Annotated in this window: 45 protein-coding genes (1 of these 45 running past the window's edge); 23 read left to right on the top strand and 22 right to left on the bottom strand. The window is 65.4% G+C overall.

What is annotated here, in order from left to right; translation table 11 throughout:
- The 3 genes from EP376_RS18255 to EP376_RS18265 form a co-directional block, all read right to left on the bottom strand.
- On the bottom strand, positions 1–806 hold an 806-nt coding region (locus tag EP376_RS18255), incomplete at its 3' end, for a CpsD/CapB family tyrosine-protein kinase (RefSeq protein ID WP_127657071.1).
- 38 nt (positions 807–844) lie between these two features.
- Positions 845–2416 carry a GumC family protein gene (locus EP376_RS18260; protein WP_127657072.1) on the bottom strand — a complete coding sequence of 524 codons (1572 nt, stop codon included), beginning with the start codon at positions 2414–2416 and terminating at the stop codon, positions 845–847.
- The gene (locus tag EP376_RS18265) at positions 2413–3303 is read right to left on the bottom strand and encodes an ExeA family protein (protein WP_127657073.1); all 891 of its coding nucleotides are present in this window, start codon (positions 3301–3303) and stop codon (positions 2413–2415) included. The genes EP376_RS18260 and EP376_RS18265 overlap by 4 nt, the downstream gene beginning before the upstream one ends.
- Positions 3304–3723: 420 nt before the next feature.
- Here EP376_RS18265 and EP376_RS18270 point away from each other — a divergent pair, with 420 nt between their 5' ends.
- The 7 genes from EP376_RS18270 (at position 3724) to EP376_RS18300 (ending at position 12024) form a co-directional block, all read left to right on the top strand.
- On the top strand, positions 3724–4416 hold the full coding sequence (locus tag EP376_RS18270) for a sugar transferase (protein WP_127657074.1): 693 nt from the start codon (positions 3724–3726) through the stop codon (positions 4414–4416).
- A 127-nt stretch (positions 4417–4543) separates the two neighbouring features.
- Entirely contained in the window at positions 4544–7021 is a 2478-nt protein-coding gene (locus EP376_RS18275; protein ID WP_127657075.1) for a tetratricopeptide repeat protein, read from the top strand.
- 185 nt (positions 7022–7206) lie between these two features.
- Positions 7207–7836 carry a polysaccharide biosynthesis/export family protein gene (locus EP376_RS18280; RefSeq protein ID WP_127657076.1) on the top strand — a complete coding sequence of 210 codons (630 nt, stop codon included), beginning with the start codon at positions 7207–7209 and terminating at the stop codon, positions 7834–7836.
- Between the two features lie 66 nt (positions 7837–7902).
- The gene (locus tag EP376_RS18285) at positions 7903–9159 is read left to right on the top strand and encodes a hypothetical protein (protein ID WP_127657077.1); all 1257 of its coding nucleotides are present in this window, start codon (positions 7903–7905) and stop codon (positions 9157–9159) included.
- Positions 9160–9309: 150 nt separating this feature from the next.
- The gene (gene xrtD / locus EP376_RS18290; RefSeq protein ID WP_127657078.1) at positions 9310–10914 is read left to right on the top strand and encodes a VPLPA-CTERM-specific exosortase XrtD; all 1605 of its coding nucleotides are present in this window, start codon (positions 9310–9312) and stop codon (positions 10912–10914) included.
- 92 nt (positions 10915–11006) lie between these two features.
- Entirely contained in the window at positions 11007–11225 is a 219-nt protein-coding gene (locus tag EP376_RS18295; RefSeq protein WP_127657079.1) for a hypothetical protein, read from the top strand.
- Between the two features lie 91 nt (positions 11226–11316).
- The gene (locus EP376_RS18300; RefSeq protein WP_127657080.1) at positions 11317–12024 is read left to right on the top strand and encodes a rhomboid family intramembrane serine protease; all 708 of its coding nucleotides are present in this window, start codon (positions 11317–11319) and stop codon (positions 12022–12024) included.
- Positions 12025–12042: 18 nt separating this feature from the next.
- Here EP376_RS18300 and EP376_RS18305 read toward each other — a convergent pair whose 3' ends face one another.
- From EP376_RS18305 to EP376_RS23635, 7 genes are all read right to left on the bottom strand, one after another.
- A complete protein-coding gene (locus EP376_RS18305) occupies positions 12043–12669 on the bottom strand; it encodes a PEP-CTERM sorting domain-containing protein (RefSeq protein WP_127657081.1) in 627 nt (208 codons plus the stop codon).
- Positions 12670–12882: 213 nt separating this feature from the next.
- Positions 12883–13509, bottom strand: a complete 627-nt coding sequence (locus tag EP376_RS18310; RefSeq protein ID WP_238930923.1) for a PEP-CTERM sorting domain-containing protein — start codon at positions 13507–13509, stop codon at positions 12883–12885.
- Between the two features lie 222 nt (positions 13510–13731).
- Positions 13732–14940: a glycosyltransferase family 4 protein gene (locus EP376_RS18315; RefSeq protein WP_127657082.1), complete on the bottom strand. Its 1209-nt coding sequence runs from the start codon at positions 14938–14940 to the stop codon at positions 13732–13734.
- A 240-nt stretch (positions 14941–15180) separates the two neighbouring features.
- Positions 15181–16254 carry an acyltransferase family protein gene (locus tag EP376_RS18320; RefSeq protein ID WP_127657083.1) on the bottom strand — a complete coding sequence of 358 codons (1074 nt, stop codon included), beginning with the start codon at positions 16252–16254 and terminating at the stop codon, positions 15181–15183.
- Between the two features lie 7 nt (positions 16255–16261).
- Entirely contained in the window at positions 16262–16999 is a 738-nt protein-coding gene (locus EP376_RS18325; RefSeq protein ID WP_127657084.1) for a PHP domain-containing protein, read from the bottom strand.
- On the bottom strand, positions 16996–18180 hold the full coding sequence (locus EP376_RS18330; RefSeq protein ID WP_127657085.1) for a hypothetical protein: 1185 nt from the start codon (positions 18178–18180) through the stop codon (positions 16996–16998). Before EP376_RS18330 ends, EP376_RS18325 begins: the two co-directional genes overlap by 4 nt.
- A 1-nt stretch (position 18181) precedes the next feature.
- Positions 18182–18853: a polysaccharide deacetylase family protein gene (locus tag EP376_RS23635; RefSeq protein ID WP_127657086.1), complete on the bottom strand. Its 672-nt coding sequence runs from the start codon at positions 18851–18853 to the stop codon at positions 18182–18184.
- 173 nt (positions 18854–19026) lie between these two features.
- On the opposite strand from EP376_RS23635, the gene EP376_RS18340 reads away from it, so the two are divergent.
- Positions 19027–20037: a glycosyltransferase family 2 protein gene (locus EP376_RS18340; RefSeq protein ID WP_238928911.1), complete on the top strand. Its 1011-nt coding sequence runs from the start codon at positions 19027–19029 to the stop codon at positions 20035–20037.
- Between the two features lie 106 nt (positions 20038–20143).
- On the opposite strand, the gene EP376_RS18345 is transcribed toward EP376_RS18340, so the two are convergent.
- Positions 20144–21583 (bottom strand): mannose-1-phosphate guanylyltransferase/mannose-6-phosphate isomerase, encoded by a 1440-nt coding sequence (locus EP376_RS18345; RefSeq protein ID WP_127657087.1) that lies wholly within the window; start codon positions 21581–21583, stop codon positions 20144–20146.
- A gap of 145 nt (positions 21584–21728) precedes the next feature.
- Between EP376_RS18345 and EP376_RS18350 the strand changes: the two genes are divergently transcribed.
- Entirely contained in the window at positions 21729–21995 is a 267-nt protein-coding gene (locus EP376_RS18350) for a hypothetical protein (protein WP_127657088.1), read from the top strand.
- A gap of 9 nt (positions 21996–22004) precedes the next feature.
- On the opposite strand, the gene EP376_RS18355 is transcribed toward EP376_RS18350, so the two are convergent.
- On the bottom strand, positions 22005–22556 hold the full coding sequence (locus EP376_RS18355) for a chorismate--pyruvate lyase family protein (protein ID WP_164744984.1): 552 nt from the start codon (positions 22554–22556) through the stop codon (positions 22005–22007).
- 210 nt (positions 22557–22766) lie between these two features.
- On the bottom strand, positions 22767–23768 hold the full coding sequence (locus EP376_RS18360) for a hypothetical protein (protein ID WP_127657090.1): 1002 nt from the start codon (positions 23766–23768) through the stop codon (positions 22767–22769).
- Between the two features lie 157 nt (positions 23769–23925).
- On the opposite strand from EP376_RS18360, the gene EP376_RS18365 reads away from it, so the two are divergent.
- From EP376_RS18365 to EP376_RS23210, 3 genes are all read left to right on the top strand, one after another.
- On the top strand, positions 23926–24804 hold the full coding sequence (locus tag EP376_RS18365; RefSeq protein ID WP_127657091.1) for a sulfotransferase family protein: 879 nt from the start codon (positions 23926–23928) through the stop codon (positions 24802–24804).
- Positions 24805–24822: 18 nt separating this feature from the next.
- Positions 24823–26457, top strand: a complete 1635-nt coding sequence (locus tag EP376_RS18370) for a hypothetical protein (RefSeq protein ID WP_127657092.1) — start codon at positions 24823–24825, stop codon at positions 26455–26457.
- A gap of 73 nt (positions 26458–26530) precedes the next feature.
- A complete protein-coding gene (locus EP376_RS23210) occupies positions 26531–27553 on the top strand; it encodes a hypothetical protein (RefSeq protein ID WP_206074814.1) in 1023 nt (340 codons plus the stop codon).
- Between the two features lie 47 nt (positions 27554–27600).
- Here the strand turns inward: EP376_RS23210 and EP376_RS18385 are convergent, their stop codons facing one another.
- From EP376_RS18385 to EP376_RS18395, 3 genes are all read right to left on the bottom strand, one after another.
- A complete protein-coding gene (locus EP376_RS18385) occupies positions 27601–28779 on the bottom strand; it encodes a tetratricopeptide repeat protein (protein ID WP_164744985.1) in 1179 nt (392 codons plus the stop codon).
- 237 nt (positions 28780–29016) lie between these two features.
- Positions 29017–33852 (bottom strand): type I polyketide synthase, encoded by a 4836-nt coding sequence (locus tag EP376_RS18390; protein ID WP_127657094.1) that lies wholly within the window; start codon positions 33850–33852, stop codon positions 29017–29019.
- Entirely contained in the window at positions 33849–42143 is an 8295-nt protein-coding gene (locus EP376_RS18395; protein ID WP_127657095.1) for a type I polyketide synthase, read from the bottom strand. Before EP376_RS18395 ends, EP376_RS18390 begins: the two co-directional genes overlap by 4 nt.
- Between EP376_RS18395 and EP376_RS23215 the strand changes: the two genes are divergently transcribed.
- Complete coding sequence (locus EP376_RS23215; RefSeq protein WP_203331060.1) at positions 42142–42906, top strand: hypothetical protein; 765 nt, start codon at positions 42142–42144, stop codon at positions 42904–42906. The two genes, EP376_RS18395 and EP376_RS23215, sit on opposite strands and share 2 nt — an antisense overlap.
- A 9-nt stretch (positions 42907–42915) precedes the next feature.
- Here EP376_RS23215 and EP376_RS18405 read toward each other — a convergent pair whose 3' ends face one another.
- A complete protein-coding gene (locus tag EP376_RS18405; protein WP_127657096.1) occupies positions 42916–43788 on the bottom strand; it encodes a sulfatase-like hydrolase/transferase in 873 nt (290 codons plus the stop codon).
- A 478-nt stretch (positions 43789–44266) separates the two neighbouring features.
- On the opposite strand from EP376_RS18405, the gene EP376_RS18410 reads away from it, so the two are divergent.
- Positions 44267–45313, top strand: a complete 1047-nt coding sequence (locus EP376_RS18410) for a DUF2793 domain-containing protein (RefSeq protein ID WP_127657097.1) — start codon at positions 44267–44269, stop codon at positions 45311–45313.
- A 15-nt stretch (positions 45314–45328) separates the two neighbouring features.
- On the opposite strand, the gene EP376_RS18415 is transcribed toward EP376_RS18410, so the two are convergent.
- The 4 genes from EP376_RS18415 to EP376_RS18430 form a co-directional block, all read right to left on the bottom strand.
- Positions 45329–45997, bottom strand: coding sequence for an ABC transporter ATP-binding protein (locus tag EP376_RS18415; RefSeq protein WP_127657098.1), 669 nt, complete (start codon positions 45995–45997; stop codon positions 45329–45331).
- Between the two features lie 20 nt (positions 45998–46017).
- Positions 46018–47505, bottom strand: coding sequence for a sugar transporter (locus tag EP376_RS18420; protein WP_238928910.1), 1488 nt, complete (start codon positions 47503–47505; stop codon positions 46018–46020).
- A 101-nt stretch (positions 47506–47606) separates the two neighbouring features.
- Positions 47607–48539, bottom strand: a complete 933-nt coding sequence (locus EP376_RS18425) for a glycosyltransferase (RefSeq protein WP_127657099.1) — start codon at positions 48537–48539, stop codon at positions 47607–47609.
- 10 nt (positions 48540–48549) lie between these two features.
- Positions 48550–49701: a UDP-galactopyranose/dTDP-fucopyranose mutase family protein gene (locus EP376_RS18430; RefSeq protein ID WP_127657100.1), complete on the bottom strand. Its 1152-nt coding sequence runs from the start codon at positions 49699–49701 to the stop codon at positions 48550–48552.
- A 354-nt stretch (positions 49702–50055) separates the two neighbouring features.
- Between EP376_RS18430 and EP376_RS23530 the strand changes: the two genes are divergently transcribed.
- From EP376_RS23530 to EP376_RS18465, 9 genes are all read left to right on the top strand, one after another.
- A complete protein-coding gene (locus EP376_RS23530) occupies positions 50056–50181 on the top strand; it encodes a hypothetical protein (RefSeq protein ID WP_255519519.1) in 126 nt (41 codons plus the stop codon).
- A 96-nt stretch (positions 50182–50277) separates the two neighbouring features.
- A complete protein-coding gene (gene gmd, locus EP376_RS18435) occupies positions 50278–51438 on the top strand; it encodes a GDP-mannose 4,6-dehydratase (protein ID WP_127657101.1) in 1161 nt (386 codons plus the stop codon).
- Between the two features lie 6 nt (positions 51439–51444).
- Complete coding sequence (locus tag EP376_RS18440) at positions 51445–51687, top strand: hypothetical protein (RefSeq protein WP_127657102.1); 243 nt, start codon at positions 51445–51447, stop codon at positions 51685–51687.
- The gene (locus EP376_RS23060; RefSeq protein ID WP_164744986.1) at positions 51684–51869 is read left to right on the top strand and encodes a hypothetical protein; all 186 of its coding nucleotides are present in this window, start codon (positions 51684–51686) and stop codon (positions 51867–51869) included. Before EP376_RS18440 ends, EP376_RS23060 begins: the two co-directional genes overlap by 4 nt.
- Before the next feature lie 262 nt (positions 51870–52131).
- Entirely contained in the window at positions 52132–52710 is a 579-nt protein-coding gene (locus tag EP376_RS18445; RefSeq protein WP_238928908.1) for a hypothetical protein, read from the top strand.
- Entirely contained in the window at positions 52707–53672 is a 966-nt protein-coding gene (gene fcl, locus EP376_RS18450) for a GDP-L-fucose synthase (RefSeq protein ID WP_127657104.1), read from the top strand. Before EP376_RS18445 ends, fcl begins: the two co-directional genes overlap by 4 nt.
- A gap of 139 nt (positions 53673–53811) precedes the next feature.
- Complete coding sequence (locus EP376_RS18455) at positions 53812–55212, top strand: CE1 family esterase (RefSeq protein ID WP_127657105.1); 1401 nt, start codon at positions 53812–53814, stop codon at positions 55210–55212.
- Positions 55213–55402: 190 nt separating this feature from the next.
- Positions 55403–56509: a polysaccharide biosynthesis/export family protein gene (locus EP376_RS18460; protein WP_127657106.1), complete on the top strand. Its 1107-nt coding sequence runs from the start codon at positions 55403–55405 to the stop codon at positions 56507–56509.
- 74 nt (positions 56510–56583) lie between these two features.
- Positions 56584–57216 carry a glycosyltransferase gene (locus EP376_RS18465; RefSeq protein WP_127657107.1) on the top strand — a complete coding sequence of 211 codons (633 nt, stop codon included), beginning with the start codon at positions 56584–56586 and terminating at the stop codon, positions 57214–57216.
- A 12-nt stretch (positions 57217–57228) separates the two neighbouring features.
- On the opposite strand, the gene EP376_RS18470 is transcribed toward EP376_RS18465, so the two are convergent.
- Positions 57229–57671, bottom strand: the 3' portion of a protein-coding gene (locus EP376_RS18470) for a phosphomannomutase (protein WP_127657108.1). Its footprint extends 943 nt past the window's final position; 443 of the gene's 1386 nt are visible here — the last part of the coding sequence; its start codon lies off the right edge, out of view; the stop codon is at positions 57229–57231.

Here is a 57671-nt window from a genome sequence, read left to right on the forward strand (position 1 = left end):
GACCACTCGATGGGGGCAGACCAGATCGTCGCATCCACCTTGGGCAGGAAGGCCATCGCATCATCCCCCGCCAGCATGGGCGGCAGATCGAACAGCGTGATCGTGGGCCGGAACTTCGTGTCGATCGCATCGAGAACATCGCTGGCCTGTTGGCTTTGCAACAGCTCTGACGGGTTGCGGGCCGGGCCGGAATTGGTGGTCAGGATCAGGTTCGGGCCGATCCGGCAGCAATTGTCCTCGAAGGCCTCGCCCCCGCCAAGCACGGCCGCGAAATTGTAGCCCTGCTTCAGGCCCAGCGTCCGGGCCAGGGAGGGGCGGCGCAGATCGACTTCGGCGAGGATCGTGTGCTGTTCCGGCTGCCGGGCGAGGCTGAAGGCCAGGTTCAGGGCAAGGGTGCTCTTGCCGCTGCCCGGCTCGGGCGAGGTAATCGCGATGCGGCGCCATCCGTTGGCCTTCTGCGCCTGCAGGATCCGGGTCCGGATCATGTCGAAATCGGCGCTGTCCTTGCCACCCTGACCGGTCAGGATCCGGTTCCGGCGCAGACGCCGGGGCGGGACGCTGACTTCGGGGATCGCGGCCCAGACCCGATCCCGGCCGGGCATCTCGGCGGGTGCGGGCTCCGGCGTCACACTGGGCGGAGCTCCGGTCTGCCGCGTGTCCGGAACCGGAGAGGCAGGGGACTGCGCGGGGATGGGTGGTACTGGTGCCACGGTTTGCGGGGCTGCGGGTGCATCGCCCCCCGCCTCGCGCTGCTGGGCCTCGCGCATTTCGCGGGCCTTTGCGATGGCTTGCTGAATCTTTTCCATTCACTTTGCCTCTGCGGTCGGGATCAGGGGGGCGCCATTCATATCGGCAACCGGCTCAGGATCTGGTTGATCAGGGCATCGAGCGGCGTGATCCGGGTATGCACATACCACAGCGCCCAGGGTACGACCCCCAGCGCGATGACGAAGCCGGCAAGAATGATCAGCCGGCGGCGGATGACCTCGCCCCGGGTGCGGATCATCGGGATCGTGCCCAGCGGCATGATGCCCAGGCCATTGGTCAGATCCACCGGCCGGCGGATCGAGGAATTCAGAAGCTCGATCAACACGACCACGGCCAGCCCGACGACGATGCCCGCGCCGACACCCCCCGCGGCCAGAAGCGGCCGGTTCGGGCTTTCGGGTTCGCGCGGCGCGATGGCCTGTTCGATCACCGTGATGCGCTGCCCCTTGGCCAGCGCCTCGATCGTGTCGCCGGTTTCGGCACGGGCGCGGTTGGCCACCGCCTGATCGTACTGGGCGCGGATATTGGCATAGTCGCGTTCCAGCGTGTCGAGGATGATCGCATTGCCGGGCGTGGCCTCGATCGAGGTCTGCAGCGCATCCATCGTGCGCTGGATCTGATCCTTCTGGCTCTGGATGAAATCCAGCTGCCCGTCGATATCGGCAAGCTGGATCTCGTAAAGCGACAGCTCCTCGGCCTGAAGATTGGCCTCCTCGGTGCCGTCGGACTGGCCGGCCAACCGTTCCTCGAGGGCCTCGATCTGGGCGCTCAGCACCCGGACCCGCGGGTTGGTGGGCGACAGGACAGCGCTGATCTGGGCCAGTTCGTCCTGCAACCCCTGCAATTGCCGTTCCTCGGGGCTGAGCGGGGTCGCGGGCTGGTTTGAGGACAGGACCTGACCCGTCGTCTCATAAAGATCGACCAGCCGTGCGCGGCGATCGATGAGAACCGATTCCTCGCGTTCAAGCGCCACAAGCCGTTCCTGCGCTGCGGCTTGCTGGCTGCGGCGGAAATCAAGGCTGTCGGGCAACGCGTCGAGATTTTCCTCCTGGAAGGCGAGGATTTCGGCCCCGCGCTCGGCCAGTTCCTGATCGAGCCGGGCAACCTCCTCGGTGAAGAAGTCCAGCGTCTGGGCCGCGACATTGGTGCGGATCTCGACATTCTCCTGCAGGATCATCGTCACGATCTCGTTGGTGACGGCGGCCGAAAGCGGCGCGGTCTCGGCGTTGAACCCGACCCGGACGATCGTGGCCTGGGCCTCGCCGCGGGTCGAGCCGCCGGTGGTGACGATGGTGATGCGGTCGCGCAGATCCTCGACGATCTCGTCCGCGGTCAGGCGGGTCGCGGCGCTGGCCTGCTGACGGTCATAGATGTCGAGGCGATTTGCCATCTCCAGAAGCCGGTCACGGGTCAGGATGCGCTGCTGGATGATCTGAAGCTGTTCGGTCGCCTCGACCCGCACCGTCGTATCGGCAAGATCGGACGGGATCTGCTGGCTTTCCACGATCAACACCGCCTCGGCCCGATAGACCGGTGGCAGCATGATCGCGAGCGCGACCCCGGCGGCGGCGAAGATCGACAGCGGGATCAGGAAATAATGCAGCCGCCGGAGGAAAAGAGAGAAATAGAAACGGAAATCTATCGTCATGTTTCTGTCCACTTGCTGCCCGGGCGCGGATGCGGTGGCGCGGCCCCCGTCGCCATCCCCCCGGCGAAAAAGACACCGTCAGCCAGAACCTGCTCAACAACATCGAGGGTGACATCCTTGCGGTCGAGGGTGAAGGCATAGACCATCGACAGGTCGCAAAGCTGGTTGATCAGCCGTGGCACACCGCGGCTGGCCTCGGCAACCCGGGTCGAGGCCGCCTCGTCGAAGATCGGCTCCTGCGCGCCGGCAACCTCGAGCCGGTGCCGGATGTAATCGGCCACCATCTGGGGTGTCAGGGCCTCGATATGATAACTGGCCGCGACCCGCTGGGCGAACTGGCTCAGCTCGGGGCGCTGTACATTGCCGCGCAACTCGGGCTGACCGACCAGGATCAGTTGCAGAAGTTCATCCTTGTTGGAGTTGATATTGGTGAACATCCGCAGCTCTTCGAGGGTCTCGAGCGTCAGGTTCTGGGCTTCATCGAAGATCAGGATCACCCGCTGTCCCTGCCCATATTGCGCGATCAGGTAATCCTGGAACTGGGAGAAAAGATCGACATAGCCGGCCTCGGGGGCCGCCCTTTGATCAAGCGCCATCAGGACCCAGCGCAACAGCTCGCCCCGGTCGCCATGGGCATTCGAGATCAGCCCGATCTGCACGTCGCTCTCTATCGTGTTGAGCAGATGGTGCAGAAGCGTCGTCTTGCCCGCACCCACCTCGCCGGTGATCAGGGTGATCGGCGCATGGGTGAGGATGCCGTATTCCAGCATCGTATAGGCTCGTTCATGCCGCGGCGACCAGAACAGGAAACCGGGATCGGGCACCAGGGAGAAGGGGCGCTCGGTCAATCCGAAAAATTGCGTATAAATATCGAGGGTCCTGCTCATATCCATTGCCTTGAGGCCAGAAACCGGCCCGAACATTACCGCATTGGGTCCCGGGGCCCGAAATTGGGCTGAACCGGTGATATCCGAAACCGGTGACGATTACAGGGCCGAAAAAGGCCCTTTCGAAGAGAGCCTGTCTGACCCGGCCTGCCTCCGGAACGGGCAGCCCCGGAGCCTTGTTCTGCGCATGGTTGACAATCCTTGCCCCATCCGGGGAATTGTCCCCCCACAAGGTATGCCTGCCCCTACTTTGCCGTAATTTCGCCTAAAATCCTTTGCTTAGCGCGGGCCGCGCAGGTAATTTCCAATCGTGGGGAATCGGATGTCTGCTTCCGGCTGTTTTCAGGCCGTTCTCAGCAGGCTTGGTGTGACGGAGACGGAGTTCGCTCCGGGTCCCTCGGGTATTACAGGACGTTTTTCATGACACTGAATTCAAATGCTCATGCCGAGGGCAGCCTCGTTCGCAAAGGCGATTTGGCCTATACGGCATTCTCCGCACAGGGCGGCAGTTTCTACCGCGTCATTGCCAAGCGTGTGCTTGATGTCGTGCTTGTTCTGGCCGCCTCGCTGCCGATCCTGCTGGTGATCGGCGGGCTTGCGCTGGCCGTCTTGATCCAGGGCGGCCGGCCCTTTTATGTGCAGGAGCGGGTTGGTCGCGGCGGCCGGATCTACAAGATGTGGAAGCTGCGCACGATGGTGCCGGGCGCCGATGAGGTGCTCGAGGCGCATCTGGCAACCAACCCCGCGGCCCGGGCGGAATGGGACCTGTCGCAAAAGCTGAAGGACGATCCCCGGATCACCCGGTTCGGACGCTTCCTGCGCAAATCCTCGCTCGATGAGCTGCCGCAGCTGTGGAACGTTCTGACCGGCGACATGAGCCTTGTCGGCCCGCGCCCGATGATGCCCGAACAGAAGATACTCTATCCCGGCCAGGCCTATTACCGGCTGCGCCCGGGAATCACCGGCCCCTGGCAGGTCTCCGACCGGCATCAGAGTGCCTTTTCAGACCGCGCCCGGTTCGATACCCAGTATGAACGTGACCTGTCGTTCGGGCATGACCTCGGCCTTCTGATGGCCACTGTCCGGGTCGTTCTGCGCGGCACGGGCTGCTGATCCCGGCGTGGGCGATGTCCTCCCCGGGGGATGCCGCCGCAGCCGACCGGTCGGACGGGCCGTTCATCACAGGTTCGATCCGGACCCGAACGGGCCGGACCTATCGACATCACATCGCGGAGTGACCATGACCCGTATCCGTCTCCTTGCCCTCGTGATCCTGAGCGCCGTGTTCCTTGCGGCCTGCGAAAGCGACGAGGAAAAAGCCGAACGCTACTACCAGTCCGGTCTCGCCCTTCTCGAGGAAGGCGAGGTGGAGCGCGCGCTGATCGAGTTTCGCAACGTCTTCAATCATGATGGCTTCCACAAGGAAGCCCGCAAGATCTATGCCGATACGGTTCTCGAACAGGGGGACCGTCAGGAGGCCTATGGCCAGTATCTCCGGCTGATCGAACAATATCCCGACACAGTCGAGGTTCGGCAGATCCTCGGCGAACTGGCGCTTGAGACCGGCAATTGGGAAGAGGTCGAGCGCCATGGCGGCGCAGCGATCGAGCTTGCCCCCGACGATCCGCGCAGCCGCGCGCTGGCCGCGACGCTGGCCTATCGCGCGGCGGCGCTGGACGAGGACACCGAGGCCGAGGCCCTGGCCCTGGCCGAGGCCCGCGCGGTTCTGGAGGACGCGCCCGAGTCCATCGTCGCCCTCCGGATCGTCATCGATGCGCTGGCACGGGGCCGGACACCGACCGCGGCGCTGCCCGATCTGGACCGCGCCCTCGAGATCGATCCGGAAAGCCTCGAATTCCGCGTCATCAAGTTCCGCGTCCTGACCCAGGCGGAGCGGGAGGACGAGGCCGAAGCGGTGCTCGAGGAGATGTATGCGCTCGAACCCGACAATACCGAGGTTCGCGACGCGCTGGTGCAATGGTATCTTGCCCGGCAGGATTTCGACGCCGCCGAAGAGGTGCTGCGCAATCTGGCCGGCCCGCGCGACGGAGAGACCGGCGGTCATGTGGCCCTGATTCAGTTCCTGCGGGCCGCCCGCGGCTCAGACGTGGCGCGCACCGAGCTCGAGGCCCTGATCACGGCCAACGAGGGGCAGGAGGCGGCCGATCTCTATCGCTCGATCCTCGCGTCGCTCGATTTCGAGGAAGGCCGCCGCGAAGAGGCGATCCTGACCCTTCAGAATATCGTCGACGGCGCCGAAGCCACCGATCAGACCCGCCGGATCAAGACGGCGCTTGCGCGGATGATGATCCAGATCGACAACCCGGTCGGCGGGCGGGCGCTGGTCGAAGAGGTGCTGGCCGAGGATTCCGGCAATGTCGAAGCCCTCAAGATACGGGCCGAGTTCCTGATCAACGAGGATCGCCCCGACGATGCCATCAACGATCTGCGCACCGCACAGCGGCAGGCGCCGCGCGATCCGCAGATCATGACATTGATGGCCACTGCCTTTGAACGGTCCGGCAGCCGCGAACTGGCCGGTGAACGGCTGGCGCTGGCGGTCGACATCTCTGGTGCGGCGCCTGAGGAATCGATCCGCTATGCCGCCTTCCTGCGCCAGGACGATCGTATCCAGGCCGCGGAATCGGTTCTGCTCGATGCGCGCCGCGCCAACCCCGGCAACGTTCAGGTGGTGCAGGCGCTGGCCGACCTGTGGCTGAGCGCCCAGGACTGGACCAATCTCCAGGGTCTTCTGGCGGCCCTCGAGGGTGCCAATACCGAACTTGCGCTGGAACTGGCGACCCGGATCCGGACGGCGATGCTGGTGCGCCAGAATCGCTCCGACGACCTTCTGGACTTGCTCCAGAACCAGGCCGTCGAGGGTGAAGAGGTGTTGCGCAACACCGTCACCATCATTCTGACGCAGGTGCGCGCCGGAAAGGTGGACGAGGCCCGCGCCTCGCTCGATGCGGCGCTGGCCGAGACCCCCGAGGCCTTCGAATTGCGGCTGGTGGATGCGGCGCTGCGACAGCTGACCGGCGATATCGATGGCTCCGAGGCGGGACTGCGCGACATGATCGCCGATTTCCCCGACCGCGAGCAGCCGGTCCGCATGCTCTACAGCCTGCTGGTGACCGCCGAGCGCCGCGCCGATGCCGAAGAGGTGCTGGACGCCGCGCTGACCGTGCAGCCCGACAATCTGGTTCTGAAATGGATCAAGGCCGGCAATCTGGAACAGGCGGGCGATATCGACGGGGCGATCGGCATCTACGAAGAGATGTATGCCCTCAATTCCGCGAACATGATCGTGGCCAACAACCTTGCAAGCCTTCTGGCCACCCACCGGGCCGACGCGGAAAGCCTCGACCGGGCCTGGGCCGTGGCCCGCCGTCTGCGCGGTCAGGAGGTGCCCGCCTTCCAGGATACCTATGGCTGGATCGCGACGCGCCGGGGCGACCCCGAAGAGGCCCTGCCCTATCTGGAGGCCGCAGCCGACGGCCTGCCCGAGGATCCGCTGGTCCAGTATCACCTGGGGATGACCTACCTCGCGCTCGACCGCACCGAGCAGGCCCGCGCCACCCTGACCCGCGCGCTGGAGATCGCAGGCGACAGCGATCTGCCGCAATTCGATCGCGCCCGCGAGGCGCTGGCCGGGCTCGATGAGGCGCCTGCCACCGGGGAGACGTCCGAGGAGACGACGGAAACGCAGGATCAATAGGGTCTACCCTGTGGCCGGCCGGGCACGTCGGGCCGTTTTCCTGCCCTCCGGGCCGGGCTTGAGATTTCTTTTCTCCGGCTTCGGGGATTAGACAGGAACCGGGGCGTGTTCACTATGCGGGAACAGGCCATTTGCTTTATGTATGGGCTCGTTTTCCCCGATTATTCGTACGGGAGCCACGAACAATGACGATTTCTTCTCCGGGACGCCTCTTTGGACTCCTGCTGGCCTGCCTCGGTCTGATGGCCGGCAGTGCCGTGGCGCAGGATCTGTACCGCGTTCAGGCCGGCGATACGCTCAGGATCGAGGTGATCGAAGACCCGTCCCTCAACCGCTCCGTTCTGGTGGCGCCGGACGGGCGGATCAACATCCCGCTTGCGGGCTTCATCGTGGCCGAGGGCCGGCCGGTGGGCGCGATCCAGAATGATCTGGCCCTGCGGCTGGAAGAGAACTTTGCCGTGACGCCCAACGTCTTCGTCGCCGTCGAGCGGGTCTTCGAGCCGCGGATCGAACCGCCCGCACAGCCCGCCGCACCACGGACGATCGATGTCTATGTGCTGGGTGAAGTGGGCGCACCGGGCCTCAAGACCGTGGCACCGGGCACCACCGTTCTGCAATTCTTCGCCCAGATGGGCGGGTTCACACGGTTCGCGGCCACCAAGCGCGTGCAGCTGCGCCGCACCGATGCCAGCGGGACCGAGACGATCTACCCGCTCAACTACGATGCGATCGAAGCCGGGACGAGCCCGAACGGTGCAGCCGTTCTGGTCGATGGCGATGTGATCATGGTACCGCAGCGAAGATTGTTTGAGTAACCAGGTGTGCCCGGGCGACCTGCCGGGCATGCCAAGGGCCGTAACCTGGGGGCTGGCGTGACTCCAATGACCAAGACCCGAGCCTGCATGCTGATCATGGCAGGGGCGTTGATCGCCCCGGGTGTCGCCACGGCGCAAGACGGCGGGGTGTCCGCCTCGCTTGTCCTGTCGGAGCGGCTGGAGGCGGCACGCAATCAGGCCCTGACCCCCGACGGCGAGGATGTCACGCTCCAGTCGATCACGACGCTGGGCTATTCTTTCCTGTCCGAGACGCGCACCCAGAGCCTGGCATTCGATCTGGGCCTGGGGCTCAATGGCAGCCTGATATCGGACGGCGATCCGACCTTTTCGCTGGGCGAGCGGAGCCTGTCGCTCGATTACGGGCTTCAGGGGGCGACCTCGTCGCTGGACGTATCGTTCGGGGCGACCCAGTCGGATGTCGCCTTCCTGCGGCCGCTGAGCGATTTCATCGAGGATGGCGGGCTGGTCCTGCCCGAGGATTTCGACGATCTGACAGGCTCCGGCACCCGGACCGATCTTGATTTCGGCGCCCGGATGACGCTGCGCGACGATGCGCCCTTCGGGATCACGCTCAGCGCCGATGCCAGTGACGTGCGTTACCGCGACACGACCGATCCCGAACTGGTCGACAGCACCCGGCTGGGCTTCGGCCTGTCGGGGCGGTTCGATATCGGGCCCGCGATAGTTGCCACCGCCGGACTGCGCTATTCCACCTCCGAAGAGGGCGGCGGCGCGCAAAGCGACAGCATTACCTATCGCGCCGACGTCACGCTGGCCGAACCGCGGGGTGATCTGGGCTTTGGCCTGTCGCTCACGCCATCCGGGAACGGCACCCAGATCGGGGTCGACCTGTCGCGCAGCTTCGATCTGCCGGGCGGGTCGCTCGGCGGGCAGATCGGCGTGACCCTGACCTCCGACGAGGCCCAGATCCTGACCGGGGGCCTCGACTACGCGCTGGACCTGCCGCTGGGTGAGATCGCAGCGAGCCTTGACCATTCGGTCGCCACGGATGCGGGTCAGACCGGCGACGTGACGACGTCGCTGTCGCTTCTGGCACGCACCGCGCTCACCCCCGACATCAACGCCTCGCTGAATGCGGGCTATGCCCGCTACGAGGAGGCGGGGACGGATGTCGTCACCTCCATCGCCGATCTCGGCGCGACTGTCAGCTATGCCTTCGCCCCCGACTGGTCCCTCTCTGCCGGCGCCAGCTACATCCTGCGCGACCCCTCCGACACCGAGGCCGCCGCCGCGCAATCCCTGTCCCTGACACTGACCCGCAGCTTCGACATGCGGCGGTGAGGACGTGTCCCGGCCGGGGACACATCTTCGTAAACACCTTGTTTCCAAAGGCGATGGTCGTGGATTTCGGGGGGACGGGCTGGTATAAGATACCGATTGCCGGGGTCTTGGAGATCCCGAAAGGAATTTGTTTATGCGCTCGGGTGGCGGATGTCGGACCTGACATATCGAAAATCTCCGGCTCTGCCCGGTATCGGCGCGGTCAATCCGCAGGGTCTTGTGCTGTTCGTGCTCCTAGTGGGCACGGCGCTGCCGGTGTTCTGGCTGGGCTTCGTCTCGCTGGGGCAGGCCTGGATGACGCCGGAATACAGCCATGGGCCGCTCATTCCGCTGATTTCCATGTATCTCTACCTGCGCGAGTTGCGCCAGGCGCCGCTGCCCGACCCCGATGCGCCGGTCAACCGCACGCCCGGAATCCTGGTCATCGCCTTCGCGCTTCTGATCGGCATCTTCGGCAACCTTGTCCGGATCCCCGATATCGTGACCTATGGCTTCATCGTCTGGGTGGGCGGTGTGGTCCTGACGGTGATGGGCTGGGATCGCGGGCGGCGGCATCAGCTGCCCGTGCTGCACCTGATCTTCATGCTGCCGCTGCCGCAATTCCTCTACTGGCAGATGACGATCTTCCTGCAGCTTGTCTCGTCGGAGGTCGGCGTCTGGTTCATCAAGCTGGCCGGCATCCCCGTCTTCCTCGAAGGCAACGTGATCGATCTGGGCGTCTACAAGCTCCAGGTGGCCGAGGCCTGTTCGGGCCTGCGCTACCTGTTCCCGATCCTGTCGTTCTCCTATCTCTTCGCGATCCTCTATCGCGGGCCGTTCTGGCACAAGGCGGTGATGTTCGCGATGGCCGCGCCGATCACGGTTCTGATGAATTCCTTCCGGATCGGCATGATCGGCGTGCTGGTGAATGCCTATGGCATCGGACAGGCCGAAGGGTTCCTGCATTTCTTCGAAGGCTGGGTGATCTTCGGCGCCTGCATCGGCATCCTGTTCCTGACCGCCGTGGCGCTGCAACGGCTGACGCCGAATCCGCTGTCCCTGCGCGACACGATCGACCTGGATTTCGACGGGCTCGGGCAGCAGGCCTCCCGGGTGCTGCGGCTGGTTCCGGGGCCGGGCGTGGTGGTGGCCACGGCGCTGACGGCGGCGGTAAGTGCGGCCTTCCTTCTGGCGCCCAGCCCCGACCGGCCCGAGATTGCGCGCGACACGTTCCTCGTCTTCCCGCGACAGATCGCCGACTGGAACGGGATCGTCCTCCCGCTCGAGCCCGAGGTCGAGGAGGTTCTGGGCGCCACGGATTACATCCATGCGACCTATGCCGCACCCGGCGAGGCGGCCTCGGTGAATTTCTTCTCCGCTTGGTATGAGAAACAGACAGAAGGATCGGGTATCCATAGCCCCGAGGTCTGCCTGCCGGTCGGCGGCTGGGAGGTCTTTTCCCTCGATCCCGCCACGATCACGATCCCGGACACGGTCTATGGAACATTCCCCGTCAACCGGGCGGTGATCCAGAAGGGGCTGAACCGGCAGCTTGTCTATTACTGGTTCGAACAGCGCGGCAAGCGGATGACGAACGATTATGCCGCCAAGGCCAGCGTCGTCTATGACAGCCTGACCATGGGCCGGACCGACGGCGCGCTGGTGCGGTTCGTCACGCCGATCCTCGAGGGCGAGGAAGAGGCCGATGCCGATGCCCGGATGCAACGCTTCATGGCGGACCTGCTTCCGAGATTGCCCCAGTATATTCCCGAGTGACGGGCCCGGGTGCCGCAAGACGGCGCCGGACGTAGACATGCCGGACCCAAGTGCCTAGTCTTGAACCTGTTCCTGTCGGAACCGGGGGAGACATGGACATCATCTTGTTCCTGCTTTGGACGGTCTACTGCATGATCACCGCAGTCGCGATGGCGATGACGCTGCGCGAATATCGCAGGTCCGGACGGCAGGAATTTCACTGGGCGCTCGTCGGGGTTCTGGCCTGCCTGATCTGGCCGGTCATGCTGGTCGTGGCTGTGCTGTCGGCGCGGCGCCACGAGAACAGACCGCTGGAAACCGAACGCTCCTAGCTCCGCCTCTTGCCCGGGTTTCCTCAACACGACCCCCGATCGGTGCTTTGGCGTCTTGCCGCCCCCGCGGGAAGGCGAAAGACTGCCCCGCATGAACAGCCATCCCCCACCTTCACCCCACCGCAGCCGGTGGGGCCTGACCATCGTCTGGGGGATCATCGTGGTCAGCTGCCTGCCCGAGGTGGTGTTGCAGCTGTCGGATCGGGGTGTTCTGGGTCAGCCGCTCTGGCGGGTTCTGGCCTATCAGAACGGGGCCTTCTGGCCCGGCCTTCTGGATAGCTGGCGCCCCAATTACCCGGCACAGCACGTCACGATGTTCCTGTCCTATTCGGGGCTGCATGTGAGCCTTTCTCATCTTCTGGGCAACATGCTGGCCCTGCTGTTCCTGGCGCATCTCCTGGCCCCGGCGACGATGGGCGGCGGGCTGCGCTTTGCCATCGTCTATCTGGGATCGGCTCTCGGGGCGGCGGTGGCATTTGCCCTGCTCTACACGGGATCGGGATCGATGGTCGGCGCCTCGGGGGCGATCTTCGGCATGGCGGGTGCGGCGATCGTCTGGCACTGGCGGCGGCAGCGGCAGTCCGAACCGCGCAGGGCCAATCTGGAGGCGGGCGGATACGCACTGGGCCTTGTGGTCCTGAACGCCGCCTCGCACCTGTTGCAGGACGAGCCCGTCGCCTGGGAGGCGCATATGGGCGGCGCGATCACGGGCGCCCTGCTCGCCCTTCTTGTCACCGCGCCGGATGGCGGGCCGGACACGAAACAAGGCCGGCCCTCTGAGGAGGCCGGCCCGGGCTGACATCGGACTTTCGGGAGATCAGGCCTGGCGGCGCCGGGCGACACCCAGAAGCCCCAGGGCCACCAGCAGCATCAGACCCGCCGCGGGCAGCGGGATCGGGGCAAAGCTGGCCGCGTATTTTGTGGCATTGGCATTGTCGAGCCCCTTGATCTGAAGCATCGCGAAGGGCGTGCCGGGCAGACTCTGGAACAGGTCGGCGATGCTGGCCCCGAGGATCGTGAAGGTGGAGCTTTCACCGATATTGAGCTGGGTCAGAGGGTCGGTCTCGTCCCAGCGGATGCGCAGATCGAAGGGGAACCCCGCATTCAGGAAACTGCCATCCTGGAAACTCGTCGTGGCCACCCCGGCCTCATTGCTCAGCGAAAGGCCCGAGGTGACGCCCTGATAGGTCATGAGAAGTTGCGAGACATAGGCATTCATCCCGCCGATCACTGCGGTATTGGTCAGCGTCATTTGCACCCCGCCCGCCACGTCATCGGCCTCAAGTGTCGCAATCGTGGTGGCGCCGTAATCCGCACCGTTCACATATTGATCGAAGGTAAGCGTCACGGCCTGGGCAGCACCGGACCAGATCATCAGGAACACGGCCGGAAGAACCCGCAACCAGATCGACGCAGCCCTGCGCAAAGTTCTGTTCGGCGTCATTCCTGTACCCTCCCGCCGCATATCGCGACAACTGATCCGACACGGTCAGGTTAGCACAACCCAAAAACAGGGCCAAACCCTTCAGAACCGAAAGACGCGCTCATCCCGCCTGATATCGATGACAATCACGCGCGTGATGCAGGATTGTCCCAGCTTCAGAAACGACAAATGCCGGCCCATGGGCCGGCACTCACCTGAATCGCCTGTGTCGTGTCAGGCCCTGCGCCGGCGGGCCACACCCAGAAGCCCCAGCGCAGCCAGCAGCATCAGACCCGCCGCGGGCAGGGGAACTGGAGCAAAGCTAGCAACGTATTTCGCCGATCCGCCTCCGCTAAGTCCGCGAACATGGATCATCGCAGGTGCGGCACTCTGGAACAATTCGTCAAGCGAAGCACCAAGAATGGTAAAGGTTGAACTACCACCAATATTCAAGCGGTCTTTGAACGCGGCTTGATTGCTCAATGGCCAAAGCACCTCGAGCTGATAGTTATGGCCCGCATTATAGAGGTTACCGACTGAAAACCCCGTCGAAGTAACGCCCGAATCCTGACTGAAGCTCAGACCGCTCAATGCCCCAGCATAGCTCATCAGAAGCTGAGAAACATGGGCCTTAAAGCCTCCGACGACTGCTGTGTTGGTGAGCGTCATCTGAACGCCCTCCGCAACTTCAACCGCTTCAAGCGTAGCAACAGTAACACTGCCCAAGTTGTTACCTTGCACATGCTGATCGAAATTCAGCGTCACCGCCTGCGCCGTGCAGGCCCACAGTGCGAAAACCGCTGCGAGAAAGACCTGAAATCCGCGCAAAGACATCATCGAGTTCGAGAGAGTACGCGTCATCATCTACACCGTTTCATATTGGCCGGTCGTTTCGGCTTTTGGCCCCTCAACACTCCCGGAAAAGTGTGGCGGAACATTAATTCCTCATAGCACGACCGGGTGTCTGGCCACCAGATATATCGCCATGTTTGCGCCACATTTCGGCTTGTTCCAAGGATGACCCGACGGCAACCCGGACTTTGTTGCACAGGGCGAAACAATAGGGCCGGCAGGGGGCAGATCTCAGCCGTGCTTGGCGAAGATCCGGTCATAGGCGGCCAGCAGATTCTCGGCCGAATGCTCCCAGGACAGCGTCTCCTGAACCCGCTGCAGACCTTCTTGTCCAAGCCTCTTGCGCAGAGCCTCATCGTTGATCAGCACTGCGATCCGGTCGGCAAAGGCCTCCGCGTCATTGGCGGGTGCATAAAGTGCCGCATCGCCCGCCGAAACCCGGCCCTCGGTCAGGTCGAACTGCACCATGGGCTTTTCCAGCGCCATGTATTCCATGATCTTGTTCATGGTCGAGATGTCGTTCATCGGGTTCTTCGGATCGGGCGCAAGCCCGATATCGATCGCATTGAGTGCGTGCACCAGATCGTCGCCGTAAAGCGCGCCCGTGAAGGTAAAATACGCCGTGAGCCCACGGGCGGCCACATCGGCCTTCACCGCGTCAAGATGCGAGCCGAAGCCCACGATCAGCACATGCAGATCCCCATGGCACAGATCGCGCACCAGACGGTCGACGGCCGCCACCAGAAGGTCCATCCCCTCCTGCTGGCCGATCACGCCCACATAGCCCAGCACGATGCCGGCCCCCTGCCTCAGCGCCGGATCGCCGGGGCCGGGCCGAAACGCCTCGATCCGGGGCGCGGAGCGCACGACAAAGACATCGTCGGGATCCATATGACCGCGGCGGACAGCGATCTGCTTGAAGGAACCGTTCGTGGCGATGGAGACCGAGGCCGTGGCAAAGGTCATCCTCTCCCAGACCAGCATGATCCGGTAAAGAAGCCCGCGCTTGCCGAACTTGGCCTCGAACAACTCGGGGCAGACATCGTGATGATCGAAGAGGTAGCGCACCCCCCAAAGCCGGTACCAGAGCGCCAGCACGAAGACGAGGTCTGGCGGGTTGCAGCCCTGGATCACGTCGAAGCCACCCCTCTCGCGCCAGACCCGTCGCGCCAGCCGGAACCAGTGCCACATGGAGCCCAGGTATTCGCGCGCATAGGCCATGGCTCCGGCATGGGCCTCGGGCGGGGCCGGGTAGCGATAGATGTGCACGCCTTCGCGCTCTTCGAAGAACTCGGTCCAGCCGCGGCTGTTGGGGCAGATGACCGACACCTCGTAACCCACCTCGACCAGCGTCGTCGCCTCGAGCCAGACCCGCCGGTCAAGCGGAACAGGCAGGTTCTCTACAACGATGAGCACCCGTCGAAGGGAAGTGGACGGCATAGAGATCTCTTCCGCATAATGCTTTCGTCATGAAATCAGCACTAGAAAAAACACGTGCCGGACCCGGCCGACACCGCCTAGACCTAAACGCCCGCCAATATCGGATCAACCATTGAGGCAGCCTCTCACGTCTCTTTTCGTCGCGCAAAAGCTTCCTTCCATTACAACGAAAGGATCACACCATCAAATTGTGGGATCAAACACCTAGCAAGGGCCAAGTGCACAATGCGACTCGACCTTCTACCGCAACAAAATTCTTAGAATACGCCGTGACGGCAGTTCGACCGCATGATGCAACAGGACAGAGGAGATGAAGATGACAGATAAGGTGACAACATGTATCAAACCTGCCGGGAACGCTTGCTTGATCGGCAAACTGTCTACCACGACTATAACAAAGATATGTACCATATACGTCGCGTATGAGATCTCGCCCAGATAGACGAGGGCGGGATGCCGAAGCACCCCGGAATCGGGCGATCTCGACAGGCAGGCAATCAGGAATATCAGTCCACCAAGTGCAATAACTATCTGCCATTCTGGAACTTGGGCGATAGCGCCAGCGGCAATGAGCAAAACTATCAAGACGCTCCCCCATCGCGCCACCAAAACTGGCAGTTCAATTTTCAGGAAACAGAGATAGAGTGCCACTCCAATGCAGAATTCAGGGAGAATACGGAGAATCCCAAACTGGTACATCATCTTGGTAAGTGTTAGGCCATTTACCGCAACAACTGCGACAAGCACAAGAAACAGACATAGCGCCAAGATCAGAGCTGTCGCGGGGCGGCGCGATCCGAAAAGGAAAAGTACCAAAGGAAATATCAGGTAGGCGAATACCTCCGCGCTAACAGACCAAGAGGGGAAATTCCAGGAATGCTGGTTTGTCAAACCCCAAGCGTGCAGCAGAAGCAGGTGCCATGGCAGATCACCCCAAACCTCCCCCGTACGTCCACTCTCTATCCCAAGTAACGCGGCTGTTCGGTACGCCACGATGAACAAGATGATCATGAAAAGGTGAAGTGGGTATATCCGGGCAAACCGGTTGATCAGAAATACTCTGTAGGAAAACCGGCTATTGTGCCATTGTGAGAGATAGACATGGGCAAGAATGAAACCACTGAGCATGAAAAACAAATCAACGCCCAGATGACCATCGGATATCAATCTCTGCCAAGCAGTCTGCATGGATGCTTCTTCGAAAAACATGTGAAATAGAACGACAACCAAAGCTGCAAAAAAGCGCAAGCTAGTCAGCTCCTTGAGGTGCTCCGCATCACGATTGGTATGTGCGTCTCGAGACAGTTCGTTCATGATGAACCTATTTACGCTGCAATGCCTTCAGGCTGCGCCGCAGCATCTCGAATTTCCGGTGTGGTGCGGCTCTCGGATGCCCGTTAGGTTTCAGAAGGGGAGCCCCAAGAGCATATGGCCGGGTTCGACCAGATCGGATAGCAGCGACAAGAGCCGCTTCAAAAGCAGACTTATCGGTCGGCGGGACATCTATCTCTGCGTGGTGGCTCAGTGGATATGCATGGCGCAGCTTGTGAAGGTCTTGGCCTACAGTTGCCGGCAAGCCGGTCCGGTGGATCAGTTCAAATGCTTCGGCGCCCCAAACAAGCCCATCCGATTTACGGTTCCACAGCTCGATCCCGTGCAGATAGGGCACCCATGCATCTTCAAAAGCGGCAAATGCGCTGCGCCGGACCGGATGGGCGAATATGGAGACACCACCAGCGGATTGCACATCACGCAAAGTGTCGATTACATTGCGATGTTCCCCCAGAAAGCGATCCAGCCCCCAGGTGAGAATGTGGATATCATTATCGGGGCAGGAGTATTCGATGCCGGGGATTAATCGGCACTGAACTGTAGAGGCCGCCACGCAGGCCTCTCGATACGCACCAAAGGCCTGTGGATCGAAACCGGTATCGTGTTCGGTCAACATGACCGCGCGAACACCGAATGCGCCATAAAAGCGGGCGATCCGGTCAAGCGTCCAGTGCCCGTCATAGGACCAAAGTGAATGGGCATGCAGGACAATACGGATCGAAGTCATCTACGCCGCCTTATAAAAGTCCAGATAGTAGACAGTGCATCCCACAAGAAGAAACCTGGTGCCGCAGGGTCATAGTTGTAGAACCGCCGCGCAGGTGCTGGACGCAGAACCGCAACCAGGCTTGTCCAGAAACTTGGCCAGTGACGGCGGTGGAGTGCTGTTCTCGGTCCCTTAAGCACAAATAGAAGATGCAGCAGATCCCTCCCGAGATGGCGCATGATCAAGGCTTCCGGTCCAGGCGATGGGGAGACTGGCGGTTGGAACTCAGTGTCGGCGGCTAGGGCCACAGCCCAAGCCGGATATTCATATCCCTGACGTCGCGCCAAGGCGAGCGAGCCCCACATCCGGCCATTTAGCTCCATAAACCAGGCTGTGCCCTCGTGATCGCGCAACAGCTCCACCATGAACGGTCCCCGCCATCCGATAGCGTCAAGAAATCGTGCAACGCTGGCGCGCAGTTCCTCATCCGGAGGCCATGTCGCGCAAGCCGATGAGCCGGAGCCGTGCGGGTTCATCATCCGCAGCCGTCTATGGCCTGACCAGGCAACCACACCGTCCGGGGTTGCAAAGCCAAAGACACCCTGTCCCTGTCCCGCGATAAGGGGTTGGATCAGAAGCGGTCCTGAGGCTTTGGTAAAAGCCCCACGCAAGCTGTCGACATCCGATTTGGAGAGTAGATAGCGGGCTTCACCCTTTGTAAGCCCAGCCCCTTCCAAGCGTATGGCATCGCTCGGCTTCGCAATCGCTGGTAGATGCAGGGGAGCGTCTAGATCTGCCGCACTACATACCAATCTGGTCTCGGGAACAGTAAGGCCGGCCGCTCTTGCCGCTGTGATCTGGCGCGCCTTATCCAAGGCAATCTCTACCTGCTTTCCCGTTGCACCTACAATACGCCGGTCCAGACCAAGTGCTGCATTGGTCAACCAAAGACCACCATCGTCAAGTGGCATAACGAGATCGGGAGCATCAGCTGCCGCCATAAGTCGTGCCAGGCCTGCTACAGCTCCTTCAGCATCCTTGGCCGGGTCGGGGAGAACATGGACAGCTTTGGGTGAAAGCCGCGTCAACACGCCTATGGGAGCGCGGGAAAAGAGCGATACCGTATGACCCGCCCTTCGTAAACTGAACAGGACTTCCGGGGCCGGCAGAGCATCGGCGAAACCGATAAGAATGTGCACCATGCTACATCCTGGCCCGCATCGCTCGGGATACGTACCGGCGCAACTTGCGGCGAATAGGCTCCCTACCTAGCAGGATGGCCTCGATATCCTGCATGTCCATATCACTCCGGGGTGATGTGCGCGGTATAGGATACTGGCCCGGACGCCAAGCTCCACCATCAGAGGAATATACCAGTTGATATCCTGCTAGACGCAGTGCTTTGAGAACCCTTCTGTTATAGCGACCGAAGGGAATGGCAGCAGCCCGAACCGGCACACCAGCCGACGCGGAGATCCTGTCGCGAGTCTCTGGGCCAACTTCGTTCTGAAGGCTCTCGAGTGAGCAAGCGGACCAATCGACATGGCCTGCCCCGTGGCTACCGATCTCGTGACCCCGGGCGACCAGTTCGCGCAACGCTTGGGTCGAAAGGGATCCCGGCGCATCTATTCGGTTGGCGAGCACGAAGAAATGAGCTTTCTTGCGAAATCGCGACAGGATCGGGGCAGCAAGCTCAAGATCTGAGTCATTACCATCGTCGAACGTAAGATCCAAAGTGACATGATCCGACAACCGCTCGGCCAGCGCAAGCGTCTCACCCAACAGCTCAGGCGCAACCCAGTACTCGGCCTCTCCCGGCTCTAACGGCCGACCTGGAGTCCCAATTCCATGGAAATTCAAAATGACCCGCCGCATCCACCATCCGCTGTCCGTATGAAGTGCGATCCGTAGGAGCGCACGTGTCCAGCCTTTTCTTCCTCACCGATACTGACCGAAGAAATACCTAACTTCACGGTCATTCTTTGGTGCGAATGAGGAATTGTTGCAGTAGGAAGATTACCGCTCGTCTCTTTACGACTTGGATTATCATGCCCGACATGCCTGTAGACGTCTCTACTGATCAGCTTGCCAGACGCCTTGCGGCCAAAAATCGGGAAGCTCCAGAACTCTCGGTGATCATCGTCAGCTTCAATACAAGCGAAATGACCCTCGCATGTATTGAATCGGTCTATGCCCAAACAACGGTCCCTTTTGAGGTGATTGTTGTGGACAATGCCTCGACCGACGGCTCCGCAAGAGCGATCGGAGAGGCTTTCCCCCAAGTCCATTTGATCGCCGAGCAAACAAACCACGGGTTCGCGCGGGCCCATGATGTCGCCGTTCCACATGCCAGCGCTCCCTGGCTCCTGCTACTCAACCCCGACACAGTGGTTCTGGATAGCGCTTTGGACAATCTTCTTGCCTTCGCAAAAACAACTCCAGCGGCCGGTATCTGGGGAGGTCGGACTTTGTACCCCGATGGCACCCTAAATCCCTATTCCTGCTGGGGGCGCATGACACTCTGGTCCGTGCTGAGCCGCACATTGGGAATGAGCGGGATCTTTGCGCGATCCGAAGTGTTCAATTCAGAAGTAATGGGCGGCTGGAAGCGGGATACTGAGCGAGAAGTAGATATCGTTACAGGTTGCCTGTTCCTGATACGGCGCGACATGTGGGATCGACTGGGAGGCTTCGATCCAGATTTCACGATGTATGGCGAGGAGGCTGACCTCTGTTTGCGGGGCAAGGCTATAGGTCTGCGTCCGAGGATCACGCCCCACGCGACGATCATCCACTATGGCGGTGCATCCGAGCGGGTCCGTGCCGACAAGATGGTCCGCCTTTTGCGCGCCAAGGTAGAATTGATCAAACGACATTTCGCGCCCGGAACCCGAACTGTCGGGTATCATATCTTCCGTATCTGGCCATTGTCTCGGCGGATCATCTACACCTTGGCTTACAAGCTGCGAGGCCGTCCGAGCGACAAGCAGAAGGCAAGAGATTGGGGCGAAATCTGGACCCGCCGCAACGAATGGCAGTCAGGCTTTCCAGCCAGATAGCTCTCAACCTCTTGCAAAGATCGGGTAGATCAAGCCTGTTGCCGACGCGTCCATGGTTGCCCGCCAGCTTGACCCAGAACCACCACGGACGCCCTCGTTCGGGCTGTCAGCTGCGGGCGTAGATATCCTCGTAGCGGATGATGTCGTCTTCGCCCAAATAGCTGCCGGTCTGGACCTCGATCAGGACCATGTCGACCTTGCCGGGGTTTTCCATGCGGTGCACGGCACCAAGCGGGATGTAGACGGACTGGTTCTCGGTGATGAGTTTCACATCCTCGTCCACCGTGACCTTGGCGGTGCCCTCCACCACAATCCAGTGTTCGGAGCGGTGGTGATGGCTTTGCAGGGAAAGCTGCGCGCCGGGATGGACCACGATGCGTTTCACCTGGAACCTTCCGCCCACGATCAGGCTTTCGTACCAGCCCCAGGGCCGGTAATCGCGCGGCAGCTGGACAGCCTGGGGCGCGCCCTTTTCCTTCAGGGCGGCCACGGCTTCCTTGACGCGCTGCGCCTCGGATTTGTGGGCGACGAGCACTGCGTCCGACATCGCGACCACGATCATATCCTCGAGCCCGATGCCCACCACCTCCTGGCCCGGCGTTTCCGACCGCAAGAGCGTGTCGGCGCAATCGATGGCCGTGGCGTGATCGGAGGTGACGTTGCCTTCCGCATCGGGGCCCATTTCCTGCCAGACGGCGTCCCAGCCTCCCAGATCCGACCAGGCGCCGGAATAGGGCATCACGGCAAGGTTCGGCGCCTTTTCCATGATCGCGTAATCGATGGAGATATCCTCGAGCCCGGACCAGGGCTCCGGGGCAAGCCGGGTAAAGCCCAGATCGGTTTCCGCCGCCTCGACGGCCGCCTCGACCCCGACCAGAAGGGCGGGCGCATGGGTGCCGAAGGCCTCCACGATGGCGCGGGCGGTGAACAGGAAGATGCCGGCATTCCACAGATAGGTGCCCGCGGCCAGCATCTCGGCGGCCCGTTCGGCATCGGGTTTTTCGACGAAGCGGGCGAGTTTCTGCGGCGTGGCCGCCGTCGCCTCGGCACCCGGGGCCAGCTCGAGATAGCCATAGCCCGTCTCGGCCCGATCGGGCGTGATCCCGAAGGTCACCAGATCACCCTCGAGCGCGCGCGGCAGCGCCGCGGCCACGGCGGCGCGGAAGCCCTCCGCATCGGGGATCACGTGATCGGAGGGGGCGACAAGCATCACCGCGTCGGGATCGCGCGCCTGAAGCCAGAGCGCCGCGGCCAGGATGGCGGGGGCGGTGTTGCGCCCCTCGGGCTCGATCAGCAGACCGAGGGCGGCGCGTTCGACCGCGGCAAGCTGTTCGGTGACGATGAAGCGGAAGCTGTCCCCCGTCAGAACGAGCGGTGCGCCGAACTGCGCTTCGGGTCCGGTCAGCCGGCAGGCAGAGGCCTGAAACAGGCTTTCCTCGCCCATGAGCTTTGCAAATTGCTTGGGGTAACTCTTGCGCGACAGGGGCCACAGGCGGGTGCCGGAACCCCCGGCAAGAAGAACCGGAGTAATCGTGGGAGCTGCCATTGGAAAAACCTTAAACAGGGGCCGGGAACATGTGAATGGCATTCAACTAGAACGCCCCGCTCCAAGGTGCAAGCAAACCCGCGCGCATTTGCGAACGGGACGGTTTCATGCTCCTGTCCGGCCCATGACCCAGCCCGGAGGCCCGATGACAGAGCCAAGCCCGCCTTCACTGATCCGCGATCCCGCCGCACCGGCGCACAGCGGCGACGCCGTGCCGCCGCAAGCTGGAGCGCCCCCGGGGCAGATCGCCCGGATGGCGGCGGATATCCGGACCCGCGATGCCGAGCTGGTCGCCTTGCGGCGTGCCCTGCGTCAGTCCGAGGCCGATCTGGACGCCCTGCGCCACTCCACCTCGTGGCGGATCACCGCGCCGCTCAGGGCCCTTGTCCGGGCGCTGCGCGGCGGGCGCTGAGCGCGGGGCTCACCCGGCCCGGTTGCCGGGGTGATCAAGAAGTTCGGGCATGAAGATCTCGGTCACCAGAAGCACTTCGCCGAACAATTCGAACAGCGTGCGCCGCGCCCAGTAGGGCCCGGCGTCGCTGTCGTGGCGCTGCCGGATCAGGGGCCAGAGCGGCGCGCCTTCCCCCACGGTGGCATATTCGCGCGCCGAATAGGGCGGCGGGCCATCGGCGAAAAGCAGCGATCCCAGCGCGTGATTGCCCAGCCGGACGATCGTGGGATGTTCCTCGAGCCTGCGCGAGGTAAAGACCGTGCGCGCCACGAGAAGCGGCTGCTCCCCGGATTTCAGGCAAACCTCGCGCACCACGCCCTCGGTGGCGGGCGGGTCGAAAAAACCGCGCTCGTCGGCATGAAGCGGCCCGCGGGCCTGTTGCAGCACATCGACATCGATCGCAGTGCCCGCCACGACGCCGATCCGGGCGGTCATCGACGTCTCGAGCGTGATCCAGTCACGCACACAGGACGCAAGCCGGGGAGTATCCGCGGCTGTCAGGCGTTTCCAATGATCGGACATGAGATGTGATCCGTCTGTTATTGCATGGCCCCGAAGGCCAGTTCCGTGAAATGCTTGTGTCAAAATATCCTGCCGGGAGACCCCGGTCCCCATCTATGTTCTTCATGCCTATCGAGCGCGGACAGCCCCGGCAAGTGGGGCATACCGGACCATCGGGCAGCCCCGGAACTATTCCCGACAAGACGGGCAAAATGAAGGCAACATGCGCGTTCAGTGATATCCCTGCGCTTCGGCCCGGCTGCGGACCTGTGCACTGAGACCCGTACCGTCGGTACGCCAGGGCACGGGCCCGTCAAGCGATCCGGCCGGGCCGGCGGCCGCGAAATCACGCGCAAGATGGGAAAAGCTCTGGATATTGCCCGCGATGGGCGCACCCAGCGGGCCCGGACCGGCAAAGACCGATGCCTCGGGGTCGAGCATGGCTTTCAGCGCGCTGGCATCCCCCGGCATGCCAAGCGTCTCGGCCAGCGCAGCCAGGGCCACGCGCGGATCGCTGGCCAGCTGTGCCGCATCCTGTGTCACAAGCCGGTCGGCGGGCACGCGGGCCACCACCTCGTCGAGCGCGGTCTGCGCCATGAGCCAGAGCTTCTGCGGATCGGGTTCGGCCGGTTCGACCGTCTCGTCGAGCGCCCCGGTGATCGTCAGCATCACCTCGCCAAGCTCCATCCCCGCGAGAAGCCTGCCATAGGTCAGCGGATGGACGGTCAGCTGCACATAGACCGCCTCGGGAAAGATCGTCAGAAGCTGCTTGAGGTTCAGCCGGTCGAACAGGGCGGCCGTCACGGGCGCGATCATGCGGCGCGGAGCGATATGCGCCGCGATCTCGTGGGCCACGCGGGCCGTGGGCAGATGCGCGCGCGCATTGAGCCACCGGCGCGCCATTTCCACCGCGATCCCCGATTGCTCGCCGCCATAAAGCTGCGCGACGGCTCGCATCAGGCCAAGGATCTGCATGCCGCGGAACCCGACCAGATCGCGTTGCAGCTGATCGGTGCTGGCCGCCTGTTCCAGATTGAGCTCGGGCACATCGTAGCCCACCGGGTTGCGCCCCAGCGCCGCGGCCAGCGTCTGCCCCGGAAGGCCCGGCGGCGTCAGGATCAGAACCGGGGGTGGAAAGGAGGGCTCTGACATCGGGATCCGATCGAAAGGGGTGGGTCCGGGCTGTCCGGCAGGGTCGGTGCCACCATAGGCCGGGTCGCGGGCCGGGAACAAGGGACGCGCTCCGAAGCGCAGTGGGGGCGGGGCAGTCGGGACGCCACGGCCGCCCCGTCCATGACCGAAAGATCAGTTTCCCCCCTTGCGCCCCCTTTACCCGAAGGGGACAAAGGGCGGGATAAAGATCCGAGCCATTTGTTGAAAAGTTCCCGCCATGCGTAGCCCCCTCTTCGTCATTGCGCCGCCCCGCTCCTATACCTCCGTCATCGGGGGGATGCTCGGGCAGCATCCCGAGACCTATGGCCTGCCCGAGGTCAATCTCAGCCACGGCGACACGCTGGGCGACATGTGGGATTCGATCCCGGTGGGGATCAACTTCGCCACGTCGGGGCTGCTCAGGCTTCTGGCGCAGCTGCACGAGGGGGAACAGACCGAAGAGGCGGTGATCCGCGCGCGGCAATGGATCCTGCGGCGCGGGCACTGGACCGGGGCCAAGGTCTTTGCCCATATCCAGGAGGCCGTGGGGCTCGACCGGATGCTGGTTGAGAAAAGCCCGCGCAACATCATGGCGCTGGAAAATCTGCAACGCCTGCACACGATGTTTCCGCAAGCCAGCTTTCTGCACCTGACACGCCATCCGATCACGCAGGGCCGGTCGATGATCGACCTGATGGACAGCTATGGCGAAGATGTCGAACAGATGGATCCCGAACGCAACTGGCTGCGCGCACAGACCAATATTCTGGCCTTCGCCCACGAACTCGACCCGGGCCAATACATGCGCATCAAGGGCGAGACGCTGCTGAAGGATCCGAAATTCTACCTCGCCCAGATCTGCGAATGGCTGGATATCGACCGCAGCCCCGAGGCGATCGAGGCGATGCTGCATCCCGAAACCTCGGTCTATGCAGGCATCGGGCCGGATTCCGCGCCCTTCGGGAACGATCCGAATTTCCTTCTTGAACCGACACTCGATTTCGACCGGCTCGCCCGGATCAAGGAACCCCCACTTGATGCCGAGATCCCCTGGAAACCCGAGGCCGAGCTCATGGCCCCCGTGCGGCGCATGGCGCGTCAGTTCGGCTATGCGTAACAGGCTGGGCGAGACATCATGACCGACAAGAAAAAGACACCCGCCCGCAGCAAGGCGAAAGCCACGAAGGCTGACCCGAAGGCGAAACGCGACGCGGCGGACAAGGCCGATCCCACGGACAAGGCCACAGACAAGACCCCGCACACGGGTCAGACCGCGGACAAGACCCCGCCAAAGGCCCGCAAGCCGATCCCGAAACCACCAGCCGAGCCGGCGGCTCCTCCTGAGCCCCCGGCCCGGACACGCGGCCTGCCCCTCGAGGCAGGGGCCTTCCGCGCAACCCCGCGCGCCGGGCTGGGCGCACCGGGCGACAGGCTCTTTTCCGGGCTCGCGTGGTTCAACGGGGCGCTCTATCTCGCAAGCTCCGCCAAGGCGCCCGAAGGCGTGGCGCGGATCCATCGCCGCCTGGCATCGGGGGATTGGGCGATGGTCTATGAAAGCCCGCCCCAGCCGCTGGGCGACGGCACGCGGATGTCGCGCGACTATGCGATCACCGCGCTTGCCGTGCTGCAGGCGCCGGGCGATGCGGCCCCGTGCCTTTATGCCGGCACGGCCTCGATCCTGGGCGGGCAGATCCTGCGCTCCGAGGATGGCGAGACCTTTTCGCGGGTCAGCCCGCATGGGCTCGATGACGACACGAGGCTTTCGGTGACGCAGCTGACGCAGTTCGACGGCAGGGTCTTCGCCGTTCCGCGCGGCACGATCACCGACGAGGTTCACGAACCCCGCTGGAGCCCCGAACCCGTGATCCACGTGGCGCAGCCAGCCGAAGACGGGGCAGAGCCCGGCTGGGTGCCAGCCTGCCTGCCCGGTTTCGGCGATCTGACCAATCTCGAGATCGCGACCCTGACGGTGGCGCACGGATATCTCTATGCCACCACGATCAATCCCAGCCACGGGTTTCAACTGTGGCGCACGAAGGCCGAAGGCGCGCCTCCCTATGTCTGGGAACAGGTTCTGACCCGGGGTGCCTGGCGCTATGCGCTCAACATGGAGGTGACGGCGGCGGCGGCCTTTGGCGATGCGCTGTGGCTGGGCACCGGCCTGCCCGGGCGCGGCCATGACGCGACGCATGATGTGGGGCCGGGTGCGGCCGAGCTGATCCGGGTCGGGGCCGACGGATCATGGGACATCGTGGCGGGCGAGATGCGCTTCACGCCCGATGGGCTCAAGGTGCCGCAAACGGCGATGAGCGCCGGTTTTCACAACGATTTCAACACGGCGATCTCCGCGCTTTGCGTGCATGACGGCGTGCTCTATGCGGGCACCGCCAACTGGGAGCCGCGCCATGTCACCGAACTGCCTGTCGAAGAGGGCGAGGCCCCGCCCGCCCTGACCGGCGGGGCCGAACTGTGGCACAGCACCGACGGGGCGCACTGGTCCCGGATCACCGAGGGACCGGCGGCGGATCCGGCAGGGGTCCGCATTCGCCACCTTGCCGCCGCCCCCGATGGGGCAGGCCTCGCGTTTACGCTCGATCTCAGCGGGCAGGCCGTGGCCCGCAAGGCCAATCTGTGGGTCACCGGAATGGGGATGCTGGATGTGCCCCCCGACGACGAGGCGGAGGTGATCCTGGGCGGTGTCGCGCCCGAGGCGCCACCCGCGCCGCTTTCGCTGGATCCCGATCCACCGGAGTCGCCGCAAACCGATTAGCGCCGCACCTGCCGCAGAGCGCCGGAAACTTCGAAAGTTTCCGGATCGATGTCTTTGAAAGACATCGGCGCCCTTGGCGGCCACGCAACAAAAAGGGGCCCGTGAAGGGCCCCTTGTCCTCGGATCGATGTCCCGGGATCGATGGGAATCGATCTCAGCTCTTCTTGCCCGGACCCGGCTGATCTTCGACGATGGTCGCATCCTCGACACCGGTGTCGAGTTCGGCCAGCTTGGCCTGAAGCTTTTCGAGCCGCTCCTGCAGGAAAGCCCGCTGGGCGGCCGGATCTCCCCCGCCATCGATACCGGCCCCACCGTCCTGCGCAGCACCAAGGCCGCCGCCTCCCAGACCGCCACGCAAGCCACCGCCGCCACCGCCGCGAAGACCGCCACCGAGGCCGCCACCGCGCAAACCGCCGCCCTGGCCGCCGCGCAAGCCACCGCCGCCGCCACCGCGCAGGCCCCCGAGACCACCACCCCGAAGGCCACCGCCTCCAAGGCCGCCGCCCTGACCATCCTGACCACCGCCAAGACCGCCACCGAGACCGCCGCCCAAGCCCCCGCCGCGAAGACCACCTCCGCCGCGCAAACCACCGCCGCCCCGAAGGCCGCCGCCCTGACCACCGCCAAGACCGCCACCGCGACCGCCGCCCCCGCCCCCGCCCCCGCCCCCGCCCCCGCCCCCGCCCCCGCCCCCGCCCCCGCCCCCGCCCCCGCCCCCGCCCCCGCCCCCGCCCCCGCCCCCGCCCCCGCCACCGCCGCCGCCACCGCGCAGGCCGCCGCCCTGCCCATCCTGACCACCGCCAAGACCGCCACCACGCAGGCCACCTCCACCGCGCAAGCCGCCGCCGCCGCGAAGACCGCCGCCACCGCCACCACGAAGGCCACCACCGCCGAGACCGCCACCGCGCAGGCCGCCGCCGAGCGCCTGAGGTCCACCACCGCCGCCGCCATCACCCAGCGGGTCATCGCCTTCGACGTCGGGATTGCGCCGGCCTTGTGGTTTGGCCGGTGTGCCAAGCGCTTCACGTGCCTTTTTCAGCCGTTCCCGGCGATCATCCTGGTTCGAATCAGACATTCAAATCTTCCCCATCCATAATATTTTCAGGCCACGGCCCCTTCGCGGGGACCGCGGCCAGATCGAAATCAACCCGCGCTACGCTGACGACGGGACAGGAGCTGCTCTCGCAGCATCTGAGGATTGGCCCGGACCCTGTCGCTTGCCGCGCCGACATGCCTGGTCAGGCCGTCCTGCAAAGCCCTGGCAAATTCCTCGGGCTTGGACTCGTCGCCTTCCTGGGCAAGCTTGGCCAGTTCGGGCGCGGTCTCGGACAGCTTGGGCGAGTTGAGGATCATCGCGCGGAACGCGTCGACTGCGTCCTGGTACCGACCCGCGGCAAAATAGACATCGCCAAGCGCCTTCTGAATGGGCGGGAAACGCGCACCCATGCGGCCGACACCACGCAGAAGCTCGAGCGCTTCGTTGTGCCGGCCCGCGGCCGAGCGCGACATGGCCGCGCCCACGATGGCCCGCGGGTTGCGCGGATCAAGCTCGAGCGCCTGATCATAGATCTCGATGGCCTTGTCGTGATCGCCCATGCCCGCATGAGCCGCGGCCAGCGCCTGCTGGACGGGGGGCTTGTCGGGCGCGATCTTGGCGGCCTTTTCCAGCGCGTCGCGCGCCGGGCCGAACTTGTTCTGGCGCAGGAAGGTCGTGCCAAGGGTGAAATGCGAATACCAATTGTCGGGCTGCATCTCGGTGGCGCGCTCGAATTCCTGCATCGAGCCTTCCACGTCGCCCGAGCGTGACAGCGCATTGGCATAGGCCGTCCTGAGCTTGCCGTCCTGCGGGCAGCGCATCACTGCTTCCTTGAGCACATCCTTGACCTCGTCCATCCGGCCATGGCGCTCCAGAAGCTGGACCTTGCGCAGGTAGTTGAAGCTGACCGTGGGATCGAGCGCGATGGCCGCATCGAAGCTTTCGACGGCGCCGTCGATGTTTCCAAGCTGTTCCTGCGCTTCGGCGCTGAGCAGGTGGACGGGGCCGAGATCGGGCTGGAGCGCCGCGGCTTCCTGGAAATGCTCCAGCGCCCGCTGCGCATCACCTTCGGCCGCGAAGGACCGGCCAAGGCCCAGATGCGCCGAGGACAGGGTCGGGTCCTCTTCCAGCAGCGTGATGAAAATCTCGCGGGCGCCTTCGATATCGCCCTGCTGCAACGTCGCGAATCCGGCCTGCACCTCCTCGCGCTTTTCCGGGGGCAACTGCTGTTGCTGCCCGCGCCGGGGGGTGCGCATCACTGGGGGGGTTTCGTTTTCAGCTGACATGGAGTGTCTCCGGTCTCGGGAATGATAAGGGTCTGAAATCTGTAGGCCTATGGCGGGCATCCTATCGTCCGGCAGACCCTCGCACCAGACTCGATCAGTCGTATCATGCGTCCGCGGCGGCAATGGGGCAACCTGGATCGCCATTTGGGCAAAGTTCCCGCCCCCACCGGGGGGCTCTGCGTCCAATCACGCGGCACAAGGCCGGTCATGCAAGGCGGCACAGCCGAAATCATCCGCTCATGCCTCCACCGAAAGCGCCATGACCGTGGCGCCGTCGCGGGCAAGCGCCACGTCGATCCGGCGGCCATCGGGGCGCTGTATCGTGGCGCTATCGGCCCCGATGCGCTCAAGCACAAAGGTCTTGGGCCGGCCATTGAGCCCCTCTCCGCCCATCTTGGCCGCAGCCTCCTTGGCGCACCACCCCGCAAGCAGCCGGGCCGGATCCGGAGCCTCGCCCAGAAGGGCGATTTCCGTCTCGGAAAAGCCGCCTTCGGCGAGCAGGGCGGCATCGACGCCCTCGACCGGCTCCATGTCGATCCCCGCGGGCCGGCCCGGCGGGGCCGCCACGGCGATCGCGCCGCCCGCGGCATGAGCGAGCGAGATCTCGGGCGCGCGGCCGATCCCCAGCGCGGCCAGCGGACCGGGATCGAGATGCGGTTTGCCGCCCTCGGCCACGATGATGACCATGTCGGCAGGCAGGCACAGCACCCCGTGCTGCGCCGCGATCCAGGCCCGCGCGGCCTCCTTGAGGGCGATCCGGCCCATCAGCCAGTCGCGCCGGCGCCGGGCGGGGCCGGTCATCGCGGCCCATTGGGCGCGTTCGGGCGCCGAGAGCATCGTGTTGACCAGAAGCCGGGTCCACAGACCGCCGGCATCCTCGAGAAAGCCATGCGGGAAGGCGGGCACCCGCCAGATCGTCACGTCGGGGCCGGCATCGAACAGGTCGGCGGCATGGCCCAGGAAGGCCTCCCTGGGACGGAAGCGCGCCTGGTAGAACGCGTGCGGCACCCGGAAGAACCGGTCCCGCCAGGTGCTGGCCCGCATCAGGAGCGTGCCGTCGGGCAGGTGCGCCTCGAGATCGGCCTGCATGAAGCGCGCCTCGGCCACAGAGCCCACGGGCCGGTCCTCGGGATCGCGCAGGCCCACCCGGCAAGAGATGGTGGCGCCTGACAGCGCCTCTTCGCGAATGCCGGGGCCAAGGTCGATCCGGTCGATCGAGGAGGGAAAGGCCGAGAAATCGGTGCCGGAGCCCTGCGCGATCCAGAAGGCCGTCACATGGCCCATCTGGTCGAGCAGCGCGGGATTGAGCAGGAGCCCGGACGGGTCTTCACCATGGCCGAAGAACTCGCCGAGCGGCAGATCGGCCAGTTCGGCATCGATCCCGGTCTCGTCCCAGGCGATCAGCCGGGCAACGCCCTGAAAGAGGGGGCCATGGAACATGCCGGTGGTGTAAAGTTCGTGTTCGGCCCAGATCGGGGCGCGCGGCGCCGCGAGCGGCGGGAGCGGGGCGAGCTCCGCGCCCTCCCCGATCACCGCATCGGCCTCGAAGAGCGGGCTGCCATCGGGGCGGGTGAGCCGGACGGAGACGCGGATCTCGCCGGAAGCCCCGTCATCGGGAATCACCCGGGCCTCGGTCACGATCGTGCCGGGGCCGTCGTCGAAGGCGACCCAGTCGCGGGCACGCACGTTTTCCAGCCGGGTCGTCATCTGCCCGGTGAGAACGGCCGCGGCCTCTACCACCATCTCCATCGAACAGGCCAGTGGCAGGACGGGCAGGGATTGCAGGTCGGGATCGGTGTCGGAGACATCGTCGGCATAAAGCGTGTGATGGGCGATGAAGGGATCGGTGAGCGGGTCGAAATCGCTCTCGGCGAGAAGCCGGCCGTCGTCCTGTTCGAGGATGCGGTGGAACATCGGCGGCTGCCAGTCGCCGGTGGCGCTCGCCGTGCCGGGCGAGACACCGAGGGCCGCCTCCATCACATTGCCCTGCATGTCGAGGAATTGCTGCATCACGCCGAAGAAGCCGCCCATGTCACCCGCCGGTTCGGCCGGGGGGGTGCCCAAATTTCCAGAAATTTGGGGGGCCTCCAAAATTCGCGAATTTTGGACCGCCTCCGGGACGGGCTGCGCGCCCTGCCCGAGGGAGGCGGCAATCTCGTCGCGGATCCCGGCGGCGACCTCTTCGGGCAGACGCAGGTAATCGAGCGTGTTGTTGATTCGGCGCAGGCGCGATTTCGGCGGATCGGCAGCAAGATCGCACTCTCCGACACCACGGCCTGCGAAAAGCGCGCTCGCATCGACATCATGCCCCAGCGCCCAAAGCCGCCCGAGACTGGCCAGGAAATGCTGCAGCCCCCCCCGCCTGCGGCTGTCGAGCGGCAGGGCCACGGCATCGCGGCCCTTGAGCGCATCGTCGATGAAGCCCGTCAGATTGGCCGAGGGCCCGACTTCGAGGAAGGTCGTCACACCGTCATCGTGCAGCGCCTCGACGGTTTCGTGAAACCGCACCCGCGAGGCCCATTGATAGGCCACGAGCGCGCGGATCTCGACCGGGTCAGCGGGCATCGGCTGCACGGTCGCGCAGGACCAGATCGGAACCTGGGGCGCGTTGAACGCCATGTCCTTGTAGACACGGGCCACCTGCTCGGCGACATCGGCGAAAAGCGGCGTGTGATAGGGTCTGTCGAAGGGCAGGAAAGAACACATGCCCCCTTCGGGGCGCAGTGCCTCGACCACCTCCTCCATCTTGGCGCGGCTGCCGTAAAGCACCGCCTGATGGTGGCAATTGTCGAGCGCGAGATGCAGCCCCGGATCGGCCTCGACCATCTCGAGGATGCGGGTCCGGTCGACGCCGCCCACGGTCAGCAGCGCGCCGCCCTCGATCCCGCCCGAGGCCTCGATCTTTTCGTAAAGCGCATTGAGGGCCCGGATCCGGCCCGCGAAATCGGTGCGATCGGCCCCGTCGCCAAAGACGCCCGCCGCCGCCAGCGCGGAATGTTCGCCCGAGGAATGGCCCACCACCACGTCGGGCGCGATGCCCAATTGCCGCAGCACCGCCATCAGCGCCTGGGCCGAGATGAACATCGCCTCCGATCCCAGCTCCAGCCCGAAAAGCCTACCCGCCAGCGCCCTGGACAGGTCGTCCTCCAACGTCGTGGTCGGCGGAAAGACGGACACCGACGGCGGGATCGCACGGTCGGGGAAAAGCCCGTCCCAGAAGTCGAACCAGCCGCGCGCCACGGGGAAATGGGTCAGGATCTCGCCCAGCATGCCCTGGTATTGCGCCCCTTCGCCCGGGAAGACGAAGGCAAGCTTGCCGGGGGTCGCGCCGTCGGTCGCCACAACGCCCGAACGCAGGCGGAACGCGGATTTGCCGCCCTCCAGCCGCTCGGCCGCCTTGGCGAGCTTCTCGGCCAGATCATCATGGCTTTCGGCCGTCAGCGCGAGCCGGTTGGGCCCGGAGCCCGCATCGGCCACGATACGGGCCGCGATATCGCACAGGGGGGCCGCCGCATGGCGCTCCACCGCCGCGATCAGGTCACGGCAGCGCGCGGCAAGCGCAGGCGCATTCTCCGCCGACAGAAGGACCAGCTCATGCGGCCAGTGGCGCGGCGGCGCACCCGCCTCGCCGTCGGGCAGGGGCGCCTGTTCAAGCACGGCATGGGCATTGATGCCACCGAAGCCGAAGGCATTCACCCCGGCCCGGCGCAGATGGCCCTCCGGCGCGATCCAGGGCCGGGTTTCGGTGTTCAGATAGGCCCGGCTTTCATGGATCGGCAGACCCGCGCGGATGCCACCCTCGGCGAGGGTCGGCGGCAAGGTCCGGTGATGCAGCGAGAGGGCTGCCTTGATGATGCCTGCGGCACCGGCGGCGGGGATCGTGTGTCCGATCATCGATTTCACCGATCCGATGGCGATCGGCGGCACCGCGCCCTCGGCCCGCTTGCCGAAGACATTGGTGATCGCGCTGATCTCGGTCCGGTCACCCAGCGGAATGCCGGTGCCGTGGCATTCGATCAGCCCCGGAATATCGGGCGCCTCCGGGTCTTGCCCCGCATCGACAAGCGCGCGCTGGATCGCCAGCATCTCGCCCTCGAGCCGGGGGGCGAGGATGCCCGACCCCTTGCCATCCGAGGATTGCCCGATGCCCTTGAGCACGGCGTAGACGCGATCGCCCTCGGCAAAGGCATCCTCGGCCCGTTTCAGCGCGAGAATGCCCAGGCCCTCGCCCATCAGCGTGCCGTCGCCGCCTTCGGCGAAGGGGCGCACATGGCCCGATTGCGCCAGCGCGCCCAGCTGGTTGAAGAGCATGTAGACCTCGGCCGGGATCGTGGCGTTCACGCCGCCGGCAAGCATCAGGTCCGACCGGCCCGCGCGCAATTCCTGCATCGCGGCCTGAATCGCCAGATGCGCTGCAGAACAGGCCGCGTCCACAAGGAAGTTCGGCCCGTTGAGATCGAGCCGGTTGGCGATGCGGCCCGTCATCACGTTGGGCACCAGCCCGGGCGAGATGTCGGAGGTGAATTTCGGCAATTGGTCGGCCAGCGCCGCGCGCACCCGGTCAAGCGTCTCCGGCGGGACGCCGGGCAGAAGCTGGCCTAGGATCTCGCGCGTCTGGTCGAGCACGATCCCGTGCTGGATCAGAACGCCGTGGCCCCGGTGCAGATAGGTGGAATGACCGAGGATCACGCCGGTGCGGGCGCGGTCGATCTCGTGGCCGTCGCGCGTTGCATCGCGCAACGCCTCCTGCGCGATCCGGAGCGCGAGGAAATGGTCGGGCTCCGACCCGTCGACCGAGGCCGGCATGACGCCCAGATCGACAATATCGGCGGAATAGGCCTCGCCCAGGTAGCCGCCGCGCACGGTGGGGATCCGGTTCGCGCCGATGCCGCCGAGGTAGCGGTCTTGCTCCCATTCGGGCATGGGATCGCGGATGAATTCCAGCTTGCGGCAGATATTGGCGAAATAGCGCTGCGGATTGTCGGCGCCTGGAAAGAGGCAGGCCATGCCGACGATCGCGATATCGCCCGAGAGCCCGTCGCCGATGCGCCGTTGCAGATAGGGTGCGTTCATTCTGCCGCCTGTGTGGACCGGGGCTTGCTGGTGACGTCGTCGCGGATCTCGCCCTCCCAGCCGCTGAACCGCTTGAGCCCGGTGTCAGACGTGCATTCAAGCCCCTCGATCAGCAGAAGCGGCGTGCCTTCCTCATCGGCCAGCGCCACGTCCGACAGGACCTGCGGGGCGGTGACGCCCTCGCGCAGGCGCATGACCATGTAGCGCGGCACGCCCTCGCCCAGACGAACGAGGCGGTCGAAGGAATTGGGGATCGCGGGGCCGCCGCGGGTTTCGGCGGACCAGACAAGCGCGAGCTGGGCCGCCACGTCCAGAAGACCGGGATCGAAGACCCAGGCGCTGTCGGCCGGGCCGAAATCGCCGGGCCGTGACGGGGCCACCTCGGCCAGGACACCGCGCCCGTCGAGACCCGCCAGCGACTTGATCAGCTGGAAGGACGGGCCGTGGAACAGGATCTCGCGATAGACCTCGCGCGCGCCGGCGGGCGCGGGGGCCGTGTGCAGGCCCAGAACCTCCTGCGCGAGCGCAAGATCGGCCTCGGCCGGCTCTGGCAGCGCGCCTTTCGGCACCATCACGGCGGAGGCGCGGTAATGGGCGCGGGCGATGCGGCCCGTGGCCGCGCGCAGCTCCACCCGGGCCGAAAAGCCGGTCGCATCGGCATGTTCGGCGCCAAAGCCCACAAGCTCCACCTCGCGAGGCGCATCCCCCTCGAGCCGGAGACCCGACAGAAGCCGCAGATCGGTCAGGCCCGCGACCTGCCAGTCGGGCCAGATCTCGGCGGCGGCCTCGGCGATCACCTCGGCCGTCACGCCCAGAGGCAGGACGGCGGCATCGCCGATACGGTGATCATCGAGCCAGGGATCGGTCACGAGGCTGAAGGTGCGGCGGATCGCGGTGCCGCCGCGATCGGTGGGCGCCTGCGTGGCATCGGGCAGCAGGGCAAAGCGGCCCGCGACGGCCTCGGGCGGCGCGGGGGCCGTGTCGACCTCCGGGGTCTCTTCGCCTGACGGAGCCTCGGCAGACGGGATCTCGGCGGGGGCCATGCCCTCGGGATCACCGGCGCGTTCGGCCTCGCGGGCCTCCCACGGGCCGGCGCCGAAGATCACCTCGGCGGGCGCATCGGCATCGCCGCGCATGATCTCGTCGAAGAGCACCTCGGCACCGCCCTGCGCGGGCACGAGCCAGACGCCCTGCGCCTCGAATTTCGCGCGCACGCCATCCGACACCATGCCTGCCCCATGGGTCGTGGCATCCCACGGCCCCCAATTGGCGGCGAAGGCGCGGGTCTCGGGCCAGCGCGCATCAAGCTGGGCGGCCAGCCGGTTGAGCACCTCGTTGGCGGTGGCGTAATCGGTCTGGCCGGAATTGCCATAGCGGCCGGCCACCGAGGCAAAGAGGCAGAAGAAGGCGGGCGGTGCCGCATCGAGCGCGGCGGCCAGCGCCAGCGTGCCGATCAGCTTGGGCTCGATCACACGGTCCCAGCTGTCGGGGGTCTTGTCGGTGAACTTGCGATCCTCGATCACGCCCGCGCCGTGGATCACGCCGAAGACGGGCCCCTGTTCCGCGGTGATCCGGGCGAGTGTTTCGGCCACCTGATCCGCATCACCCATATCGGTGCGGTAATAGGCGATCGTGGCGCCCAAAGCCTCGAGATCGGCGAGGTTGGCGCGAATCTCGCGGTCGCGGATCACCGCACCCATGCGCCGTTCGATCAGGGCGGGCGTCACCTGTTCGCCGGCCTCCTTCGCCTCGTCCATCAGGCTCTTGCGCAGCGCGGCGCCTTCGAGGCCCGCGAGCCGGCGGGGCTCGTCCCCCGGCAGGGCCGACCGGCCCAGCAGCACAAGCGTCGCGCCATGGGCGGCAAAGGGGCGCAGGCATTCGGAGGTGATGCCGCGCGCGCCACCCGTGGCCAGGATCACCGCGCCTTTCGGCAAATCGCGGGGCGCGGCGTCGAGCGCGGCCTCGGAGGTCACGAAGACCGTGCGCGTGCCGCCGGGATAGCCCGCCTCGATCCGGCCATGCGGCGTGGCGAGTTCCGCCAGCAGCGCATCGGCCATGGCCTGCGGCGTCTCGTCAGGATCGAGGTCGATCGCCTTGGCGCACGTTTCGGGCCATTCCTCGCGCAGGGATTTGGCAAGGCCGGTGCCCCCGCCGGCCAGCATAAGACCCTCGGCGGACCCGGCGTTGCGGGCAAATGTCCCGCCAAAGCCGCTGGCCAGAAGGATCCGGCCTGTCTGGAGCGTCTCCGCATGGGCCTGCACGGCAAGATAGGTCGCCTTTTCCACCTGCGCGATGGCGGCGCGCCAGCCCTCGGCCCCGGCCTCGAGCGTGACGGGATCGAGCGCCAGCGCCTCGAGCATCACGAGCCCCGCGACGGGCCCTTCGGCCTGCGGCGCTTCGTCGGCGGTGACCTGAACGGGCGTGCCGCCCGCGGCCTCGATCTTCTTGGCCATGACCTTGGCAAGCTTCTTCGGCCCGCCCACGATCAGGTAACGGCCCCCGGGCAGCGTCTCGGAGGGCTGCGCCAGGGGCTGTTCGAGGGCTTGCATGACGAACCGGGGCGGTCGGCTGGAACCGGTGGCACGTTCGGCCACGGGTTCCGCCGCATTCTCCGCCCCGGCGGGATCAAAAGGGCCTGCGCCCTCCAGATGGGTATTCAGCGTCTCGACGATGGCGCCGAGGGTCTTCTGTTCGTTGAGCGTCTCGCCCAGCGGCGTGGCGGCCTCGGATTGCTTGCCCGGCAGGGCCTTGATCAGCGCGCCCACGATCTCGAGCCGCTTGATCGAGTCGATGCCCAGATCGGCCTCGATGCCCTGATCGAGCCCGAGCATGTCTGCAGGGTATCCGGTGCGATCCTCGACGATCGACAAGAGTAGCGCCTCGATCCCCGCACGGTCGAGCGCATCGCCCCCCGCGGGGGCGGCAGCCACCTCGGCGGCAGGCGCGGGCGCGGGTTCAGGCGCCGGGGCAGGAGCCACTGCAGCAGCAGGCGCCGGCGCTGGGGCGGGTGCCGGGGCAGGGGCCGGGGTTGGCGCAGGCGCAGGCGCTGCCATCACCGGCGTTGCGACGGGGCGCGCGGCGGCAACGGGCCGGGCCAGTGCCGGTCGCGGCGCGGCCGCGCGGGCCGCGGGCGCGCCCAGCGAGGCAAGCATCACGCGTTCCTGCGTTTCGAGGAAGCGGGCCATGGTCGCCTGGAAATCGGCGAGCATGGCTTCGGTCGGGGTGGCATAGGCTTGCGGCGGGCCAGAGATATCCTGGCCGTCGTAAGCCCCGGTCGGATCCACCCCCGGGAAGTCCGGGTGCGTGGTCATGCGGGTCTCCTTGCGGTTGGAAGCGGGGCGGGATGCGGTGGCTGGCTGTGCTGCGGGTGCAGCTGCCGGTGTGGCAGGGGCCGCGGGGGCGGCGGTTTTCCGGGCCTCGATCTCCTCGATGGTGAGAACGGGCAGGGGCGGGCTGCCGACAGGGCGCGCGCCGGAACCATTGAGCAGCCACAGATGCTTGGGCAGCTGGGCTTCGGGTTCGACCGGGCCCTTGAGCGGCACCGTCTTGCAGTCGCGGCCCGAAAAGAGCTGGGCCAGATCAAGCGATGCGCCTTCGGCAAGGACGGCGCCGATTGCGCCCAGAAGCCCCTTGATCCCGCCCTGATCATCGTCGCTGGCGATGGCGCGGTGATCGCGGCCGTCGAGGATCTGGCGCACCATGCCGGCATGGCTGCCCTTGGGGCCGAGGCTGAGAAAGACACGCGCGCCGTCGGCGTGCATCGCCTCGATCTGGGAGACGAATTCCACGGGTGCGGCCAGCTGCTTGGCCAGCACCTCGGCCACCGGCGCGTCATAGGGTTTCGCGGTCAGGTTGGCATAGACCGGGAAGGCCATCTGCCCCAGGTCCATCTGTTCGATGAAAGCGCCGAGCTTTTCGCCCGCGGGCGCCACGATGGGCGAATGAAAGGCCGCGCCGACCTGAAGCGGCTGAACCTTGATGCCCGCAGCCTCGCAGGCGCGGGCCGCGGCCTCGATCCCGGCGCGGGTGCCCGACAGGATCGCCTGTTCGGGCGCATTGTGATTGGCCACGAGCACACCCTCGATGCCTTCGATCGCCTTTTCCAGCGTCGCGCGGTCGGCGCGCGCGGCGGCCATGGTGCCCAGATCCGCGCCGTCGCCGGCCTCGACCATGAAGCGGCCCCGCGCCTCGCTGACGGAAATCAGCGCAGCCCGGTCGAAGACACCCGCGGCATGAAGGGCCGCGAATTCGCCATAGCTGTGGCCCGCGGCCATGTCGGGCGACAGCCCCATGTCCCGCAGGATCGCCCAGAGACCGGCCTCCACCACGCCAAGCGCGGGCTGGGCGTTGGAGGTCACCGTCAGCTCGGCCGCGACCGCGGCCTGCGCATCGGCCTCGTAGGCGCCCGCTGGCAGGATCAGCCGCGACAGCGACCGGCCCAGAACCGTGTCGGCATCCGACAGGCTTTGGGCCATCTGCGGGAAGGCGGCGGCCACATCGGCGAACATCTCGGGATATTGGCTGCCCTGTCCGGGGAAGATCAGCGCAAGCTTGCCGCCTTGCGCAATCAGCGGCGCGGCAGAGAAGGATGCGCCCGGTGGAAGGGGCTTCGATGTGTCCTCAAGATGCGAAAGAAGCATCTTGATACGGTCTTTGATGTTCTCGTTTGACCCGACCACGATCGTGGCCGTCACGCCCGAGGGGCCGGCGGCTTTCGCAAGGCTGTAGGCCAGATCGCGCAATTCCGGGCTCCAGCCCGCCTCGAGCCGGTCGACAAGCGCAGTGATCTGTTTCGCGATCATGCCCGCATTCGGCGCGCGCCAGACCAGAAGCTCATGGCCCCAGCGTTTCCGCGCGGCGGGCTTGAGTGCGGGGATGCTGCGCTTGCCCGAATATTCCTCGATCGTGACGTGGAAATTCGTCCCGCCGAACCCGAAGGCCGACACGCCCGCACGCCGCGGCGTATCGGGAGAGGGCAGCCAGGGGCGTGGGCGATCCACGAGGTAGAGGGGGATGTTCTCCTCCTCCAGCTTGGGATTGACCGGACCCTGCCGTCCGTGGGGCGGCAAAACCTCGTGATGGAGCGCCAGCGTCGCCTTGATCAGGCCGGCAAGGCCGGCCGAGGCCTTGGTGTGGCCGATCTGGGTCTTGACCGATCCGATGGCCGATTGCCGCGGCGCGGCCCCGGCCTCTTCCATCAGGCGGGTGACGGTGGCCATCTCGGCGGTGTCGCCCACCACGGTGCCGGTGCCATGCGCCTCGAAGAGGCTGACGGTGTTGGGGCTGTAGCCCGCCATCTCGTAGGCGCGGTTCAGTGCGCGGATCTGGCCGTCGGGATGCGGCGCGGTCATCGAGCGGGCCTTGCCGTCGGACGAGCCACCCACACCCTTGATCACGCCATAGATCTTGTCACCGTCCCGTTCGGCATCGGCGAGCCGCTTGAGCGCGACCATGGCAAGCCCTTCGGAAATCACGATCCCGTCGGCACCCGCCTCGAAGGACGAACACCGCCCACGCGGGGAAAGCGCGCGGGTCTTGGAAAAGCACAGGTATCCGAACGGGCCCTGCACGGTGTCGATGCCACCGGCAAGCACCATGTCCGAGCGGCCCGTCTCAAGCTCGAGCACCGCCTGGTAGACCGCCGTCAGCGACGAGGCGCAGGCCGCGTCCACGGTGTAGTTCACACCCCCGAAATCGAGCCTGTTGGCCGAGCGGCCGGCCGCCACGTTGATCAGGATACCGGCAAAGCTGTCTTCGGTCCATTCGGGCAGATAGGGCAGCGCCGCAGGATCGATCCGGCCCGAGGACCGGGGGCTTTCCGAGCGGACCGCGTATTGCGCGCCCACATCGCCCACCCCGCCCGAGGCGCCGAGGATGATCGAGGTCCTGAGCCTGCGCCCGCCATTGGCCGGGCTCTCAGCCGCGTCGCGATCGTCATAGCCCGCATCCTCGAGACAGCGCCGCGCCAGTTCCAGCGTCATCAGCTGCACCGGATCAATGGCCTTGATCGACCGCGGCGGCATGCCGAAGCGCATCGGGTCGAAGGGCATGTCTTCAAGGAAGCCGCCCCACTTGGAATAGATCTTGTCCTCGGCATCGCGGTCGGGATCGAAATAGATCCGGTAATCCCAGCGATGGGCCGGGATCTCGGTTACCGCGTTCTTGGCGTCGAGCAGGTTTTCCCAATATTCCGAGACGTTCTCCGCCCCGGGCAGGTAGGTCGATATCCCCACGATCGCCACATCCGCAGGGCGCGGCTCTGCGGCTTTGGCCGGCGCGCGGTCGGGCATCGTGTCGAGGCCGGCAAGATAGTCGACAGCCCCTTCCCCGATCTCGCGATGAAGCGCGTCGATCGTCGTGGTGGCCGAGCGCAGCTGCGCGGCCTGACCGATCATGTACATGCCCTCTTCGCGGCGGCGGGCCTCCTCGACCTCGAGAAGGTCATCGCCCTTGCGCTCGGTGGCCTTGGAGGCGATGCGCAGCCGACCCAGCGTCAGGCTTTCCAGCTCTTCGCGCATCTCTTCGGCGCCCGTGCCCCTGGCCTCGAGCTCGCGCCGTTTGGCGGCGAATTCGGTGGCAAAGGGCGACATGGCCGCGCGGCTGGCATGGCCTGCGCCGGTCTCAAGCGTCACGGTTTCGGAACACTCCAGCAGGACATCCTGGAAATCCTTGACGATGCCACCGCCCGCGACGCTTTCCTCGGTGAAAAGATAGGCCGTGCCCATCAGCACGCCCGTCTTGATGCCCCGTTCAGCCAGAGGTGCCGCAAAGGCCGCGACCATCGCGGCCGAGCGCGCATCATGGATGCCGCCCGCGAACAGCACGCAGATCTCTTCGGCCGCCTTGGGGTCGGTGACCTCCTCCAGCAGGGTGCGCACCATGTTGTCCCACAGAACGAAACTCGACATCGGGCCCACGTGGCCGCCGCATTCGCGGCCTTCGAAGACGAAGCGCTTCGCGCCCTGTTCGAGGAACATCTTCAGCAGGGTCGGTGAGGGCACATGCAGATAGGAGGGGATGCCATCGGCCTCGAGGGCCACGGCCTGATCGGGCCGGCCGCCCGCGATCAGCGCGAAGGAGGGGCCATGTTTCAGCGCGACCTCGACCTGATCCTTGATCAGCTGGGAGGGTGCAAAGCCCAGAAGACCCACGCCCCAGGGCTTGCCCCTGAGCCGTTCGGCCGCCTCTTCGAGGAGTTTGTCGGCCTGTTTGGGCCGCATCAGCGCAAGCGCGATCATCGGCAAGGCACCGCCCTCGCCGACCGACTGGGCGAAGGCCGCGGTATCGGACACGCGGGTCATCGGGCCCTGAACGATGGGCCATTTCGTGCCATGGGCCTCGGCCACGCCCTGCCCTTCGCCAAGGGCGGGATTGCGCACGGCGCGGACCACGGCCTCGGCCGATTGCGTGGCCATCGCCGAGATCAGGCGCCCGAGGCTCTGGTAGCGGGCGGACAGATCGGGGGCAAAGGCCGCGGCCTGCCCCATCGGGGCGATCTGACCCGCACCCATGTTCCAGCCGAAGGCGGGGCGCGCGATGGCGGCCTGACCTTCGGTCGTGTCTTCACCGGCAAGTGCGGTGCGCAGAGCGGCGGCGGCTTTCAGCCCCGGTTTCTCCACGCCGCGCCAATGCACGCCGCCCGGCCCCTCGATCAGGGCGGTTTCGGCCCCGGTCATCCGGGCCAGAACCGGTGTCACGGTCTCGGTGAGGGTGGATTCGCGCAAGGTGAGCAGCTGGTCATCAAGAACGACGCCCGCCGCACCGCCGGCGCGCGCCGCACCCACCGAATGCATCCCGATGCCGCCGCGCACATAGACATCCTCCGCCCCGCCCGAAAGCGCCTGCTGAAGCAGGATGAAGGAGGTGGCCTCGCCGACGCGGCCGCCCGCCTCGTGGCCCTTCACGATCAGGCCTTCGGCCGCGACAGGCCCGGTCAGGCGCGGATCCCAGCGGATCGCCTCCGGCACGACCGAGACGCCGGCCGCCCGGATCGCCTCCACGGCCTCCATGTCGTCCAGCGCGGCCTCGGCCGGCAGAACCACGACACGCAGGCCCCGCGCGCCGTAGCGGCCCACAAGGGTCGCGGCCTGTTGCGGATCGGTGAGCGCAAGGCCGAAACCTTGCGTCTGTTCGCCGGCAAGTGCCTCGAGGGCCGCCTCGAGCACGCCATCGGCCAGCGGCAGTTCGGCGTTGAACAGACCCACATGCCCCGCCCGACCAGCCGCGACGGCAAGGCCCGGATCACCGCTCCCTGCCGGGGTCATCACGAGGAATCTGAATGCGTCGGCCATGATGATCACCCTACCTCAGTCCCTGCCTGCAACCGGGCAGAGATCAGCTGTCCTTTCCGGTCTCGTCGTGGCCGGCATCGGCCTGCATTGCCTCTTCGGCATCAAGCTGTGCGAGACGTTCCTTGATCTTCTCGATCCGCTCGGTGAGGAATTTGCGCGTGGCTTCCGGATCCTCGGGATTGGGACCCATGGGCACCTCGCCGTCAGCGCCCAAGCCACGGCTCTGAAGACGCTGCCGCAGGCCCGCGCCGCCACCCTGGCCATTACCTTCGCCGCCACCAAGACCACCGCCGAGGCCGCCACCAAGACCACCGCCGCGCAAGCCGCCGCCGCCCTGACCGCGCAGACCCCTCAGGCCACCGCCGCCGGGGCCACCCTGACCGCCACCAAGACCACCGCCGCGCAAGCCGCCGCCGCCCTGACCGCGCAGGCCCCGCAGACCGCCGCCGCCGGGGCCACCCTGACCCCCGCCCAAACCGCCACCCAGGCCACCACCGCCCTGGCCGCGCAGGCCGCCACCCAGACCGCCGCCACCCTGGCCCAGACGGCCGCGGAAGCCGCCGCCAAGACCTGCTCCGGCACCGGCGCCACCGGCTCCGGGCCCGGGTCCGCGGCGCGGACCGCTACCCTGACCGCGCTGTGCGCGCAGACGTTCGAGCGGGCTTTGATTTTCGTTGTTGTCGGTGTTGTCATCAGCCATCTTATTCGCTCCGTTGAAATCCATTCCCGCGGTCCGGGCACCATCGTCCCCGTCCCTTCGTAACATATTTTGTCAGATCAGCCGTGCTTTCCTGCGCGGCCGGGGCCCCTCGACGAAGGGCACCTGGAATACCTTTTCATGCATGACCGGGCCATGCCCGAAATATCCGCCTTCTCCGAAGGCTTCGCCGTGATCGCCCATCACCATGAACCAGGTATCGGACGGGGCCTTGTCCATCAGCGCGCCCAGCAACTCGTCGAGATATTCGACGCAAGCGATCTGCTGCTGGTGCAGGCCCTTCATCACCTCGTCGGCGAAGAATTCCTCGATGTCCATCTCGCCCTCCTTCTGCTGGTGGCCGATGGCACCGCCCGCATCGCCGCCCTTCGACAGCGTCTTGGCCACGCCATGCAGCCCCGAGATATGGGGCAGCGAGGGATCATCGAGCATATAGGGGTAATGGGTTTCCCCGAGATTGAAGAAATGAAAGCTGGGCTGATCGCGGCTGAAACTTGCCTCTGCGACCATCCCTTTGAAATCGTTGTGATTATCCATCAGCTTGTAATCATCGAACGCGTTGTTGATGACCGTGTATGGATTGAGCACCGGCATCGAGACCCGGCCCACGGTGCGGTAGCCGTATTGCTTGAGCATGCCCGGCAGGCTCAGCTGCGGCAGGAAGGTCTCGAATTTCAGTTCGGGAATGTCGAGCCGCTCGCCCCATTTGTGGAAATCCTCCTTGTAGACCTCGGAGGCATAGACATGGGTCGGCGAGACATGCGGCACCAGTCCCATCATGAAGGTGTAATGCGACGGTGCCGTCCAGGAGGCATAGGAATACCGCGCCTCGATCTGCCCCAGCCGGGCGAGATTCGGTGCCTTGGCGGCAAGCGCGCTGTCGAGCCGGCAGCTGTCATATGTGATGAGGATTAGGTTACGAGGCATTGACCGGTACGTCCTTGAAATACTGTATGTTCCGGGCGTTACACCCGGGCGCTGCCCGTCTGTGACCGGCAGCGCGGCTCAGGCATGTTTGCCGCGTCGCGGCATCATATCACCTGTATTCATCATCCAATAGCTCCTCAAATGGCTCGACGCGACATCTGGCGGCTAGAATTGCCCGCTCCGCGCATGGTGACCAGAGAAAATGCCCGGTTTTAAGGCACGGATTTCAATACCTGATCCGTCGGCCACCGCTATGGCGTTATAATCCTGCGCGTTTCGGGCTGTCCAGCCCGCCCGGGCGCAGCCGATAGCACCGCAATGTGTCGTCATGACGGCAGAAAGACGGGCAGGCAACGCGAAGACGGGCAGGCAACGCACGGTGGGGTGGCACGATGTAAGCTTTCACACTTCCAGACTGCGCCGCGATTGCAACCGTCCCGCCACCTAGCGGGCCCTCGTGCGGAAAGTCTGTCGCCCCATGTCCGAACTCTCGCCCAATTTCGCCCTGCCCTACATGCAATCCAGCCAGGCGCAGAAACACGTCACCCACAACGAGGCGCTGGAACGGCTCGACGTGCTGGCACAGCTGGCACTCGAGGGGTTTGCCACGCTCACGCCGCCCGCCGCGCCGACCGAAGGCGAGGCGCACGGGATCGGGGCGGGGGCCACCGGGGTCTGGGCCGGGCAGGACGGACGGATTGCCGCCTGGCTGGGCGGGACCTGGGTTTTCATCGATCCGGGCCATGGCTGGCGCGCCTGGGGCCGGGCCGAGGCCGAGCTGCGCGCCTGGGACGGGGCGGCCTGGACGCCCGTGACGGGTGACATGACCAATCTTGACGGTGTCGGCATCGGCGCAGCCTGGGACAGTGTGAACCGGTTGGCCGTTGCCTCGGATGCGGCGCTGTTCACCCATGCGGGCGGTGGGCACCAGCTCAAGATCAACAAGGCCTCTTCAGGTGATACAGGGTCGATTCTCTACCAGACGAACTGGAGTGGAAGAGCCGAGATGGGCCTTGCCGCATCGGACGATTTCGCGGTCAAGGTTTCGGATGGGACGGACTGGTTCGAGGCGCTGAGGATCGATCATGCGACCGGTGGCGTGGCATTGCCCTCGGGCCGCTCGGACATGCCCGTCTTTTCCTGCGGGGTGGATGACCCGAACAAGGATTTTTTCAACGGAGATCTGCTGACGATCGTGCCCACGACGGATACGCATTCGGGCCAGGTTGATGCATCGAAATATCAGGTGCCCGTTACGGGCACCTATTTCCTGTCGATCACCTCCCTGATCCGGTCTGTCTCGGGGAGCCCGACCAACATCAAGATGAACCTGCGGGCAAACAATCTGAAGATCCAGGAATTGACGGTCGAGGAATTCGTCCTTGAATCACGCTCCATGCCGGTGGTGGTGTCACTTGCGGCCGGGGATATTGTCGATCTCGCGCTCGTCGTGCAGAACGGCTCCGCCCCCAGTGTCAGGTTCTGGAACGCGACCGGATGGATGCTCTACCGGATCGGCGCCTGACACCCCCGGACAGCATCACTCCTCGTCGTCGGTGCCCATGTTCTCGTTGTGCTGCGCGATGGCGTCCTCGATATCCTCGTAATAGGTCATGTGACCGTTCTCGAGCACGGCACCCGCCTGGCAATATTGCCTCAGCTGAGCGGGTGAATGGGTGACGACGATGGCACCGGCGCGTTGCATCCGGTCCTGAAAGACCAGCCGGCTTTTCTGCCGGAAGGACGCATCGCCCACCGAAGTGACCTCGTCCACGAGATAGGTCTGGAACGGGATGCCGAGCGAGAGGCCGAAGGCCAGCCGGGATTTCATGCCCGAGGAATAGCTGCGCACCGGCATGTGGAAATGCGAGCCCAGTTCGGCGAAATCCTTCACGAATTCCATCAGCTCCTCGGTATCCACGCCATAGACGCGGGCGATGAACCGGGTGTTCTGGGCGCCTGTCATATCCTTGTGGAACGATCCCGCGAAGCCCACCGGCCAGGAAATCGTGCCGGTGGAAACGATCCGGCCCGCATCGGGTTTCATCGTGCCGCCGATCATGTCCATCAGGGTGGATTTGCCCGCCCCGTTGCGCCCCAGAAGACCCACCGAGACACCGGTGGGAAAGGTGAAATTGATGCCATCGGCCACCACCTTGGGACCACCGGGTGTCCAGAAGGCTTTCGTCAGGTTCTCGAGCCGGATCATCGTCTGTGCCTATCCGCCGCTCAGGGCCGGTCCCTCAGGGAATAATAGATCAGGCTCAGGATCGACCAGAGCAGGAAGGCAAAGCCCGCCACCAGCGCCACGATAAGGCTGCGCTGGGGAAATTCCGCGCGCTCGGCCAGGGTGGGCGCGATATAGCTCGCCAGGTACCGGCTTTGCCGGTTGGCCTCGGCACGCGCGCCGTCATAGGCCGAAAGCGCCGCGACATAGGCCTGTTCGGCGAATTCGCGATCCACGCTGAGACGCTCGAACTCCGCCACGGTGGTGGCATAGCTTTCCCCGCTCGGCCCGGCGCCACCGGCGCCGAATTTCTGACGTTCCTCGTCGATCCGGGCCTCGATCACTTCGATCCGGCGCTCGGCCTGTTCGACACGCGGGTCGCTGTCGCGGGCCGTATTCTGCAACAGATCATATTCGATCAGCGCCTCGGCCAGCTGCGCCTGCAACGTGTTGAGAAGCCCCATCTGACCCTGGATATCGGCCGTGACATCGACGATCTGGTTCTCGATCCGGAAGGCCGTCAGCGCCTCGCGCGCCTCCTTCAGCCGCTCGACCGAGAGGTCGAGATCCTCGCGCGCATAGGATGTGGCATCCTCCCGCGCGATGGCCGACAGATCGTTGATCATCCGCGTGCTCTCGTCATAGATCGCCTCGGCCACCGCCTTGGCCTCCTCGGGCGTGAAGGCAAGAACGCGCAGCTCCATCAGGCCCGAATTGGCATCATAGGAGATGCGCACGATGCGGCGCCAATAGGAAGTCAGATCCTCGATCGTGCCGCTCGGCTCGAAGCCGAAGACCGGATCGGTCCGGTAGTGGCGACTGTAGAGCTCACGCAGGTTCAGGCGGGCATCGACCGCCGCCACCAGTTCCTGGCTGCGGATGAATTCGTAAAGGATATCGGTATCCGAGGATCCGCCGCCCCCGCCCCCAAGAGCGGTGCCCAGACCGCCCAGGATATCGACCGCCGAGGAAATATCCTCGGAGCGCACGGTAAAGGCCACGGTGGAGGCATATTGATCGGCGGCCCGTTCATGCAGATACCACGACGCCGCGAGAACCGGGACGATCACCATCAGGATGAACCCGAACACAAGCCCCCAGTGACGCCGCTTGACCCGCGCGGGCGAGGCGACGGGACGCACGACCGGCGTCCGCCGCGCGGCCGGGCCGCGTCCACCGCCCTTGCCGGCCGCCTTCTTTCCGCCGAGCCCGCCCGAGGCCCCTGTTCTGGCACGGCCGGACTGCGCCGGGGCCGCCTTTTCCGATTGCCTGTTCTGGCCCGGACCCGACTGTCCCGGCCCGGATTTCCTGCCCCCCGGGCCCGGACGCTTGCCGGGCTGTTTCGGCCCACCGGGAGAGGGCCGGGAGGGGCCGGATTTCTTCTCGGGCGATTGTGCCGGCGCCACTTCGGGCGTCAGCTCCTCGGATGTCCGGGTTGTCTCGGGCGCGTTATCGGCAACCACGCGGACCGGCCCGCTCTGCTCTGACATTCATGCCCCTTTCACAAGGTCGACCCCAAATTAACGCGGAACAGGACCCAGAGGCCAGTGGGATACATCGGTCTGCCGCGACACGACAGACGTCCTGCACCCTAGCTCAAACCTTCCGGCTTCTTTCCGCCGACCCGGCCCGTCAGCCCGTCCCGCACCGCCCGGGCCAGAAGCCTGAGATAGATGCCCTTGTGGGCACCCTGCCGCGTGGTCTTCCACAGCCATTTCGGCAGGACGACGAACAGGGCGGGCCAGAACCACAACCCGGCCGCGCGGCGATACAGCATCAAGAGGTTGCGATGATAATAATAGGCCTTCCAGGGCGGCGAGAATTGCCCCGGCGGGCCGGAAAACGTCGTGCAATCGTGTTCGAAGCGTATGCCCGGGAAAAACCCGATCCGGCCCCCCGCCTCCGAAAGCGTCAGCGAATAGAGCCCGTCCTCGGCATAGATGAACAGCCGGCCATCGGGATAACCCGCAAGCGCAACCGCCCGGCGCGACAGGAACAGCCCCACGAAGGAGCCCCCGTCGACAGGCATCGGCGCGGTCCGGGCGTAATCGGCCTCGGCCAGGTGGAACGCCGCGCGCCCGCCGCCCGAAATCACCCGCAAGAAGATCTTCGGATGCCAGAACGGGTTCAGCACGGGGCGGTTCATCTCGCAGATGCGCCCGTCGGGATAGCGCACGGCGGCGGCCACCGCGTCCCAATCCGCGAGGTCGGTGGCGCGGAACGCGGCCAGCGCGCCGGGCTCGGGCCGGCCATCGTCATCCATCACCACGACCCAGTCGGGATCATGGCTTTCCACGATGTGGCGCAGCCCCGCCTCGAACCCGCCCGCGCCGCCGATATTCTCGGCACTCTCGATCAGGTCGAGCCGGGGGTCATCCAGCCCGCGCAGGAACTCGCGGCTGCCATCGGTCGAGCCGTTGTCGACCACGACCAGAACGTCGAGCGGCTCGGCCAGAAGCCGGGCGACGGTCGCCTCGATCTGGACCAGCCGGTTATAGGTGACGACGACGGCGCCGAGTTTCATCGGCCACTCATCACAGCGGATCGCGGGCGAAGACCGGGGCGGGCTGTCCCGCCTGTCGCGCCTCGAGCCAGATGGCGGCCGTATCCATCGCCTCGCGGATGGTCACATCCATGTCGAGATAGCGATAGGTGCCAAGCCGGCCCACGAAGGTCACGTTGCGCTGATCCTTCGCGCGGGCCACGTAATCGCCCAGCATCGCCTTTTCCGCCACCAGGCGGATCGGGTAATAGGGGATGTCGTCGGGGCCGCATTCGCGGCTGAATTCACGGTAGAGCACCGACCCCTCGTGGCTTTCCCAGGGGGAGAAATGCTTGTGCTCGGTGATCCGGGTGTAAGGAATATCGCGGTCGCCGTAATTCATCACCGCGCAGCCCTGCCAGTCGCCAGTGCTGCGGAATTCCTCGAAATCGAGCGTCCGGTAACCAAGCCGGCCCAGTTCGTAACCGAAGAACCCGTCCAAGGGTCCCGACCAGAAGACATGATCCCAATCGCCCGCATCCGCGGGATCGAAAGCCGTCTCGAGATGCACGTCGATCCCCGGGTGATCGAGGATCCGTTCGACCATCGCCGTGTAGCCGCCCTCGGGCATGCCCTGGAACCGGTGGAAGAAGTAATTGTCGTCGTAATTGAACCGCACCGGCAGCCGCTTGAGGATGCTCGCGGGCAATTCGGTCGGGCTGCAGCCCCATTGCTTTTCGGTATAGCCCTTGAAGAAGGCCTCGTAGAGATCGGGGCCCACGAAGCGCAGGGCCTGATCCTCGAAGGTCTGGGGGTCGGTGATCGAGGTATCGGCCTGGGTCTCGATGAAGGCGCGCGCCTCTTCGGGGCGGAAGGTGCGCCCGTAGAACTGGTTGATCGTGTGCAGGTTGATGGGCAGCGAATAGACCGCGCCCTGGGACGTGGTCTTCACCCGGTTCTTGAAGGGCAGGAAGGTCTCGAACGTGTTGACATATTCCCAGACCTCCGCGTCGTCGGTATGGAAGATATGGGGGCCATAGACATGGACGAGCACGCCGGTTTGCGGATCGCGCCGCGTATGGCAATTGCCGGCCACGTGATCGCGCGCATCCATCACCGTGACGCTGTGACCAGCCTCGGCCAGGCGCCGCCCGATCACCGCGCCCGAAAGGCCCGCACCCACCATCAAGACCTTGTCTGTCATGCCATTCCCCTCGGTCATCCCGCCCGGACGAGCGTGTCTCTAGCGCATATGTTCCGGGCAGAACAGGGGCGGCGGCGGACTGAACGGGGACCGGCAATCATTTCCCCCGGCGGACAGGGGCCGGCAAGAGCTTTCAGGAAAAAACGCGGGCGCGCGGCGGGCACTGGCGACGGAACAGGCCTGCGCATCTGATCCGCACGCCTGCATGATCGCGGCGCAGACCTCTGTGGCCATGCGGTCTCGTTCATCAGCAGCTGTCCCGGGTGCAACAGGTCGCCAGACTGGCCGAAGACACCCAGGTCCGGGTCAGCGGCACTCCGTGAAGGCCAACACGTCCGCACCGGTGGATTGAGCGTGGCCCGGGACGAGTTGCCGCCCCACATCCATGCCGAGCTTGAAGAGCTGCAGACACAGCTTGAAGCAGGGTCCCTCGACGATGACGCGGGCAAGGCCTTTCTGAATGGCACACTCGTGGCGTGACCCAGGCGTCCCGCCCCGTCACCTGTCGGGACACGCGCCCCTTGCCGCCCTAGACATTCGGCCCGAAATCGGGAAAACCGCCACACACTTGAGTTCATGCTCCGGACGGAGCGCACGTGTTTCACGGGGGCGTCATTGACCAAGACAGCGTTGATCACCGGTATCACTGGCCAGGATGGATCCTACCTGGCCGAATTCCTTCTCGAAAAGGGATACGAGGTTCACGGGATCAAGCGGCGGGCCTCGCTGTTCAACACCGCGCGGGTCGATCACATCTACGAAGACCCTCATACCGACAACCAGCGCTTCCAGCTGCATTACGGCGACCTGACCGACAGCTCGAACCTGACGCGGATCATCAGCGAAGTGCAGCCCGACGAGGTCTATAACCTCGGCGCCCAGTCCCACGTCGCCGTCAGCTTCGAGGCGCCCGAATATACCGCCGACGTGGATGCCATGGGCACCCTGCGCCTTCTGGAGGCGATCCGCTTTCTGGGGCTGGAGAAGAAGACCCGCTTCTACCAGGCCTCCACCTCCGAACTCTATGGCCTAGTTCAGGAAATCCCGCAGAAGGAAACCACGCCCTTCCACCCGCGCAGCCCTTACGCGGTGGCCAAGATGTATGCCTATTGGATCTGCGTGAACTACCGCGAAGCCTATGACATCTATGCCTGCAACGGCATCCTGTTCAATCACGAGAGCCCGCGCCGGGGCGAAACCTTCGTGACCCGCAAGATCACCCGGGGGCTGGCCAATATCGCGCTCGGGCTCGAGCCCTGCCTCTACATGGGCAATATCGACAGCTTGCGCGACTGGGGCCACGCCAAGGATTACGTGCGCATGCAGTGGATGATGCTGCAGCAGGACACGCCCGAGGATTTCGTGATCGCCACCGGCGTGCAATATTCCGTGCGCGAGTTCATCACCTGGACGGCGCGCGAGCTGGGCATCGAGCTGGAGTTTTCGGGAGAGGGTGTCGACGAGATCGCCACGGTCACCTCCGTCAACGGCAACATGGCCCCCGCGGTCCGCGAAGGCGACGTGGTGATGCGCATCGACCCGCGCTATTTCCGCCCCGCCGAGGTCGAGACGCTTCTGGGCGATCCCTCGAAAGCCCGCGAGAAACTCGGCTGGGTGCCCGAGATCACCGCGCAGGAGATGTGCGCCGAGATGGTGGCCGAGGATCACAAATCCGCCCGCCGCATCGCGCTGCTGAAGGAACACGGGCTCGACCTGCCGGTCAGCCTCGAAGGGTAGGTGCGCGTGGCGGCCCCGTCCGAAGCGGTTGTCTACACCTTCGGCAAGGTCGGTTCCACGGCGGTGGCCGCAGCGCTGAACCGGGCCGGTGTCCTGACCCATGACATCCATTCGCTGGATCCGTCCGTCCTGAAACGGCAGGCGCGGGCGGCCCTGGCCCGCGACGCCTTTCCGCCGCACCATGTGAGCCTGTCGATGGTCCTGCGCGAGAGGCTGCGGCGGCGGGCCGGATCTTCGGGTGCGAGGTGACGATCGCGCGGCGCAATGTCGGGGCAGAGAAACCCTATGCCGCCGCCTATGCCCGCGCCCGCGATGCGATCCGCTTTCCCGGCCAGAGGCTGGACCCGGTCTATGGGTCCGCCCATATCCGCCAGTTCTGGACCGATCCGGAGATCGACGGGATGCGCGCAGCCTGGACGGCGCCGGCATGATCCGGGACGCCTGCGTTCCTTGTTGCGAGACAAGGCAGAGGCCGAGATGAGACTAAGGCTGGTATCGATTGGTGGCTGGTGTCGCCCGGCCCATCAAATCAGGGTCTGGGCAGAGGGTCGGTCGGAGTTCGAGGCGCCCGCCTCGCCCTTCGACTGGACGATCACCCCGTTTTCGGCCTTGCAGACATGTCTGGCACCCGATTTCGATCCGCGGAAGATACTGGCTTCAGATCAGTGCGTTGTCAGTTTCGCGGGGAGCGGAATGTGTCAGAGATCTGAGCTGGTGTTTCACCATGACATTCCACCTGCCGCCCTCGAGCCGATCGATGGTCTCGATCACGGCGATGTGCTGCCCGACACCGACCAGATGTCGGAGCTGCGGCACAAGGCCAGATATCGTTTCGCGCATACCATGGACCGCTTGAAGGACGACGCCGCCACCAGCGATGGCCTGATCTTCATAAGATGGCAACGCGGTGGGCATCCCGATCGCCAGTTTCCCGCGGCCTTCGAAGGAGAAAGCAGCCATGCGCTTGCCGCACTCATCGAACGCTTTCTTGGGCATCAGAGGTTCGGCCTGCTTGTCGTGACATCGGAGACGGTCTCCCCGGAGAACGCGGACATTCCGGATCCAATCAGGGGATTCCGGCAATCCGGCCGGATCATCGAAAGCACGATCCTAGAGCGGAAAGGCTGGAATGGCGACATGACCAACGATTTCAGGGGCGATGAAATCAGCTGGTCTGTCTTGTTGGACCGGGCAGTCAGCACCTGGTGGCAACATGGTGATCTTGGCATCAAGAACAGGGCGCACAGGCTGACAGGAGAGGATAGGCCATGAAATACTACGTTGCAGGCCATCGCGGCATGGTGGGGGGCGCGATCCTGCGCCGGCTTCAGGCGCGCGGCGAGGCGGAGATCGTCACCCGGACCTCGGCCGAGCTCGACCTGACCGATCAGGCCGCCGTGCGGGCCTTCATGGAGGCCGAACGGCCCGATGTGGTGATCCTGGCCGCGGCCAAGGTGGGGGGCATCCATGCCAACAACACCTACCCGGCCCAGTTCATCTATGAGAACCTGATGATCGAGTGCAACGTGATCCACCAGGCCCATGCGGCCGGTGTCCAGCGTCTGCTGCAACTGGGATCGTCCTGCATCTACCCGCGCGAGGCCGCCCAGCCGATGCGCGAAGACGCGCTTCTGACAGGCGTGCTGGAGCCCACGAACGAGCCCTATGCCGTGGCCAAGATCGCGGGCATCAAGCTGTGCGAAAGCTACAACCGGCAATATGGCCGGGATTACCGGTCCGTCATGCCCACGAACCTTTACGGGCCGGGTGACAATTTCCATCCCGAGAATTCCCACGTCCTGCCCGCGCTGATCCGCCGGTTCCACGAGGCCGCACAAGCCGGCGCCGAGGAGGTCGTGCTGTGGGGCACCGGCAAACCGATGCGCGAGTTCCTGCATGTGGACGACATGGCCGAAGCCTCGCTTTTCGTGCTCGACCTCGATGCCGAAACCTATGCCGCCAATACCGAGCCGATGCTGAGCCACATCAACGTGGGCACCGGCACGGATGTGACGATCCGGGAGCTTGCCGACATGGTGGCCGAGATCACCGGGTTCGGTGGCCGCATCGTACAGGACATCTCGAAACCCGATGGCACGATGAAGAAGCTGATGGATGTCAGCCGGCTTGCCGAGATGGGCTGGCGCGCCCGGATCGACCTGCGCGACGGCATCGAAAGCACCTATGCGTGGTTCCTCGACGGGCTGAAGACGGGCACGATCCGGGCAAAGTGACGCCCGGCGCGCGCACCGGATCATTTGTCCGGGCCTGCCACCGGCGCGCCTTTGTTGCGCCATGAAAACGCCTGCCTCGTCCTCACCATGTCCGGTTCAAGGCCAAACCGATTCCGACATGGCATAAAGAGGCAAAGTGATGACGAACGCGCTCCTTCTAGGCGGCTTCAAGGCAAAACTTCAGGCGCCGGGCGCCTCTGTGATCGGCGCGGAACCAGCCGGAGGGGCGGACGAGGCACAGACAGCACGCCACCCTCTTTCCGAGATCGACGGCGGCGCGGATAACTTCGTGTTCCGTTTCGATGGACCCGAGACGCTGGATGCCCCGGCATCCGCAGGGACCGCGGGCGGCGATGCCGAAAGCGGCCGCTGGATCGACGGAGAGAGCAGCTGGACCGCCGGCAGCTGGAGCGGCAGCGACGGCAGCGGCTGGACCGGCGGCGGCGGCGGTGGTGGCTGGACCGGCGGCAGTGGCGGCGGCTGGACCGGGGGCGGCGGCGGCGGCGGTGGCTGGACCGGCGGCAGTGGCGGCGGCTGGACCGGGGGCGGCGGCGGCGGCGGTGGCTGGACCGGCGGCAGTGGCGGCGGCTGGACCGGGGGCGGCGGCGGCGGCGGTGGCTGGACCGGCGGCAGTGGCGGCGGCTGGACCGGTGGTGGCGGCGGCGGCTGGACCGGCGGTGGTGGCACAGACGGCGGCACCGGAGACGGCGGGGGCGGCATCGATCTGGACTGGCTCCTGCCCGTCGAGGTGACGATCATGGTGGACGGGGTCGAACGCTCCTTCGGCATCATCATGCCAAAGGATTTCGATGCCTCCGCGACCTATTCGGGCATCATGACCTTCCACGGCGGTGGCTCGATGGGCACCGATCCGACGGCGATGGCCGGCCTTGCCGACTGGTCGAGCTATGAGAACCCGCCGCAATTCATCGAGATCTTCCCCATGGCCACCGAGCAGGGCTGGGCCTGGGACGCCGATGACACCTGGACCGATGACGTGGCCTATGTCGAGGCGCTGGTCGACGAATTGGTGGCGAACTGGAACCTGGATGCCAGCGCGCTGTTCGCGGCGGGCATCTCGGCGGGCGGCAGCATGGTGCAGAAGCTTGCACTCGAAGTGCCGGAGCTTTTTGCCGGGTATGGCGTCGTGGTCTCGAGCCTGAAGGCCACCATGGAGGCCAGCGCGGTCGCAAGCGCCACGGACGAGCCGATGATCTTCTTCCATGGCACCGCGGATACCTCTGTCCCCTATGACGGATATTACGACTGGTGGGGCAATCCGATCCTTTACAGCGCCGAAGAGACGGTGGAATTCTTCGCCTCGCTCAATGAGACCGAGATGGGCGAATTCATCCTGCTGCCCGACGTGGCCGATGACGGGATGACGGCACTGATGCGGGTCTCCGATGATGGCAGCATCCAGCATTATGTCATCGAGGGCGGCGACCACAGCTGGCCCGGATCTCTCGATGACTCGCCCCAGGATATCGATGCCTCGCAGCTGATGATCGATTTCTTCAGCGAGTACGGCCTGTTCTGACCGACAGGGCCCGGGGGGCCACCCCCGGGCGTTGCCCCGGCACGACACACGGGGCCCGAAGCGGAGGCAAACCCCGGCAAAGGCCCCGTGGATGATTGACCCGGCGACACCGGCCCGTATGGTTCGGGCAACGCTTCGCCCGCTGGCTCTGCCACAACCCGACGGGCGCTAACCAGCCTCGGGGGGCAGTATGGGTTCATTTCTTCGCGGTGTCTGGGTGCTGTTTGTCTGCACCGGTCTGGCCGCCTGTTCCCTGCCACGCGGGGCCGGTCTGCAATCCGAAGTGATCGCGGCCCAGACCGACGAGAACGGCACCGATATCTCGGATTTCGCCGTGTTTTCCGTCACCCGCAACAGCGTGGGCTATCTCAACGACTGGCCGGTGATCGGCGCGCGCGGATACAGCTGGATCAACCGGGCCGATCAGCCCGGCTCCCTGATCATCGCGCCGGGTGACCTTGTCTCGGTCACGGTATGGGATGCCGATGAAAACTCGCTTCTGGCAGGGCCCGGGCAGCGCGTCGCCCAGTTGGAGCCGATGCGGGTGTCTTCCTCGGGATCGATTTTCCTGCCCTTCGTGGGCGATCTGCGGATCGCGGGCATGTCGCCGCAGGGCGCCCGCGCCCGGATCGAGGAACGCTATATCGAAACCACGCCCTCGGCGCAGGTCCAGATCAACGTGGAACCGGGCCGCTCCAACACGGCCAATCTGGTCTCGGGCGTGGCCAGCCCCGGCGTCTATCCGCTCGAGGGGCGTGACGTCACGGTGCTGGAGCTGATCTCCATGGGTGGCGGGGTCCGGGACGGGCTGATCAACCCGCAGATCCGGCTGATCCGGGGCGACGACATCTATGGCACCTCGATCGCCCGGCTCTATGACAATCCGCGGCTCGATTCCGTGCTGCGCGGCGGGGATCGGGTGATCGTCGAGGAGGAGGAGCGCTATTTCCTTTCGCTGGGCGCAGCGGGGCAGGAATCGCGCCACATCTTCCCGGCCGATCATGTGACGGCCCTCGATGCGCTGGCCGAAATCGGCGGCGTCACCGACAGCCGCGCCGATCCGCAGGGCATCCTGATCCTGCGCGACTATCCCCGCTCGGCCGTGGGCACCGCCCCCGGCGCGCCCCCCAAGGACAGGATGGTCTTCGTCATCGATCTGACCTCGGCCGACGGGCTGTTCAGCGCAGGCGAATTCCACATCATGTCGGGCGATCTGGTCTATGCCACCGAAAGCCCGCTGATCGTGGGCCAGACGGTTCTGGGCGTTCTGAGCACATTGCTGAACATCGCCAATTGAGCCCGGTGGCCCCCGCATCCCGGCCGGCCCGGTTCACCTATTGGAGCGGGTCGAGCCAAAGCGCCATCGCCCCCATGGCCGCAGAATGGCAGGCCGCTTTCCCGGATTTCACGATCATCGGGGATGACGAGGTCCTGCCTCTTCTGGAGGATCGTCACCCCCGGCTGGCCGGACTGTATCGCAGGCTGCGGATCCCCGCCGCGCGGAGCGATATCGCCCGGCTGGCCTGGCTCGAGGCCCATGGCGGGTTCTATGTCGACGCCCATGCCGGGCTGCGCGACGCGGCCGGGCTGCGCGAGTTGCTCGACACGCTGCCCGAGGGGGGCGTGGCCCTGATCGACAAGAACCCCAGAGTGCGCGGGGAAGGTCTCTGGCCGCGCAATGGCGCCATATTCGCCCGGCCCGAAGCGCCCTTCCTGACAACCGCGCTTGCGGCGGCCACCGACAGGCTCTCTGCCCATGACCGCGCCCCCGGCACCCCCACTAGCATCTGGGAAATCAGTGGCCCGGGGCTGTTCATCAGGCTTCTGCGCGACCCCGACGCGCCGACGCAAATCGTCCCTCACTGGCAGGCATCGGTCCAGGTCCTCGACAGGGATAGCGCGCCTGTCCGGTTCTATGTCCACAAGGCTTACAGGGACAAGGCGCGGCACTGGAGCGCGCTTGAACAGGAACAGAGCCTTCTCGATCCTGCGAAGGCCGGATAGGGCGCCGGCCGTCTAGCGGACGTGGCCCGCCAGTATCTCGAGACCCCGGGCCAGAAATTCACGCGCGGCCTGCGGGCTTTCGGCCTCGGCATAGAACCGCAGCTCGGGCGCATTGCCCGAGGGGCGCAGATGCACGATGCGGCCCGTATCGAGACTGATGCGCAGACCGTCGGTCGTATCCATGCCCGTCGCCGCACCGCCGAATTCGGCCAGGAAATCGGCGCGCGCCACCGCATCACCGACCAGCTGCGCGACAAGCGCCTGCGACCGCTCGGTCGGCACATCCTGAAGCCGGTCGGCGGCGGTAAAACGGGCGGGCTGGCGCGCCACCAGATCGGCAAGCGACAGGCCCGTCGCCCGCGCCTCGGCCAGCGGCGCCACGATGGGCAGCACGCTGTCGCGGGTCATCAGCCGCGGCAGGGGCCCGGCGGGGCCATCGGCGTCAAAGCCCAGAA

The sequence above is a fragment of the Alexandriicola marinus genome (assembly GCF_004000435.1).
GTDB lineage: Bacteria > Pseudomonadota > Alphaproteobacteria > Rhodobacterales > Rhodobacteraceae > Alexandriicola > Alexandriicola marinus.

Excerpts from the sequence above, each read along its gene's own strand:
- EP376_RS18390 (WP_127657094.1), bottom strand. The coding sequence starts at position 33,852 with ATGAACGCACCCTATCTGCAACGGCGCATCGGCGACGGGCTCTCGGGC.
- EP376_RS18460 (WP_127657106.1), top strand. The coding sequence starts at position 55,403 with ATGGGTTCATTTCTTCGCGGTGTCTGGGTGCTGTTTGTCTGCACCGGT.
- EP376_RS18325 (WP_127657084.1), bottom strand. The coding sequence starts at position 16,999 with ATGACTTCGATCCGTATTGTCCTGCATGCCCATTCACTTTGGTCCTAT.
- EP376_RS18260 (WP_127657072.1), bottom strand. The coding sequence starts at position 2,416 with ATGACGATAGATTTCCGTTTCTATTTCTCTCTTTTCCTCCGGCGGCTG.
- EP376_RS18395 (WP_127657095.1), bottom strand. The coding sequence starts at position 42,143 with ATGGCCGACGCATTCAGATTCCTCGTGATGACCCCGGCAGGGAGCGGT.
- EP376_RS23215 (WP_203331060.1), top strand. The coding sequence starts at position 42,142 with ATGATGATCACCCTACCTCAGTCCCTGCCTGCAACCGGGCAGAGATCA.
- EP376_RS18330 (WP_127657085.1), bottom strand. The coding sequence starts at position 18,180 with ATGGTGCACATTCTTATCGGTTTCGCCGATGCTCTGCCGGCCCCGGAA.
- gmd (WP_127657101.1), top strand. The coding sequence starts at position 50,278 with ATGCTCCGGACGGAGCGCACGTGTTTCACGGGGGCGTCATTGACCAAG.
- EP376_RS18385 (WP_164744985.1), bottom strand. The coding sequence starts at position 28,779 with ATGTCAGCTGAAAACGAAACCCCCCCAGTGATGCGCACCCCCCGGCGC.
- EP376_RS18415 (WP_127657098.1), bottom strand. The coding sequence starts at position 45,997 with ATGATCCGGCTCGAGAACCTGACGAAAGCCTTCTGGACACCCGGTGGT.
- EP376_RS18370 (WP_127657092.1), top strand. The coding sequence starts at position 24,823 with ATGACCGACAAGAAAAAGACACCCGCCCGCAGCAAGGCGAAAGCCACG.
- xrtD (WP_127657078.1), top strand. The coding sequence starts at position 9,310 with ATGTCGGACCTGACATATCGAAAATCTCCGGCTCTGCCCGGTATCGGC.
- EP376_RS18270 (WP_127657074.1), top strand. The coding sequence starts at position 3,724 with ATGACACTGAATTCAAATGCTCATGCCGAGGGCAGCCTCGTTCGCAAA.
- EP376_RS18350 (WP_127657088.1), top strand. The coding sequence starts at position 21,729 with ATGACAGAGCCAAGCCCGCCTTCACTGATCCGCGATCCCGCCGCACCG.
- EP376_RS18430 (WP_127657100.1), bottom strand. The coding sequence starts at position 49,701 with ATGACAGACAAGGTCTTGATGGTGGGTGCGGGCCTTTCGGGCGCGGTG.
- EP376_RS18455 (WP_127657105.1), top strand. The coding sequence starts at position 53,812 with ATGACGAACGCGCTCCTTCTAGGCGGCTTCAAGGCAAAACTTCAGGCG.
- EP376_RS18420 (WP_238928910.1), bottom strand. The coding sequence starts at position 47,505 with ATGTCAGAGCAGAGCGGGCCGGTCCGCGTGGTTGCCGATAACGCGCCC.
- EP376_RS18445 (WP_238928908.1), top strand. The coding sequence starts at position 52,132 with ATGTGTCAGAGATCTGAGCTGGTGTTTCACCATGACATTCCACCTGCC.
- EP376_RS18465 (WP_127657107.1), top strand. The coding sequence starts at position 56,584 with ATGGCCGCAGAATGGCAGGCCGCTTTCCCGGATTTCACGATCATCGGG.
- EP376_RS18410 (WP_127657097.1), top strand. The coding sequence starts at position 44,267 with ATGTCCGAACTCTCGCCCAATTTCGCCCTGCCCTACATGCAATCCAGC.
- EP376_RS18310 (WP_238930923.1), bottom strand. The coding sequence starts at position 13,509 with ATGACGCGTACTCTCTCGAACTCGATGATGTCTTTGCGCGGATTTCAG.
- EP376_RS18345 (WP_127657087.1), bottom strand. The coding sequence starts at position 21,583 with ATGGCAGCTCCCACGATTACTCCGGTTCTTCTTGCCGGGGGTTCCGGC.
- EP376_RS18315 (WP_127657082.1), bottom strand. The coding sequence starts at position 14,940 with ATGCCGTCCACTTCCCTTCGACGGGTGCTCATCGTTGTAGAGAACCTG.
- EP376_RS18275 (WP_127657075.1), top strand. The coding sequence starts at position 4,544 with ATGACCCGTATCCGTCTCCTTGCCCTCGTGATCCTGAGCGCCGTGTTC.
- EP376_RS18365 (WP_127657091.1), top strand. The coding sequence starts at position 23,926 with ATGCGTAGCCCCCTCTTCGTCATTGCGCCGCCCCGCTCCTATACCTCC.
- EP376_RS18280 (WP_127657076.1), top strand. The coding sequence starts at position 7,207 with ATGACGATTTCTTCTCCGGGACGCCTCTTTGGACTCCTGCTGGCCTGC.
- EP376_RS18265 (WP_127657073.1), bottom strand. The coding sequence starts at position 3,303 with ATGAGCAGGACCCTCGATATTTATACGCAATTTTTCGGATTGACCGAG.
- EP376_RS23635 (WP_127657086.1), bottom strand. The coding sequence starts at position 18,853 with ATGCGGCGGGTCATTTTGAATTTCCATGGAATTGGGACTCCAGGTCGG.
- EP376_RS18305 (WP_127657081.1), bottom strand. The coding sequence starts at position 12,669 with ATGACGCCGAACAGAACTTTGCGCAGGGCTGCGTCGATCTGGTTGCGG.
- fcl (WP_127657104.1), top strand. The coding sequence starts at position 52,707 with ATGAAATACTACGTTGCAGGCCATCGCGGCATGGTGGGGGGCGCGATC.
- EP376_RS18300 (WP_127657080.1), top strand. The coding sequence starts at position 11,317 with ATGAACAGCCATCCCCCACCTTCACCCCACCGCAGCCGGTGGGGCCTG.
- EP376_RS18285 (WP_127657077.1), top strand. The coding sequence starts at position 7,903 with ATGACCAAGACCCGAGCCTGCATGCTGATCATGGCAGGGGCGTTGATC.
- EP376_RS18295 (WP_127657079.1), top strand. The coding sequence starts at position 11,007 with ATGGACATCATCTTGTTCCTGCTTTGGACGGTCTACTGCATGATCACC.
- EP376_RS18320 (WP_127657083.1), bottom strand. The coding sequence starts at position 16,254 with ATGAACGAACTGTCTCGAGACGCACATACCAATCGTGATGCGGAGCAC.
- EP376_RS18355 (WP_164744984.1), bottom strand. The coding sequence starts at position 22,556 with ATGTCCGATCATTGGAAACGCCTGACAGCCGCGGATACTCCCCGGCTT.
- EP376_RS18340 (WP_238928911.1), top strand. The coding sequence starts at position 19,027 with ATGCCCGACATGCCTGTAGACGTCTCTACTGATCAGCTTGCCAGACGC.
- EP376_RS18405 (WP_127657096.1), bottom strand. The coding sequence starts at position 43,788 with ATGCCTCGTAACCTAATCCTCATCACATATGACAGCTGCCGGCTCGAC.
- EP376_RS18425 (WP_127657099.1), bottom strand. The coding sequence starts at position 48,539 with ATGAAACTCGGCGCCGTCGTCGTCACCTATAACCGGCTGGTCCAGATC.